The organism is Streptomyces sp. NPDC031445 (assembly GCF_055581365.1).
Genome location: NZ_JBVIJO010000020.1, coordinates 1 through 57,671, shown reverse-complemented (window position 1 = coordinate 57,671; position 57,671 = coordinate 1). Strand labels below are relative to the sequence as shown.

Sequence of the window (57,671 nt, the reverse complement as noted above, 5' to 3'; positions counted from 1 at the left end):
TGGTGGCCGGCGCCTCAGTCGTCATCGCCGCCAAGGAAACCGTGCGACAGCCCTCCGCGCTGCTGAACCTCATCACACGGTCCGCGGTGACAGTCGTCCAGGCCACCCCCTCCCTGTGGCAGACCTTGGTCGCGCACGATCCCGAAGCGGTCCGTGGGCTGCGGATGCTGGTCGGAGCGGAAGCACTGCCCTCGGCACTCGCCGACGCCATGCGGGGCCTGGGCAGCGCGGTCACCAATCTGTACGGTCCGACGGAAACCACCGTCTGGTCGACGAGCGCCGACCTCTCCGCCCCGCGAGCGACGCCGCCCGTCGGCAGTCCTCTCGCCAACACGCGGGTGCAGGTGCTGGACGACTCCCTGCTGCCCGTACCGCCGGGTGTGGTCGGCGAGTTGTACATCGCGGGTGCCGGCCTCGCCCGCGGGTACCTCGCCCGGCCCGCCCTCACCGCCGAGCGGTTCGTCGCCGCCCCGGGCGGTCGCCCCGGTGAACGGATCTACCGCACGGGGGACATGGCCCGCTGGCGAACCGACGGCGAACTGGAAATCGTCGGGCGGACCGACCACCAGATCAAGCTGCGTGGCTTCCGGATCGAACCGGGCGAGATCGAAACCGTCCTCACCGGTCACTCGGGTGTAGCCCAGGCCGCCGTCGTCGCCCGCGAAGACCGCCCGGGCGACCAGCGGCTCGTCGCCTACGTGGTTCCCGACAACACGGCCCCCCTCTCCGAGGAGAACGACGAACTGCGCCGGGTGGCAGGCTGGGAAGAGGTGTACGACACGCTGTACGCCGACTCCTCGCCAGCCCCCGTCGGCGAGGACTTCGCCGGCTGGAACAGCAGTTACGACGGCCGGCCGATCCCCCTGCCGCAGATGCGTGAGTGGCGCGACGCCACCGTCGCGCGCATCCTCGAACTCCGCCCCCGGCACGTCCTCGAGATCGGGGTGGGCACCGGACTCCTGCTGTCCAGGATCGCACCCGAGTGCGAGTCCTACTGGGGCACTGACATCTCCGCGACCGCCATTGAGCAACTGCGCCGCCAGGTGGCCCGCGACCCCGGCCTGGCCGATCGGGTCGAACTGCGCACCCAGCCCGCACACGACGGCCGGGGCCTGCCCGCCGGGCACTTCGACACGGTGATCCTCAACTCGGTCGTGCAGTACTTCCCCAGTGCCGAGTACCTGCACGAACTCCTGCGCTGGGCGCTGGACATCGTCGTCCCGGGCGGTGCCGTGTTCATCGGCGACGTGCGCAATCCGCGGCTGCTGCGGGCCTTGACCACGGCCGTGCACACCGGACGCGCCGACGCCGAGGACGACACGGACTCGGTCCGCCGGGCGGTCGAGCGTGATCTGGTCGTGGAGACCGAGCTGCTGGTCGATCCGGACTTCTTCACCGCGCTCCAGGAACGCGAGCCCGCCCTGGCCGGCGTGGATCTCCGTATCAAACGCGGCCGGCACCACAACGAGCTGACCCGGTACCGGTACGACGTGGCCCTGCGTAAACAGGGGGCGCCGCTGCTCCCGCTCGGCGACGTCCCCCGGCTGACCTGGCCGGGTGAGGTCGGGGACCTGGCCGCACTGGAGGACCGGCTGGCGACCGGACACCCGCTTCGGCTCCGTGTCACCGGTGTTCCCAACAACCGTGTGGCGGGCGAGGTGGCACTCGCTGAGGCGGTGCAGAGGAACCGGCACTGGCAGGACGTGCCACTGCCGGACCCGAGCGGGTCACCGGACGTGGAAGCGTTCCACGAGCTGGGGGATCGACTCGGTTACTGGGTGGGTATCGCCTGGTCCGCCGGCGCGCTCGAAACAGTCGACGTCACCTTCGTCCGCGCCGACCGGGCGGCCGGCGCGGCGCCCGTCGGGACCTACGTGCCCGCCGCCACGGGGACCACCACCACGCCCCTGTCGGTCTGGACGAGCAATCCGGGCGCCGCGGCGGTCGCGGGAGCGCTACCCCGCTCCCTGCGGAAGTTCATGAGGGAGCGGTTGCCGGAACACATGGTCCCCTCGGCCTTCGTGCCGCTCGATCGCCTGCCACTGACGCCCAACGGCAAGCTCGACCGGGCCGCGCTGCCCGCCCCCGACTACGCCGGGACGGCAGGCAAGGGCCACCCTCCCAGGACACCGCAGGAGGAGATCCTCTGCGCCGCGTTCGCCGACGTCCTGGGACTGTCCACCGTGGGTGTGGAGGACGCCTTCTTCGATCTGGGCGGGAACTCCCTGCTGGCCACCCGTCTGATCAGCCGTATCCGCTCGCTGCTCGGGGTCGAGATTCCCATGCGCGCGGTGTTCGAGACTCCGACGGTCGCGGGCATCGCCACCCTGCTGGACCGCGTCGGCGCAGCACGTCCGGAGGTGGTGGCGAGGCCCAGGCCGGACGACATGCCGCTGTCGTTCGCCCAGCAACGACTCTGGTTCTTGAACGTGCTGGAAGGGCCCAGTACGACGTACAACGTGCCGGTGGCGCTGCGGCTGAGCGGCGAACTCGACATCCCGGCACTGTCGCAGGCGCTACGGGACGTGGTGGTGCGGCAGGAGAGCCTGCGCACGCTGTACCCCGCCGAGGACGGGCGGCCGCGCCAGCTGATCCTCGCCCCGGAGGCCGTGGCGCTGGAGCTGCCGGTGACCGAGGTCGCCGCGGACCGGCTGGACGAGGCGGTGGCCGAGGCCGCGTCGCAGGTCTTCGACCTGTCGGTGGACCTGCCCCTGCGCGCCACGTTGTTCGCCGTGGCACCGGAAGAACACGTCCTTCTGGTGGTGATGCACCACATCGCCTCGGACGGCTGGTCGATGGAGCCGCTGTGGCGGGATCTCTCGCGGGCCTATGAGGACCGGCGGGCCGGCCGGGCGCCGCAGTGGACGCCGCTGCCGGTGCGGTACTCGGACTACGTGCTGTGGCAGCGGGACCTGCTGGGTGACGCCGACGACCCCGACAGCGTCGTCGGCCGCCAACTGGACTTCTGGAAGCAGCGGTTGGCGGCGCTCCCGGAAGAGATCGCCCTGCCACTGGACCGTCCGCGACCGGCCGTGGCCAGTCATCGTGGCGGAGAGGCCGGTGTGCCGGTGCCGCCCGAGCTGTACGCGCGGTTGGCGCGGTTGGCAGCCGACCAGGGCGTGACGCTGTTCATGCTGATGCAGGCCGGGTTGGCGGCGTTGCTGTCCCGGCTCGGCGCGGGGGAGGACATAGCGATCGGCAGTCCCATCGCCGGACGCACCGACGAGGCCCTCGACGACCTGGTCGGCTTCTTCGTCAACACCCTGGTCCTGCGCACGGATGTGTCGGGAGACCCGGAGTTCACCGAGTTGCTGGGCAGGGTCAGGCAGGCCGATCTGGCGGCCTTCGAGCACCAGGACGCGCCGTTCGAGCGGGTGGTCGAGGCCCTGTCCCCGGTCCGGTCGATGGCTCGGCACCCGCTGTGCCAGGTCGTGCTGACGGTGCAGAACACCGGCGACGCACAGGCGGCGCTCACCGGTCTGGAAGTCCACGAGTACCCGGTCCGGGTGCTCGGGACGCAGTTCGACCTGAACTTCGAGTTCGTCGAGCGAGCCGGTCCTGACGGCAGGCCGGCCGGACTGGACGGACGTGTCCTGTACGCGACCGATCTGTTCGACCACGCCACCGCCGAAGCCCTGGGCGCCCGGCTGCTGAAGCTGCTGGCCGCCGTCGCGGACGACCCTCGGGTGCGGATCGGTCAGGTGGACGTCCTCACGGAGACCGACCGGGCGCGGCTGCGGCGCTTCTCCCACGGGCCCGCGGCACAGCTTCCCGCCAAGTCCGTGTGCCGGCTCTTCGAGGATCAGGTGGACCGTACCCCCGATTCCGTCGCGGTGGTGTCCCCCGAGGGCACGCTCACGTACGCGGAGCTGGAGGCCCGGGCCAACCGGCTGGCGCACCGGCTGATCGAGGCGGGCGTGGGTCCCGAGCGACCGGTCGTCATGCTCCAGGAGCGCTCCGCCGCGGTGATCGTGGCGATCCTCGCCGTGCTCAAGGCCGGCGGCTACTACGTTCCGCTGCCGGCGGCATTTCCCGTCGCCCGTATGCGGTGGGTCGTGGCCGACACGGGAACGCCTGTGCTGCTGACCGACCGCGCCTCGCTGGACCATCCCCTGGTGTCCGGTGCCGGCGTGCCCCTGGTGGTCGCCGACGACGAGCAGGCGTACGCGTCCCACCCGGACTCACGCCCGCACGTCCCGGTGCACCCGGAGCAGTTGATGTACGTGATGTACACCTCGGGCTCGACCGGCACGCCCAAGGGCGTGGGTGTCAGTCATCGCAGCGTGGCCGCGTTCGCCGCCGACCGGCAGTGGCGGCCCGAGGACCGGACGGCGACGCTCATGCACTCGCCGCACGCCTTCGACCCGTCGACGTACGAGCTGTGGCTCCCCCTGCTGTCCGGTGGGCGTGTCGAGATGACCCCGCCCGGGATGCTGGACGTGGAGGCGATCACCGCCGTCGCCGGCCGTGCCACCTCAGCGGTCTTCGCGGCGGCCCTCTTCAACGTGCTCGCCGAGGAGGCCACCGAGTCGATGGGCCGGCTCGGGCTCGCCTGGTCGGGCGGGGACGTGATCTCCCCGGCGGGGGTGCGGAAACTTCTCGACGCACGTCCCGACATGGTCGTGGCCAATGCTTACGGCGCGACCGAGACCACCGTCATCTCCACCTGGTACCCGATCAGGTCGGAAGACACGGTCCCGGCCTTCGTGCCGGTCGGGGTCCCCATGGACAACACCCAGGTGCACGTCCTGGACCGCGCGTTGCGGCCCGTGCCGGTAGGTGTGCCCGGAGAGGTGTACGTGGCCGGCGCCGGTCTTGCCCGTGGTTACCTGGGCCGGGCCGGACTGACCGCCGAACGGTTCGTCGCGGGCCGGTGCGGTACGCGCATGTACCGCACCGGGGACCTGGGGCGCTGGCGCTCCGACGGCAACCTCGAGTTCGTCGGGCGCGTCGACGACCAGGTGAAGGTCCGCGGCTTCAGGGTCGAGCCCGCCGAGGTCACGGCGGCCCTGCTGGAACAACCGGGCATCGGACAGGCCACCGCGGTCCTGCGGGAGAGCGGCGGCACCGCCGGCCTGGTGGCGTACGTCGTTCCGGACGGGCGTGCCGAGGTTCCGTCGCCAGAGGCGTTGCGCGCTGGGCTCGCCGAGGTTCTGCCCGACTACATGCTGCCGGCCGCGGTCGTCTTCCTCGACCGCCTGCCGCTGACCCCGCACGGCAAGCTCGACCGGTCGGCGCTTCCCGCTCCCGCCGGCCCGGCGGTCGGGGGCGGCCGCGAGCCGCGCACTCCCCAGGAGAAGGCGTTGTGCGACCTGTTCGCCGACGCACTGGGGGTGCCGCAGGTCGGCATAGACGACGACTTCTTCGCGCTCGGCGGGCACTCGCTGATCGCGACCCGGCTGGTGAGCCGGATCAGGTCCGAACTCGGTGCCGAATGCCCCCTGCGGGCCGTCTTCGACAGTCCCACCGTCGCCGCCCTCGCCGACAGGCTGGCCACCGCGCGCCGGGCCCGGCCGGTCCTGCGGCCGCGCTCGGCGGCGCCCGAGACGAACTGAGACCGCGGGTCTCACGGCGGCCGTCTCCTCGTCGTCGGCGACCACCGGCACAGCGGCCGCGGGGGTCGGCCGAACGGGGGACGGCATCCGTGACGACCGGAGCCTGAACCAAACGACGTCGCATCGGCGTTGACAAAGGGAAGAGCGCGGAGCGGGAGACCGGCGATCGCGGGAGGCAAGGGGTGGAAGTGTCTTCTCAGGAAGAAAACGCATGCGAGATGTGTGCCGTGCCGATTCCACGAAGGAGAGCGTCCGACGGAACGCCCGCTCGTTCTCGTTACTGTTCGAATGCCTGCCGTCAGCGGTCGCACCGTCTTCGGAAACAACTCGCGTGTGTGAGTCCGGTCCCCGTCGGCGCGCCCCTGACCCACCTGAGCAGCTTCATCGGGCGCACGGACGAGATGATCGAGGCGGGCCGGTTACTCCAGAACGGACGCATCCTGACGCTCACCGGACCGGCGGGGGTGGGGAAGACCCGGCTGGCGCTGGAATTGGCCGCGCAGGCCCAGCGCGGCAGACGCCGCGAGGCGAGCATGGTGAAGCTGGAACAGATCACCGACGCCGCAGGACTGCGGGAGCGGCTCGCCGAGGCGGCCGGTGAGACGCCTGTGCCCGGAAGCCGGACGGTCTCCGAAGCCGTGGGCGGGGTGGAGCGCCTGCTGATCCTGGACGGGTGCGAGCATGTGCTGGACGAGTGCGGCACCCAGCTCGGCCGGCTGCTGCCGGGCCGCCCGAACCTGCGCGTGCTGGTGACCAGCCGGGAGCCGCTGCGGCTACCGGGCGAGGCCGTGTTCTCCGTGGCGGGGCTGGCCTGCCCCCGGCCGGAGCGAGGATCCGCCCTCACCGAGTGTCTTCGGTCGCACGCGGTCCTCCTCTTCCTGGAGCGGGCCTGGGCGGTGGCACCTGATTTCCAGCTCACTGAGGAGAACGCTCCGTTCATCGGTGAGATCTGCCGCCGGCTGGAAGGCCTGCCCCTCGCCATCGAGATGGCCGCACGGCTGATCCGCGTCTTCCCGCCCGCCGACATCGCTCACCGGCTGGACGATCCCTTGGCGCTGCTGACGAGCGGCTGGCGGCTGGCCGACCACCGCCACCGGAGCCTGCGGGCATCGCTGCAGTGGGGTTACGACCTGTTGACCCCGGCGGAACAGTCGCTGTACCGGAGACTGTCCGTGCTGGCAGGCGGATTCGGGGCCGACGCGGTGGCGGCCGTGTCGGGCGCGAGCGGTGCCCCCGTGGGCGGGACGGCGGAGCTGCTGATCGGCCTTGAGGCGAAGTCGATCATCATCTCGCACACCGAGCAGGACGGGCCCGTCCGGTTCCGGATGCTGGAGCCATTGCGCCGTCACGGATATGAGCGGCTCGTCGAGGAGGGCGAAGCCGCATCGGTGTACGAACGTGTGATCGACTTCCTGGCAGCGCTGTCCGCCCCGTTGCGGACACAGGCCTGCATCCGTCCGACGACGCTGTCCCAGCTGGATGAGGAACGCGGCAACATCGCGCACGTCGTGCGACGGATGGATGACGACGACGAGCGCCGACTCCTGCTCGCCAGCGCCTTCGCCATGACGGAGAACGGCCGCCGCGCCGACGGCGCGGAGGAGCTGCTGACGAGAGCCCTGGAGCGTACGCCCGGGTCGTCGCCGTACCGCAGCCTCGCGTTCGAGGGGGCGGCGATGTGCGCGGCGGACCGTATGGACGTGGAGACGGCCGTACGGCACGCCACACAGGCGATCGGACTGGAACGTGGTCTCGACCGCGATGCGGTGCTGTGCCGGATGCTCCTGCTACGCAGCTCGCTCCACGAGATGGGCGGTGATCACGAGGGCGCCGTGGCGGACCTGCGGGAGTGCCTCGAGATTGCCGGCACCCTGGCGGACGGCACGCTGACGGGACTGTGTCTGGGCGGCCTGGCCCTGCACAGGCTGCGGGAAGGCGCGGTGAAGGAGGCGGAACGGGCGATCGAGGAGGCGGTTCCGGTCCTGCGCGCCATGCTGCCCCCGCAGCTCGGCTCGACGTTGGTCACGGCCGGGGTGCTCGCGCTGGAGAAGGACGATCTGCCCGCGGCCGAGTCGTACTTCACCGAAGCCCTGCGCGGGTGCACCGAGCAGCAGACCTGGGAGACCGCCGGAGCGCTGGAGGGACTGGCCGTGGCCGCCGTGCGCGCCAACCGGTTCGAGACGGGCCTGCGGCTCATCGGCGCGGCCACCGGTCTCGGGCGCGGCCTTGCCTGGGGAGGAGCGTGGTGGCGCGACCGCGTCCGGGAAGCTCACGCCGCCGCGACGAAGGCCCTCCCCGCCGGCCGGGCGACAGCCGCCTTCGACGAGGGCAGGACGATGTGCAGGAGCCAGGCCCTGGAGGCCGTCGTGGGATCGCCCGGATCCGGTGCGAGCGCGGCGCCGGCGGCGGAGCTGCCGCTGAGCACGCGGGAGCGTGATGTGGTCACCCTCGTGGTGAAGGGCCTGACCAACCGGCAGATCGCGGACCGGATACATGTCTCGGTGCGCACGGTGGAGACGCACATCCGCAACATCCGCACCGCTCTCGGGCTGCGGTCCCGCGCCCACATCGCCGCGTGGGCCGCGCAACGGGGCATGGATACGACGTCCACCGCCGAACCCGCCGAAAGGCGAAGCTCCTACGCGAAGCGGGACGGTCACCTGGTGGGCCTGGGCAGCTCTTGCTGACCGTATGCGGCCAGTTCGCGGCGGCGGTGCCGTGCGGTACCGCCGCCGCGACATCGTGTTACTCGTGCGTGTCCGTGGACGCCCACCAGAAATTGACTGAAGCCGAGACCTCGGTCGATTCCGTGGCGTGCCACCATGTGCTGGGGATGAAGAGGGCCTCACCCGGCCCCAATTCCACGACGTTGGATTGCCGTCGAGCCTCGCTGAAGTCGGGATAGACGGAGAGGTCCGGATCGAAGATGTTCACCAGACTGCAGTGCGGAAGTTTCTGGCCGGTCGCCGGGTAGACGTGCGACGACTGCGCGGGCGGGATGAGAGTGACTCTCTTCTTGCCGAATATCTGGACCAGGAAATTGTCGCCGAGGTCGAAATGCAGGGGAGATCTCGCTCCCCGACCGCCGAACCAGAGGTTCGTGGCCACCACCGTCTTGGACTCGTCGAGCAGGTATGGCGACCGTATGTCAGCCAGTGGCCCATAGGCCGAGAGGTTCGACTGCTGGATGTAGTAGCTGCCTCCCCTCGTGGACGTTATTTTGTTCACGGCCTGCGCGAACGGCTCCGCATCCTGAGCACGGGACCGGTGGTGGAGCTCTGGTTGACGTCGAATATGCCTTTTTCGTTGAAATTGACGAAGGTCGTCTGACGCTTGAGCATTGATGCGAAGTACGCGGGTGACCATTTCTCTACGGCCGGCCACTCGGTAGCCATGTCCGCGATCTTGACCGGCTCGTTCTTGAGGAAGTACTCCCGGTCGAAACAGGAGACGTCCAGCTCTGACCGTCGCATGTAATGACCATGCCTCCCTTTTCGGGTCTATTATGACGATTCCCTCATCGAAGCAGGCCCCAAGGGGTGAGGCACCCGTGAAAACCGTCGTTACGGAGTATTCCGCCCGGCAGGCACCCGTAACTGCGGTTTTTACCGATGTCCGGGGCTGCTCCTGGTCTGAATGCTTGTACTGCGACACTGTATCCGAAGCAATCGACGATCCGTGCCCGGGTGAATCAATGGACCTCAGTATCATGTTTTTCGGGACGGAAACTTCTGTCTCGCCTGCGGATCACTACGACGACGTGCTCACGATCGCTCGGGCTGCGGATGAACTCGGCTTCAAGGCCCTGTGGACTCCGGAGCGCCATTTCCAGAATTTCGGCCACATCTTCCCGAGTCCTTCCGTGCTCGGTGCGGCCCTGGCCGTCTCCACCCAGCGGATCGAGATCCGGGCCGGCAGTGTCGTCCTGCCGCTGCACCACCCTGCGAGTGTGGCCGAAGAATGGGCCGTGGTGGACAATCTCTCGCGGGGCCGGGTGGGTATCTCCGTTGCGACCGGCTGGCACTCGAAGGACTTCGTCCTCGCCCCCGACCGCTATGCCGACCGACGGAAGACGACGTTGCGGGATGTTGCGCTGCTGAGGAGGCTCTGGTCGGGTGAGCCCGTCTCGTTCACGGACGGAACCGGCGAGTCGGTCGAGGTGCGTTCCCGACCGGTGCCGACGACCCCCGACTTGCCGCTGTGGCTCACTACATCGGGTACCACGGAGACGTGGAGAACCGCGGCCTCCATGGGAATGGGAATCCTGGGAGCCAGTATCGGCCAGACGCGGAAGGAGCTCGCCGAAAAAATCGGGATATACCGTCAGGCATTCGTCGAGGCATCCACCCGGCCAGGTCCAGGGAAACGTTCCCAGAATGTCGTGTCACTCATGATGCACGCCTACGTGGGGCAGAGTGACTCCGCCGTGCGGGCGATGGTACGCCAGCCCCTGGCGGGATATCTGTCGAGTTTTCTGCAACAGGTCGCCAGTCACCGGGGTGCCGACCGGGCTACCGGGATCGCCGGTCTCAATCAGGCCGATCAGGGCCGACTGCTCGATTTCGCCTTCGAGCGCTACCTCGCCGGCGGATCGCTCCTCGGCTCTCCCGCGACCTGTCTGAAAACGATGACCGAGCTGCGCGACGCGGGTGTCGACGAAATCGCCTGCTTCGTGGACTTCGGGCTGCCCGAGGACGAGGTGCTGGCGTCGATGCACCGGCTCGCCGAACTGCGCGCAACCCTGGCGCGGCGTCCGTGACGCAAGGACTGACCACTTCCCACCGCTGACGCACAACGGAGCCGAGCATGCCAGCCGAACCCTCCCTCGCCGAACGCATAGCCGCTCTCACCAGTGAACAGCGTGTGCGCTTCATGCGTCGCCTGGTCGAGCAAGGTCGCCACGTGGGATCCATGCCGGCCGTGCTCCCGCTGCGGGACGACCCCGACGGCCCCGCGCCGCTGAGCCCCGCGCAGGAGGACCTGTGGACCTTCCAGTCGCTGTATCCGGACAGCGCGGTGATCAACCTGTGCAGCGCATACGACTTCGACACGCTCGTCAGCGCGGACGATCTGGAACGTGCCCTGAACCTGGTCATGGCCAACCACGACGCCCTCCGTTCCACTGTGGTGGCGACCCCGGACGGCCTGCGCATGCTTCCGCGGCCTCTCCACCAGTGGCGGATGGAACGAGTGGATCTGCGCGAGGTCCCCGAGCCGGAGCGGGAACGCGCCGTTCAAGACGTGATCGACGCATTCCGCCGCCGCCCGTTCACACTGGACGAGGAACCCCTGGTCCGGGGATGCTTCGTCCGCGTCGACACCACCCGGTCACTGCTTCTGCTGGCGCAGCACCACATGGTCTCCGACTGGTGGTCGGTCGGTATCCTCCACCGTGAGTTCCACCAGGCGTACGCCGCACTGACGCAGGCCGAACCGCCGGCGGAAGGCCCGACACGCCCCCCCAGGCAGTACGCCGACTTCGCCTCGTGGCAGAGGGAACTCGAAGAGGCGGGAGTCTACGAGCAGCAGCTGGAGTTCTGGCGGTCCTACCTCGCCGATCTTCCTGCCCCTTCCCCCCTCGCCGCCCCGCTGAACCCGCGCGCACCCATCACTCTCAACGGCGGACAGCACTCGTTCATGCTTCCCCGCGAGCTCTCGCACAAAGTGCGCGAGTACGCCAGAAGCCACCGTGCCACCGTCTTCACGGTCATGATCTCGGCCTTCGCCGTCTTCCTGCACCGGCTCAGCGGCGAGCGGGACCTCGTCATCGGCACGCCGAACGCGCAGCGCTCGGCCCGTGGCCTGGACCGGGTCATGGGATACGTCATGAACGTCATTCCCACTCGCTGGAAAATCGATCCGCACGTCGGCTTCGACACGGTCGTGGAAGACTTCAAGGAGTCGTTCCAGTGGGTGAGGGCCAACGCGGACGTGCCGAACGGCCGGATCATCGCGGATCTCAATCCCGAACGGCCGCACAACCGTACGCCGCTGTACCAATGGGTGTTCATGCACCTGCCGGAGCAGAGCGGAAACTCCGCCCTGCCGGGGGGCGCGCGCTTCTCACGGCTGCTGTCGGGGGAGGAGGAGCAGGACGGCGCTCTGATCCTCCAGAACGCCGGAGACGACATCGCCGCCTTCTTCGAGTACCGGACCGACCTCTTCGCTCCGGAGACCGTCCGCCACTGGAGTTCATGCTTCATCACTTTGCTGGACGACCTGCTCGCGGGAGGCCGGAGCATCGCGGACAGCGCCCTGTTGCCGGCCGAGGACCGCCAGGCGATCGCCGCGTGGGGCGTCAGTGCCGACGTGCTCCCGGCGCCCGTCCTGGCCCATGTGGCGGTGGGCGCGAACACGCCACCGGACCGGCAGGCGATCAGCTGCGGGGACGAGGTCGTCACCTACGGAGAGTTGACGTCTCGAGCGGACCGGCTGGCCTGGTACCTGCGAGGCGCCGGCGTGCGCCGCGGCGACAGGGTGGGTGTCTTCGCCGGCCGGTCCATCGGCGCGGTGACCGCCTTGCTCGGGGTCATGAGGGCCGGTGCCGCCTATGTACCGCTGGACCCCCAGCTCCCCGCGGACCGCGTCCGGTTCATGGTGCGCCAGAGCCGGGTGAAGGTCGTGCTGACCGAGGAGGGACACCTTCCCGCCCTGCGGGAACTGCGGGCCTTCGGGGTGGACCTGGTGGTACTGGACGGCGCCCACAGGGAGCTGATCGCCGCCGCGCCTGAGCTGCCACTGCCCTCGCTCGGTGGAAGAGACCTCGCCTACGTGATCTACACCTCGGGTTCCACGGGCCGGCCGAAGGCGGTGGCTGTCGAACACCGCTCGCTGGCCGGCCTGGCAGCCGTTCAGGCGCGGCGGTTCGGCCTCGTGGCCGAGGACCGAGTGCTCCAGTTCGCCTCGTTCGGGTTCGACACGAGCATCGAGGAAGTCTTCTCCACCCTCGTCGCGGGAGCCCGACTCGACATCGGTGCGACGACGGTCGGTGTTCCGCTGCCCGACGTGTTCCGCACGGTGGACGAGCGCGGCATCACGGTGCTGAACCTGCCGACCGCCTACTGGCACCAGGTGGTGTCGGCGATGGCCGCGGGTGACGACCTTCCCGCCGGTGTGCGGCTGGTGGTGATAGGGGCCGAGGCGTTCGACCCGGGCGCGCTCGCCGCCTGGTTCGAGACAGGCACACGGTCGGGCCTCCTCAACGCCTACGGGCCGACCGAGACCACGGTGACAGCGACCTGCCACACCCTGCTTCCCGACGACGCCACCCGACGGCAGGCGATCGGCCGCCCGCTGCCGCACGTGCACGGCCATGTGCTGGACAGTCGGCTGGATCTGGTGCCCGTCGGCGTGGTGGGAGAGCTGTATCTGGGCGGTATCGGCGTGGCCAGGGGGTACCTGGGGGAGCCGGGTCTGACGTCCGCACGGTTCATCGCCGACCGGTACGGGCCGCCGGGAGGGCGTCTGTACCGGACCGGGGACTTGGTCCGTTGGCGTTCCGACGGCGTCCTGGAGTTCGTGGGGCGCTCCGATGACCAGGTGAAACTGCGGGGTTTCCGCATCGAGCCGGGTGAGGTCGAGTCGGTGCTGACGGCGCACGCCTCGGTCGCCCAGTGCGCGGTGGTCGTACGTGAGGACCAGCCGGGCGAACCCCGCCTGGCGGCCTACGTGGTGCCTGCGCGCGGCACGGTGGACGCGGCGCAGTTGAGAGCGCACACGGCCAAGGCACTGCCGCACTACATGGTGCCGTCGGCGTTCGTCACCCTCGACGTGCTGCCCTTGACGCTGAACGGGAAGCTGGACCGCGGTGCGCTGCCCGCCCCGAGCACGGAGACGGGGGCGATGTCGCGTGCGCCCCGTGACTCCAGGGAGCACATCCTCTGCGACCTCTTCTGCGAGGTGCTCGGGGTCGAGCGGGTGGGTGTCGACGACGACTTCTTCCACCTGGGCGGACACTCCCTGCTCGCCACCCGTCTGGTGAGCCGGGTGCGCTCCGTCTTCGGCTGTGAGCTGCCGGTACGGGCGTTCTTCGACGCACCGACCGTCTCGGCGCTCGTGGCCGCCCTCGACGACGCCGGCGACGGACGCCCGCCGGTGACGTGCGCGGTGCCCCGGCCGGAGAGGCTGCCCCTCTCGTACGGGCAGCGCCGGCTCTGGTTCTCCAACCGCGTCGAGGGCGCGGGCCAGGCGTACAACCAGCACTTCGCGCTGCGTCTTTCAGGCCCCTTGGACATCGGGGCACTGCGTGAGGCACTCGGCGACGTGGTGGAGCGTCACGAGGTCCTGCGCACGGTGTTCGCCGAGGAGCAAGGCGTCCCGTACCAGGTCGTGCGTGACGCGACCGGTGTGGAGCTGGCGGTGGAGCCGGTCTTCGGGGAACAGTTGGCGAGGCGGCTGGGGGAAGTGGCCTGGCAGGCTTTCGACCTGTCGACCGAACTGCCGCTGCGAGCCACCTTGTTCGAGACGGGCGCCCAGGAACACGTCCTGTCGCTGGTGGTGTACCACATCGCAGCCGACGGCTGGTCCACGCCGGTGTTCACACGTGATCTGAGCCGTGCGTATGCGGCCCGGTGCGAGGGGACCGCGCCCGACTGGGCGCCGCTGCCCGTGCAGTACGCGGACTACACCCTGTGGCAGCAGGAGTTCCTTGGGTCCGAGAGCGACCCCGCCAGCACCGTCTCACGTCAACTGGCGTACTGGACAGCACAGTTGGCAGAGCTGCCGGAGGAGCTGCAGCTGCCCACCGACCGCCCGCGTCCGGTGGAGCCCGGTTACCGGGGCGGGACCGTCGAGTTCACCGTGCCCCAGGAGACCGCGGAGCGGCTGACGGCATTCGCGCGCCGGCACCGCGCCAGCCCGTTCATGGTCCTGCACGCCGCCGTCACAGCCCTGCTCTTCCGCCTCGGGGCGGGCACCGACATCCCCCTCGGCACACCGATCGCCGGCCGGACGGATGACGTCTTGGACGATCTGGTCGGCTTCTTCGTCAACATGCTGGTGCTGCGCGTCGATCTCTCGGGGCGGCCGACCTTCGCCGAACTGGTGTCCAGGGCCCGCGAGACGGACCTGGCCGCCTACGCCCACCAGGACATCCCCTTCGAACGCCTAGTGGACGCGGTCAAGCCGCAGCGGTCACTCGCACGCCACCCGCTCTTCCAGGTGGTGCTGTCGGTCGCCGGTGCCGAGCGCGCCTGGGACCGTGGGCCGGGCACGTTCCCCGGGCTCACCGTGGCAGCGCAGCCGACGGATAACGCATCGGCCGCTTTCGACCTGTTGTTCGACTTCGAGTGGCGCACCGACGACCGTGGTGAACCGGCGGGTCACGCCGCCTCCTTGCAGTACAGCACCGATCTCTTCGACGCGGCGACGGCGGAGTCCATCGTCACGCGCTTCCAGCGGCTGCTCGCCGCAGTGCTGGACGATCCCGAGCGGCCGGTGGACCAGATCGACGTACTGGACCCGCGCGAGCGGTACCGGCTGACCGAGGAGTGGAACGACACCACGCACGACCTGCCGGACGGCACCTGGGCCGAGCTGTTCGAGGCCCAGGTGGCTCGTACCCCCGACCACCCGGCCCTGGTGGACGGGGACACGGTACTGAGCTACGCGCGGCTCAACGAGAGGGCCAACCGTTTCGCGCACCGGCTCATCGCCCTGGGCGTACAGGCCGAACAGCTCGTCGCGGTCGCCCTGCCGAGAACCGCGGACCTGGTGGCGGTTCAGCTGGGTCTCCTCAAGGCCGGCGCCGCCTACCTCCCCGTGGACCCGAACCTCCCGTACGACCGGCTGGAGTTCCTGCTGGCCGACGCCAGGCCCGGTCTGCTGGTCACCACCGGCGCACTGGCCGGACGGCTTCCGCGCACCGCCGTGCCGCGCGTGGTCATCGACGCACCGGAGGCTGCACACGCCCTGCTCATGGCGCCCGCCACGGACCCCACGGACCAGGACCGGCGCGGGCCGTCCAGCCCCGCACAGTTGGCGTACGCGATCTATACCTCAGGATCCACAGGCCGTCCGAAGGGGGTCATGCTGCCGCACTCCGGCCTCGCCGGCCTGGCGGCCGGACATGCGGAGAAGTTCGCTCTGGACGCCGACAGCCGACTGCTGCAACTGATGTCGCCCAACTTCGACGCCGCCGTCGGCGATTGCGTGATGACGCTGCTCACCGGGGCCACCCTGGTGCTCGGCCCGGCCGGAGGCCCCTGCGGCGGCGAAGAGCTGGCCGGACTGATCCGTCGTCACCGGATCACGCACCTGACGACCACACCATCCCTGCTCAGCACCCTGGACCCGGACACCACGCCCAGCCTGCGAGGAGTACTGATGGGCGGTGAGTCGTTCCCCGCCGGACTGGCTGCCCGGTGGGCGCGCGCCGGTGTCCGCGTCGTCAACGTCTACGGGGCCACGGAGTCCACCGTTCTCACCACCATGAGCGGCCCGTTGCGCGGGGACACGGCCCCCGATGCGGGCCGTCCCATTCCCCACTCCCGTCTCTATGTCCTCGACAGTGCGCTGAACCCGGTACCCACAGGTGTGGTGGGTGAGGCGTACCTCGCTGGACGGGGGCTCGGCCGCGGCTATCTGCACCGGCCGGCGCAGACCGCGGAGCGATTCGTCGCCGACCCTTTCGGCGCCCCCGGAACGGGCATGTACCGCACCGGTGACCTGGTGCGGCGTAACGCATCGGGAGACATCGAGTTCGTCGGCCGTGCCGACGACCAGGTGAAGATCCGCGGATTCCGGGTGGAACTCGGTGAGATCGAGGCCGTCCTGGCCAGTCACCCCTCCGTGTCCCAGTGCCTGGTCGTGGTCCGTGCCGACGGCAGGGGAAAACGCCGCCTCGTGGCCTACGCGACGTCCGGTGTGCCGGACACGGGGGGCGACACACGGGAGCTGTCGCGTCATCTGGCAGCGAGCCTCCCCGAACACATGGTCCCCGCGGCACTCGTCCTGTTGGATGCCTTCCCCCTCACCCCCAACGGGAAGATCGACCACAAAGCGCTGCCCGTCCCCGACGTCACCCCCGCCACCTCGAGCCGGGCTCCTCGCACCCCCCGGGAGAAGCTGCTGACGGAGCTGTTCGCGGAGGTACTCGGCAGGGACGCGGTCGGGGTGGATGACAGCTTCTTCGCGCTGGGCGGCGACTCGATCATGTCCATCGAACTGGTCTCACGCGCCCGAAGGGCCGGTCTGCACATCACGCCCCGCGACGTGTTCGCGCTGAAGAACGCCGGCCGGCTGGCGTCCGTCGCGGGTGAGGTGGAGGGGGAACCCATGCGGCCCGACGTTTCGCCCGCGGCCCTGCTGCCCGATTGGGACCCGAAGGAACTCGACGATCTCGCGTCCCGGTTGCGAGGCAGGGGCACCGGTCCCGCCGACTGATGCACACCCGGATCCTTCGCACGAATACCGAGAGGGAAAGGACCAGACCGTGATCGACACGGAGGAGCTGGGCATCGTCGAGACGTATCCCCTGACGCCGTTCCAAGTGTCCCTGATGGTGGTCGACTCGACCCATGGGGCCGGCGTCGAATACGTCCAGCACGTGTACCGTTTCGACACTCCCGTGCAGGTGGAGGCGCTGGCGGAAGGCTGGCGACATGCCGCCGCCAGACACCCCATCCTGCGCAGCACGTGTGGGTTCCAGGACGGCCGGTGGGTTCATCACATCGCCGCGGAGACACGCTTCTCGATGAAACGTGTACCGCTGGACGACAACGTCGAGGCGGACGCCGACGCTCGGCTCGAAGCGCTGCTGACCCGGGACCGTCAACGGGCCTTCGATCTGCTGCACGAACCGGCATGGCGGGTGACCTGGCTCGAAGAGGCCGACGGTCACGGAAGCATGGTCTGGACGGTACACCACCTCCTGGTGGACGCGGTGTCGTCGATCGTGGTGCTCGCTGATGTCTTCCGCCGGTACGACGAGGTGCTCAGCGGACGCGGAGAACCGGCTGAGGACCGCCCCGCGCTGAGCTTCGGCCACCACGCCAACGCTCTGGCGGGGAATCCGCCCGGTCCGGCCGCGGTGGCGTTCTGGAACGAGTACATGTCAGGCATCTCAAGAGTCGAACCCGTGCCCTTCGCGCGGGGCCACACGGGCGCGGCGAGCAGACGGAACCGGGGGAGCAGCACGGCCTGGTGGCAGGTGCCCGCCGAGTTGTCCGGCCGGCTGGCCGCCCGCGCCGCCGACTGCGGCGTGACGACGACCACGTTGTTCTACGCGGCGTGGGCGCTGGTGCTCAACCGCTGCGGGATGGAGGGCGACGTGGTGCTCGGCTGCCCCCTGAGCACCCGCGATCGCGACCGAGAGGGCGAGATGGCCGGCCCGGCTGTCAAGATAGTCCCCCTTCGGATCACGGTTCCCTACGCGACGCCGGTCGACGAGTGGCTGCGGTCCATCCGCCGTAACGAGCGGAGCCGGAGACCCTACCTGGCCGTGTCCACCGACTCGTTGCTGGCCGATCTCGACCAGAGCCTGGTGGGCGGGCCCTTCTCCACCGTGGTCCAATGGCTGCCCTATCCGGTGCACGAACAAGTCGACCGGCAGGGCCACGGCCCGGTGCCGCGCCGCTACCAGCTGATCCAGCAGCACGCCGTCCCTCTGGTACTGGACCTCTACGACACCGAACGGGGCATCGAGGCCCGGCTGCAGGGACACGCCGACCTGTTCCCCGACGCGATCCTGAACCGCGCCCTCGAATGGCTGCGCGGCGCGCTGGAGGGGCTGTCGGCGCACGGAACCGTCGTGGGAGAGGTCGGGCTCCTGGACGCCGGGGAACGCGCCCTGGCTCTGGCCCGCGGCAGTGCGGGCGAGGAGCCCCTGCCTCCTGCCGCGGTGCATGAGCTGCTGGGTACGGGAGTCGAACCGGACCGGCCCGCCGTCGGCTGTGGAGACGTGGTCCTCTCGTACGGAGACCTGCGCGAACGCTCCGACCGGCTCGCCTGGTTCCTGCACGACGCCGGAGTGACCCGTGGTGATGTCGTGGGAGTGTGCCTCGGCCGTACGGTCGAGGCCGCCGTCGCGGTGTGGGCAGTGCTCAAGTCGGGTGCCGCCTACCTCCCGCTGGACCCGAGGCTTCCAGCGCGCCGGATGGGGGCGATGATCGCCGACAGCGGCGCGAGCGTCGTGGTGTCCGACATCGCCACGCTCGCCGGACTGCCCGAGGGGGTGTTCCGTCCAGCGCGGCTCGCCGTCCTGGACGGGGCTGACGCACCCGCGATCCGCGGGGCCCGGGAGGCAGCCCTGCCACGGGTGTGCGGGTCCGATCTGGCCTACGTGATCTTCACATCGGGCTCCACGGGCCGGCCCAAGGGTGTGGCGGTGGAACACCGGTCGCTGCTCAACCTCGCCGTGGTCCAGGGCCGTCGCTTCGGCATGACGCCGGCCGACCGGCTGTTGCAGTTCTCCTCCTTCAGTTTCGACATGTCGATCGGCGACATGTTCTTCACCTGGATGGCGGGCGGCTACCTCCAGATCGCCACCGGCGAGGAGCGCATGGGCCGGGAACTCTTCGACCGTCTCCGAGCATCCCGGATCACATCCGTGATGCTCCCTCCCGCCGCCCTCGCTTCGCTCCCATGGTTCCCGGGGGCCCTGCCTGAACTGCGGACCGTCCATGTGGGGGGCGAACACTTCGGCGCGGACCTGGTGCGACCCTGGGCCGCGGACCGCCGCGTGGTGGCCGTTTACGGGCCGACGGAATGCACCGTGCTCTCCACACTCGCGGAGTACCGCCCTGGATCGGCGCCCTTGCTCGGTTTCCCGTTCCCCAACACCCGGACGTACGTGCTGGACAGCCGCTTGGAACCGGTACCGGCCGGCGTGGTGGGCGAACTGTTCATCGCCGGCACCGGGGTGGCCCGCGGTTATGCCGGACGCCCAGGGCTCACGGCGGAGCGATTCGTCGCGGATCGTTTCGGCCCACTCGGTGAACGTATGTACCGCACGGGTGACCTGGTGCGCCGGAACGCGGAGGGCGCTCTGGAGTTCGTCGGCCGTAGCGACGGCCAGGTGAAGATACGCGGCTTCCGGATCGAGACGGGTGAGATCGAGCAGATGCTGTGCGCCCATCCGGGGATCAGCCGGGCAGTGGTCTCCGCCCGCCCCCAGGAGGGACAGGGGGACGCGCGGTTGGTGGCCCATGTCAGAGGAGCCGGTCCTGTGGACGGGACTCCGGCGGCGCCACCCGCTGACGGCGTACTGCGGACCTGGCTGCGCGAGCACCTGCCTTCCTACATGGTGCCCGAGGTGTTCGTGGCGGTGGAATCGATCCCCACCACGGCGGCGGGCAAGGTGGACCGGGCCGCGCTCCCCGCGCCGCACCGGGACAGACCCAGCACCGGGCAGGTCTACGTGGCGCCCCGCACCGAGACCGAACGGCTGCTGGCCGAGGTCTGGGCCGAGGTTCTGCACATCGACACGGTGGGCGTCCACGACACGTTCTACGACCTGGGCGGCAACTCCGTCCGGATGATCGCCGTCCACGCGAGGCTCAGTGAAAAAGGGCTGGGCACAGGTCTGACACTCACCGACATGTTCGGTTTCCCGACGGTCGCCGCGCTGGCGTCCCGCCTCCAAGGCGGCCCCGGCCCCGCCGTTCCTCCGGACAGTGGTGATCCCGCCACACGCGGCGAGGACCGGCACAGGCGTCTGAGGCGGCTGCGGGACCGGCGGTCCAAGGACACGGATGGAAAGGAGTCCCGATGACCGACAGCGACCTCTCGTCGACCATAGCGATCGTCGGAATGAGCGGGCGTTTCCCGGGCGCCGAGAACCTCGGGCAGTTCTGGGAGAACCTGCGCGACGGCGTGTGTTCCATCACCGACTTCACACGACAGGAACTCGTCGAAGACGGTGCCGACCGCGCCGGCCTCGCCAAGGACGACTACGTGCCGTCGAAGGGTGTGCTCACCGATGCGGACCGCTTCGAGGCGGAACTGTTCGGCTTCAGCCCCCGGGACGCCGCCGTGCTCGATCCCCAGCACCGGTTGTTGCTGGAAACGGCCTGGTCGGCCCTGGAAGACGCGGGCTACAACCCGTTGCAGGTGCCGGAGACAACCGGTGTGTACGTCGGCGGCGGTCTGAGCGAGCACGCGATCGCCGCCCAAGCGGACGCGCACCTGGTGGAGACGCTGGGAAGGACGCAGGTCAGACTGCTCACCGACAAGGACTTCCTGGCCTCCTGGATCTCCTACCGGTTGGGCCTGCGCGGGCCGAGCATGGCGGTGCAGACCGCCTGCTCCACCTCCCTGACGGCGGTCCACCTGGCGGTTCAGAGCCTGCTCCTGGGGGAGTGCTCCCTGGCTCTGGCGGGCGGGGTCACCGTGGACACGACCGCCAAGCGCGGATACCTCTACCGGGCGGGCGGGATCTTCTCCCCGGACGGCCGCTGCCGGCCCTTCGACGAACACTCCGGTGGCACCCTGCCCGGCAACGGGGTCGGCCTTGTCGTCCTGCGCAGGTATGAGGACGCGCTCCGCGACGAGGACACCGTCCACGCGCTGATCCGAGGCTCCGCGGTGACCAACGACGGGGTCGCCAAGATCAGCATGACGGCGCCCGGAATCGAGGGACAGACGCATGCGATGGTCGAGGCCCTGGCCGCAGCGCGGGTAAAACCGCAGGACATCCAGTACATCGAGATGCACGGCACCGGCACCGCACTGGGCGACCAGATCGAGATCAAGGCCGCGACCGCCGCGTTCGCCACCGCGTCGGACGAGACGGCACGCTGCGCGATCGGCTCGGTGAAGTCGAACATCGGTCACCTGGACGCCGCGGCGGGGATCTCGGGTCTGCTGAAGACCGTTCTCATGATGAAGCACGGGCAATACGTGCCCACCGCCAACTTCTCCCGGCCCAATCCGGAACTGGAGCTGGAGAAGACTCCGTTCCATGTGGTGGAAGAAGCGGCCCCTTGGCCACGCCCCGAGCGGTCCCGGCGCATGGCCGGTGTGACGTCGGTGGGAATGGGCGGAACGAACGTACACGTGGTTCTGGAGGAGGCGCCGGACCGGGCGGAAGCCGCCGACGCCCGCACCGAGGCACAGCTCCTCCCGCTGTCGGCCCGGACCGAACGCAGCTTCCGAGCGGGTGCCGAGGCGCTGAGCAGGTACTTCCGCGGCCCGGACCGGGCCCTGCTCGCGGACGCCGCCCGGACATTGCAAACGGGCCGATCCGAACTGGGCGTCCGGGGGTTCGTCGTCGCTGACGATCCGCTGCGAGCCGCCGAGGGGTTCGGAAAGCTCGCCGGGTCGGATCACCTCCGGACCGTCGATGCCCTGGATGCGCCGATCTTCCTCTTCCCCGATGGGCAGGCGTGGTACCGGAGCATGGGCGAGGAGATGCACCGGAGGTTCCCCGTCTTCCGTGACGCCCTGGAGGAGTGCGCCGAGTACCTCGCGCGGCGCCATGGGCTGGAAGCGCGGGCGTGGCGGCACGACGCGGGAACACGCGATGATCCCGCGAGGACGATGAGCCTGCGGCACGCGTCCGTGTTCAGCACCCAGTACGCGGTATCCACTCTGTGGACGAGCTGGGTCGGCATCCCCGCGGCGGTGGTGGGCCAAGGGCTGGGGGAGTACGCGGCTGCGGTGCTGGCCGGGGTTTTCACCCGCGAGCAGGCCCTGGACCTGGTGGTCGCGCAAGCCGGACTGGTCGGCCGTACCGAAGCGGGGCGGATGCTCACCGTCGCGATGCCCGAATCCGAGGTGACCGGGCTGCTGTCCGACGGTGTCTCACTGGCAGTCTCCCACGGCCGGCACGGGTGTGTGCTCTCCGGCCCGGCAGCCGCGGTGGATCAGGTCGCCGACCGACTGGCGAAAGCCGGCGTGGCCTGCGGACTCGTCGACACACGCTACGCACCGCACTCCTCGACGATGGACAGGATCCTCGACGACTTCGAGGCGGTCGTGGCGGCCACAGGCCCCCGTCGGCCCTCGCTGCCTTACGTCTCCGCGGTCTCCGGAGGGCTGGTCGATGCGCAGCGCCTGGCCACCGCCCGCCACTGGCGTGAGCAGCTGCGGACCACCGTCCGGTCGGACGAGGCGTTGAGGCAGGCGGTCCGGACCTTCGACGGTCCGGTGGTGCGCATGGGGCCTGACGTGCCCGTGACCGACGAACCGGTGGCCGGCGACGCCGGTCTGCCCGTGCACGCCGCTCTCGGTGCGGCCGACGAGGCGGCGATCACCTTGTCGGCCTTGGGTGAGGTCTGGCTGAGCGGAGGGCGGATCGACTGGCCGGCCCTGACCGCGACGGATGCGAAGAGGGCTCATCTGCCCGGGTACGTCTTCGACGGAACTCATCAGGGTGCCCTGAGACCGGGGCCCCGGCCCACGACGGACGCGGCCGCACCGGACGGTGGCCCGCTGAGCCCCTCTGGTGTGCCGGGCCCGAGCCGAGCGGGGCAGCGGGGTGATTCCGGTGAATCGCTCCGGATCCGTATCGGCGAACTCCTGCAGGAGGCCCTGGGCGCCGATCAGGACAGGTTCGGGTCGTCTTTCCTCGACCTGGGAGGTGACTCCTTGAGCGCGGTGCACCTGGCGAGCAGGATCCAGGAGTCGATCGGGGTCGACGTCCCCATCGAGTTCCTGGTCCAAGACGCCTCTCTGCACGAGTTGGTGGAGAAGATCGCCAGGCTGAGGGAGCACCCGGAGGAGGACCAGGGCGTCGACGATCTGCTCGCGGAGATCGAAATGGGCGGCTGAGGCACTGCTCGCGTCCCAGCGCGCGACAGCTTCCCGCTCCGCCGTACTCGCGTCGGCGGCGGAGCCCGCCCCGCAACGTATCCCGGACGGCCGGTGAAAGAATGCAGCTCGAAATCGAATCAGTACTTCCGCTCTGCCCCCTCCAAGAGGGAATGCTTTACCACGCTCTCGTCGCCGAGTCGTCCGTGGACGTCTACGTCGTCCAGACGACGATCACCATCCGGGGCGATCTCCAGGTCGATCGGATGAAAACGGCCGCCGCAGCGCTTCTGCGCCGCCATCCGGCTCTGCGCGCCGGCTTCCTGCAGCGCGCGTCGGGCCAGACGGTCCAGGTCGTTCCGAAGGACGTCGAACTCCCCTGGGCGGAGGTGGATCTGCGGCATCTGGGTGCGGAAGACCAGTCGGAGTGCCTCACGCGCATCGAGACGGAGGACCGTGAGCGCAGGTTCGACATGGCGGCGCCTCCGCTGGTGCGCTTCACTCTGGCCCGGCTCGACGATGTGACGCACACGCTCACGTTCACCGTGCACCACGTCCTGCTGGACGGCTGGTCCCTTCCCATCGTGCTTGGGGACCTCGTGGAACTCTATGGGCAGGGCGGACCCGGTGAGACCGTGGCACCGCCCCAGCCCCCCTCGTTCCAGAGGTACATCGAGTGGCTGGCCGAGCGGGACCGCGCCGCGGCAGCAGCGGCATGGCGAGGGTACCTGCGTGGCCTGGAAGAGCCGACTCTGGTGGCCGCGCGGGACATCGACCGGATACCCGCGGTTCCGGAGCGGGAAGTGATCGAACTCTCGCGGGAATTCACCGAGGCGCTGACGGCCACGGCCCGCAGACTGGATGTGACGGTCAACACATTGGTCCAGGGCGCCTGGGCGGTGGTGCTCAGCCGGATGACGGGGCACCGGGACGTCGTCTTCGGAACGACGGTGTCCGGGCGCCCTCCGGAGATCGACGGCGTGGCCGGCATGGTGGGGCTGCTGATGAACACCCTCCCCGTGCGGGTCACCCTGGACCCGGCGGCATCGGCGACGGACACCCTCCGGCGCATGCAGAGCGCGGCGGCCGACCTGCTGCCCCACCAGTTCCTGGGACTGGCGGAAGTCCAGCGTCTCGCGGGACTCGGCAAGCTCTTCGACACCACAGCGGTCTTCGAGAACCTGCCCGCAAGCGGTGACGCCTGGGTCAGCGACACCGGCGTGGAGTTCCGTGTCCGCGCGGAGACGAACACGTCAGGCAGCATGCACTACCCGCTCAGCCTGGTGGCTTATCCCGGAGACCGGCTCCGGCTGTGGCTGAACTACCGCCCCGATGTCTTCGCGCCCACGCACGTCCGGCATTGGGCCACGGAGCTGGAACGCTGTCTCGACGCCTTCGTGACCGCTCCCGACCTGGCCCTGGGACGGATCGGCATCCTGGGTGACGACGGCCCCTGCCGGAAGACCACGGACCAGAGCATCGGCGCTACGCCCTCTCTCGGGTCCTGCGCCCACCCCACCGACCACGACTTCTGGGCACACCGGCTGCGCGAGGCACAATTCACCGCCCTGCCCCGTCAGCGGCGGCAGCTCCCTGGTCACACCGGTGACGGATGCGTCGGAGGCCCGGTCCCCGAAGCGGTACAGGAGCGCCTGCGCCTGCTCGCCGGGAGATGGGACATACCGGTACGCGCTTTCCTGCTCACCTCGCACCTGCGCGTGATGGCCCTGGTGGCCGGCACCGACGACGTGTGGACAGGAGTCGTTGTCGACGGCCCGGTGCCAGGGCCGCGGGGCGACCACGTGGTCCATGACCTCCCCCGCACACTGCCCATGCGCATGCCTCGGCGGGACGGCAGCTGGGCAGACCTGGTACGCGGGACGGCGGCCCTCGACGGCGAGATCCACGCCCGCCGCAGCTTGCCCATGGAGGAAGTGCTCCGTGTGGCGGGGCAGCCGAAGCTGTTCGAAACGACCTTCACCTACAGCCGGTCCCGCGACGAACGTGGCAGCACCAGCGCGGACGGCGTCGAGGCGGTGGACGCACGGCGCGCCGTGGAGACCCGGCTGCCGTTCCGTGCGGAATTCCGGGCGGCCCCCGACGACGGCGGGCTGAGCCTCGAACTGCGCTATGACGCACGCGAATTCTCCCGCGAGCGGATCGAACTCATCCACGGCTACTACCTCGCGGCCCTGGCGGAGATGGCCTACCAGCCGGACAGCCGGCACGGCGCCGCCACGCTGCTGTCCGTCCCGGAACAACAGCAGCTGAAGCTGCGGAACCACACGGAACGGCGAGTGCCGTCGGTCCTGCTGCCGGAGCTGTTCCAGAACCAGGTCGCGAAGACCCCGCACGCCACGGCTCTCACATACGAGGGCGAGAACGTGTCGTACGGCGATCTGAACGCCCGTGCGAACCGATTGGCTAGGCTGCTGATCGCGCACGGCGCTGCCGCGGAAACCGTGGTCGCCATCGTGTTGCCGCGCGGTGTGGACGTCGTGGTGTCCATGCTCGCCGTCCTCAAGGCAGGCGCCGCCTATCTGCCGATCGACTCCGACCACCCGGCTGAGCGCATCACCGGAATACTCCTTGATGCGGCTCCCGCCCTGCTGATCACCAACGACGCGGTTCGCCAGGTGGTTCCCACGGGCGCCGGCACGTGGCGGATCGTGTCCCTCGACCACGCGGGAACGCGACGAGAACTGGGGTGCCACAGCGGCAGCGACCTCACGGACGCCGACCGGCGGGGGGCCCTGTTGCCCGCACACCCGGCGTACGTCATCTACACGTCCGGATCCACAGGGCGCCCGAAGGGCGTCGTCATCCCGCACGCCGGTCTGACCAACCTCCTGGCCGACCTGGAGACGCGGGTCTCGCTCACCCCCGATGACGTGCTCGTCGCCATCACCACGGTGGCGTTCGACATCGCCGTTCTCGAGATCCATCTGCCCCTGCTGCACGGCGCCCGGGTAGTTCTCGCCGGCAGGGACGTGGTCCGCGATCCCCACGCCCTGATCGGCATTCTGAACACCACCGGTGCCACCGTCATGCAGGCCACGCCCTCGCTGTGGCAGTCGCTCATGGCGGTCGTGTCCGAGGACACGGTCGTTCCACGAGGGCTGCGTGTCCTGGTCGGTGGAGAGCCGCTGCAGGCCACCACCGCGGCGCGGCTGCGGGCCCTCGGCCCCGTCCTGAACCTGTACGGCCCCACCGAGACGACCGTGTGGTCGACGGCAGCCCGCCTCGAAGCTCGGCGTGACGGCTCCGTTCCCCCCATCGGCCGGCCCCTCGCCAACACACGCGTCTACGTGCTCGACGGCCACCTGCGGCCGGTTCCGGTGGGAACGGCCGGCGAACTCCACATCGCCGGAGCCGGTCTCGCCCGCGGGTACCACGAGCAGGCGGTCGGCACAGCCGAACGCTTCGTGGCCAATCCCTTCGAGGACGGCGGGACACGTATGTACCGCACCGGAGACGTCGTCCGGTGGAACGAAGACGGCGAACTGGAATTCGTCCGCCGCTCGGACCAGCAGGTGAAGATCCGCGGCCACCGGGTCGAAATCGGTGAGGTGCAGGCGGCTCTGGCCGCTCAACCCGGCGTCGCGCACGCCGCGGTGACGGTGCGCGAGGATGCCGCCGGGATCGGACGCCTGGTGGGGTACGCCGTTCCCGTACCGGGCGGAACGATCGACACGGCCCGACTGCGCTCCGCCCTGGGCTCCGTGCTGCCCGCCGCCGCCGTGCCCACCGCGTTCGCCGTACTGGACGAGCTGCCGCTCACACCCCACGGCAAACTGGATGTCGGCAGGCTCCCCGTCCCGGATCTCTCCGCACGGGCGTCGCATAGCCCACCGCGTACGCCGGGCGAGGGTCTGCTGGTTCAGTTGATGGCAGAAGTACTCGGTCTCCCTGGGGCCGGGGTCGACGATTCCTTCTTCGACCTCGGCGGCGACTCGCTGACGGCGGCTGTCCTGCTCAATCGCTTGCGGGCGGTGGCCCCCACCGCACTGACCATCCGGGACGTGTTCGAGGCGCCCACCGCGGCGGGGCTCGCGCAACGGTCCGCTCTGGGCGGTGGGTCGGATCCGCTCAGTGTGCTGCTGCCCCTGAGCCCGGGCGGTACGCGGCCCCCGCTGTTCTGCGTACACCCCGGGTCCGGCATCAGCTGGTCGTACGCCGGACTCGCGGCGCATCTGACCGCTGACCGGCCGCTGTACGGTCTGCAGGCCCGTAGCCTGCGCTGTTCCACGGGGCTGCCCGAGAGCGTGGAGGAGATGGCGGACGACTACCTGACCCAGGTTCGCTCGGTGCAGCCGAGCGGACCCTACTACCTGCTGGGATGGTCGTTCGGCGGGATCGTCGCCCACGCCATGGCCACCGCCCTGCAGGTGAGTGGCGAAGAGGTGGGGCTACTGGCCCTGATGGACGCCTATCCCCCTTCCGCGCTCGGCCCGTTGCCGCAGGGCCCGGAGTCGGTCAGGGACTACACCGACCGCATCACCTCGGACCTCAGTGGTCTGGCGAACGACGAGATCCAGGCCGCCGTGAGGACGTATGGCCGCAACCTACGGCTCCTGGCGCAATTCGTGCCCGCGCGGTTCGTGGGGGACCTCGTGTTCTTCACCGCGAGCGAGGAACGTCCCGAGAGCGCACCGATCGCCGGCGCATGGCAGGATCATGTCTCGGGGACCGTGGTCGACCACCCGGTGCCCGGCTCACATGACGACATGACACGTCCTGAGGCCTTGGGCATAGTGGGGCGCCGTGTCGCCTCTCTCCTGGGTCCTTGACGGTCGGTGGTGCGGCACACCCGTTCGGAAGGTCGCCAGGTATCCGCCGGGTCCGCGTTCACCTGCCGACGCCGGCGAACACGACGGGGAAGTGGGTGCCCGCGCGCTCCCAGCGGGTCAGCTGTCGCCCTCGTCCGCCGGCCCGGCCGCGTCACCGATGGCCACCCGCAGCTCATGCATCCCTTGCAGGATGTCGATCAGGGCTTCTTCCGCCCCGCTCAAGGCACGTCGGGTTCCCTCCTCGTCGTCACGGTCCGCGTGCAGCTGGGCGCCGAGCGCGTACACCGCTGTCATGACCGCGGCGAAGGCGGATTCCCGACCGGGTGGCAGGTCCTCCCCCTCGGGTTCGGAGACCTGCACCGCGGTGCGCTGCAGGCGGTTCGTCAGGACGTTGACCGCGAGGTCGGGGTTCCTTCCCAACCGCTCCCCCCAACCGAGCAACGTCTCAAGGACGTCCTCGATCTCCCCTTCCTCGGTCAGCCGGGTCGCGACGGTGATCTCCAGCTCCGTCTTCGCCAGCAGACTCCCCAGCAACCGCAGGCGCTCCTCTTCCCGCGGCCCCTCGGGTCGCTTCTTCGGCTCCGGCTCCGGCTCAGCCGCCAGAGCGACCAGCGCCGCGTGGATCTGCTCAGCACTCACCGGCCGCTCGCTACTGGTGCTCACGCTTCCAGTCTCACCCAGCGGATGCGTACCCGCCCCCGCGGCACGTCGCGAGTCCCCGCGAGTTCCACCACCCAGACCAACAACCAGCCGGTGCCGGCGTGAGGATGGCATCGCCACGATGAGCCGGCAGGGGCCGGTGCATCATAGGGGTGGTCGGGATCGCTTGTCATGGAAGGGACAGAAGCGTGGACGGTCACGGCGCCGGGTTACGGTACTTCCGGCCGCTGGAGCATTGCGAGGGTTTCCTGGGCGGCAAGGCCGAACGGCTGCGGGCGCTGCTGCGAGCAGGCCTGCCGGTGCCCGAGGCGTACGTGCTGACGCACGCCGTACTCGAAACGTCGAGTACGGAAGAACTCCTGGCCGACGCGCGAGAACTCCTCTCCGTCGCCTTCCGCGAGGGAGCGGCCGTGGTCGTACGCAGTTCCGCCGCGGGCGAGGACAGCCCCCTGGCTGCCGCGCCCGGCGTGTACGACTCTTATCTGAACCGTCGGACACCCCATGAGATCGTGGAGGCTGTGGGCCGGGTGCGTGCGGCGCTGCACGCGGCCGACGCCGAAGCGTACCGGCAGCTGCTGGGAGACACCCGGCAGCCCGTGATGCACGTGGTGGTGCAGCGCATGGCGGAGTGTTCCATGTCAGGGGTCCTGTACACCCAGGACCCCTTCTCGGACGGGCCCGCCGTGCGTGTGGAGGCGTCCCGCGGGCTGGGTACGCCTGTTGTCGCGGGGCTCGGCGCCGAACACGCATGGGTGCTTCCCACCCCAGGCCGGCCTGTGGTGCCGCGCGGATCACAGTCATGGACCATCGCGCACGGCAGCGGTCTGCCTGCCCTGCTGACCCGGCTGGCCGTCGTTCTGGAGGACATGTTCGGCAGACCGCAGGATGTCGAGTGGGGATTGGAGGAGAACGCTCTGTGGGTGTTCCAGTCCCGAGACATCGTCGCGTCGGCTTTCCCGCTTCCGCCGGCCCGGCTGCGGCCCGCGTCGTGCGCCGGTGGGGTGCGGGTCACGCCGTTGTCACGGGGGTATGCGATCGGGGTCCTGAGTACGGTCGGGGAGGGTGCCACAGGCCCGGGGAAGCTGGTCGTTCTCGATGCGATGCCGACCGCCGCGGAACTGAGGGGCCTGCGGGACGTGGGCGGGATCCTCGTGCGCCGTGGCAACGTGCTGTCGCATTCCGCGGCCCTGTGCCGGGAGTTGGGCGTACCCATGGCCCTGTTGCCGGAGGGCTGGACGGTGCAGCACGGGGAGATGCTGCTGGATGCGGTGGCCGGACGTCTCATCCGGCTGTGTGAACTCTCGGCGCACGATCGGCGGCTGGCAGCGCGGGCGGTACGGCGTCGGCCGGGAGGGCGGGACACGGCACGTCAGAGCCGCGTCGCACCGAGGGTGCGGTGACCGGTACGGGACCCCTCGCCGTCCCCGGTCGGTGAGGGGACCTTCGGAGGTGCCGTCCGCGACCACATGGCGCAGGTCCGGGGAGCCGTAACCGGGTATCCGCGTCGGAGCCGTCGCGTGTCGGTCAGAGTCGCCGCAACCGCAAGGATGTGCCGACCTCCCAGCCAACAGCCGGGACGCCCTGCCATCTCACCCGGCCGATCTCATGCAGGCCGAGAGAGCTGCCCGGATAGACCACCCAGGAGCCGTCATCGAAGTCCATCATCCGCTCCCCGTAGGTTGCCTCGATGTACCGTCCACCCGCCTCGACCCGGAGCCGTTCGCCGGGACACAGGTCGTCCATGGAGCACAGGAACTTGGCGTTGCCGAAATTGTCCACGTGGACGATCAGCCCCTCCGACAGGGGAGTGGGACGGATTCGCTCGGGGGAGAACGGTTTGCCCAGATCGGCCAGTGGAACACCGCGTACCAGCGCGCCCACGGCAGGGGCATGCACGTACTTCCCCCCGAATGGCACATAGCCCGGATCCGGTATCTCGACGCATTCGGCCACCCCGAAGTCGGACGCCAGCCACCCTAGGGCCCCTGTGTTCGCCCCGACAAGCAAAAGCTCCTGCCGGGCGGTTCGCACGACCAGCCGCTCCGTACGCACACGGATACTGTTGACGACACACATGATCACGGTGCCCGGCCAGGCGAACTCCGCGACCAGGCGGGTCAGGAACGCCGCGTTCACGACGGAGAACGGTTCGGCTGCCACTAGTGGATCAATCTGTACGTCGGCCGGCGGGACCTCGGCTCGCGCAGCTCCCAGAATCACGGATCGTAACTCCAAAAAGGCGACATCCGTGCAATCCGACACCACGACGACACGTTCCACGGTGAATACGATTCCCTTCATGCTGTCGAAAGGCGAAACGCGGTTTTCACTTGTGCCGACAGGACGGCACGCGCCCAAGCGCCCCTGGTCGGCCATCCGTACCGTGTCGTCGGGGCCGAGATGGCCGGGCTGACCACCCATAGGCGATGTGGAATACGTTGAACCGTACCAACGCGATGGATGCCCTGCCACCCTGAGCTGCGCAATTGCCAATTTAAGAAGGAGGATTGCGCGCTCAGTCGAGGCGAGATAGGTTTGATTGCGCAGCGGGCATGCCCAAGGATTCGTCCCGGCGCTCGGGAGGGGGCAGTGACGGATAGGATGATCTTCAATCAGTTAGCGCATGCCAGACGTTATTTCGAGGCGAAAGCGGCTGGCTACGACGCGGACGCGCGCGGACCCTACGGCAAGTTGACGGACGCCCTGCTCGCCGAGTCCTTGCATCTGTCCGTCATCTCGCGGCTTCCCGACGGGTTTACCTTCCTCGACGTCGGAGGGGGGACGGGGCGCTGGACGGAGCTGCTCGTCACCGCACGTCCGGACTGCTCAGGCGTCCTGCTCGACGTGAGCCCGGGGATGGTGGACCGTGCCGAGGAACGGGCACGCGAGCGCGGATACACCGACCGCGTCCGACACGTTCGCGGTGATGTCGACGCGGCGGGAGAACTGGTCGCCGGGATGACGTTCGACCTGATCATCAATAACCATCATCTCCTGGGATTCTTTCACTCGCCGGAACTCGTTCTCGGGTCCCTCGTCCCGTTGCTGTCGGACCGAGGCTTGATGGTATCCGTGCTGCCCAGCCGCTGGCACGCCGCCTGCGGAGACCTGGCCGTCGGAAACGCGGAACGGGCCCGCAGGAGCCTGTGCGGGTTCTCCTGGGAAGCCAGTGACGCGCCCTACGGGCACCTCTTCACGCCAGGTGAGATACGCATGCTGCACACGGCATCACAACTCACCGTCGATGTGCTGATCGGTTTCCCTTGCCTCATTTATCCCACCCCGCCGGGCGCCTCCACGGAATCGTCCGGATCCGTCGAGGAGTTCCTGCGGGACGAGGCTTTCTTCCAGCAAGTTCTCGCCATGGAGACCGAACTGCTGATCGACCCCGACGCGGGAGCGCGGGGTGCCAACCTCTTCGTCGTGGCGTCTCGTGAGTGAAGCCGAACGGTGTCATGGCGACTCACGGAAGGCGAGGGGGGCGGCGATCTGTTCCAGCAAGCGAGCCGTCCGCTCGGCCTCGGGCACGTCCAACGCGCTCAAGGACTTGTGCGCCTGGGTGAGATTGGCACGAGCCTCCTCGGTTCGGCCGAGGGACAACTGGATGTGACCGAGCACCATCAGGGCCTGATTGTGGTTGCGCAGGTTACCGGCTCGCTCGCAGAGACGGACGCCGAGCGTGGCCTCGTCCAGTGCGCGTTCCAGATCCCCCAACGCCCGTAGGGAGTCGGCGAGACGGAAGCGCGCCTGCGCCTCTCGTCTTCGCAGACGCGCCGCGAGGGACACCGCCAGCGCCTTTTCCTGCCACTCGACGGCCCGCGTCAGGTCGCCGATCGTGTGGTGGGCGAGTCCGAGGATGTAGTAGGCGTAGGCGGTCGCGGAATCCCGCAGTGCCGTCGATCCGGACAGGATGTCCTGGCAGATGCCTATCGCCGTATCGATCTCGCCCATGTTGACGTGCAGGAGCGCACTGTTCAGCGTGGTGGTGATCTCACCGTTGCGATGCCCCAGGCGCCGGGCGATGGCGATCGCCTCGTCATAGTGGTGAACAGCTTGCGCGAAGCTCCCGCGCATCTGCAGCTCAAGAGCCCGGTCGTTGAGCGCCTGGCGGAGGATCGCCATGTCACCCGACTCACGGCAGAGCTGGACGGCGAGGGCCGCCTGCTCACGTGCCCGTGCGAACCTGCTCGTGGCGAGGGCGATCGTGCCTTCCAGGAATCGGGCACGTCCTTCCGCCTTCTTGTCCCCGCATCGCATCGCCGTGACGGACAGCAGTTCCGTGACTTCTGCCCAGGCGCCGACGCCGACGTCGGACTGAAAAGCGCTCAAGGCGATGAGCATGTCGACGGCTGACGCGAGCAGGGCGCCAGGGGCCTCACCCTGGTCGCTCCTCAGGGAGTCTGTCAGCACTCCCCGAGCGACCTGCGCGGCCAGCGAAAGTATGGTCTCTCCTTCTTCCCCCGCCCAGACGCGAGCTCCCCCCACCGTGGCGAATCGCCGGCCGGAGACCGGGCTTCGCGTCAGTGCTTCCCGTACGGGGTCGACAGTGGCCAAGCCGAACGCGTTCACCGCTGTGGCTACGAGGTGGTCAAGGAGCCTGCGTACCGCTGTCTGCTCGGTGCCCGCGGGTCTTTTGTGCCGGGCGAACGAACGCAGCAAGCTGTGGAAGCGGTACCTGCCGGCACAGGGGGATTCCAGCATCGCCGCGTCCACGAGGGATTCCAGCAGCTCCTCGGCAGCCACCTCTTCACAGTCCAGCACCGCGGCCGCGCAGGAGAGCGAGAGCTCCGGGCTCGATATGGACGACAGCAGGCACAGGCCCCGGGTCTGCTGCTCGGTGAGCTGCCTGAAGGTGACGTCGAACGCGGTGGCGACGGCCTCGTCACCGATTCTGAGTTCGTTGATCCGTCTCTGCTCGTCACTGACACGGGCGGCGAGTGACGCGATGGACCAGGAGGGGCGTGCGGCCAGCCGGGCGGCCACGATCCTGACGGCGAGCGGCAGGAACCCACACGACTCCATGAGTTGCAGCGTGGCGTCCCTCTCGGCCGCGACGCGTTCGGCGCCGATGGCGCGCGCCATGAAGTCGAGTGCCTCGGCCGGGTGGAACACTCCCAGCTCCGCCTGGAGGGCCGCGGGCAAGCCGCCCAGGCGGGCACGGCTGGTGATGAGGACTCCGCAGTTCGCTTCGCCCGGTAGCAGCGGCCGGACCTGGCTCGCTGCCTGGACGCCGTCCAGGACGATCAGGACGCGCCGGTGATCGATCATGGTCCGGAAGAGTGCTGTCCGCTCCGTCAGCGTTCCCGGCATGTGCTCCTGCCGCACACCGAGCGACGTGAGGAAGCCGGCCAGGACGGTGTCGGGTCTGACCGCGGAACCGTCGCCGGACTGCAGTTCCGCGTACAGTTGGCCGTCCGGATATGTGTCACGCACCTTGTGCGCCACGTGAAGGGCGAGAGCGGACTTCCCGACACCTCCCATGCCTACGAGGACGACGACGGGCAGGGCGGAGCGCTTCGCGACGGTCAGCGCGGAAGCGAGCGTCGTCGACAGATGAGACCGGCCGACGAAGTCGCTCGGCTGGGGAGGCAGTTGCCTGGGCTCCCGTCGCGCGGCGGGGGTGTCAACCGTCTTCTGCTGCGGGAGGGCCAAGCCGGCGGAAGCCGCCGGGAGCACGGCACCCCGCGGATACCGCGCACCGTTGACGGTTTGGAGAGCCGGGGCGAGTCCGGGGTCGCCGTTCAATATGCGCTGGTGCAGCTCCGCCAGCTCGGAGCCGGGCTCGACCCCCAACTCGTCGATGAGCACCTTGCGCGCATCGCGGTACGTCGTCAGCGCTTCCGCCCGCCGTCCGGCCAACTGCTGGGCACGCATCAGCAGACAGTAGAGCCGTTCCCTGAGGGGGTGCTGGTCGATCAACGAGTGCAGCTCGGAGACGTATCCCCTGTCGAGCCCGAGGCCGAGCCCCAAGTCGATGCGTTCTTCCACCAGCGACAGACGCAGTTCGTTGAGCCGGTGTCGCTGGCCGGCTGCGAACGGACCGGGGATTGCCGCGAGAGGCTCCCCCCGCCACAGTGCGAGTGCGCTCTCGACCGCTTCGTAGGCACGGCCGGCGTCATCCGCGCGCCGGGCCCGCTCCGCCGTGCGGGAGTAGCCCTCCGCCTGGCAGTAGTCGATATGTGTGTCGGGCACCTGGAGCTGGTAACCGTCCCCGACCGATACCAGGATGCGTGGAAAGGTGCCGTTCGCCTCCAGTACCTTGCGCAGCCGCCAGGCATACGTACGCAACGTGGTGACGGCCGAGGCCGGTTCGTCCGTGCCCCACAGTGCTTCCACCAGGTCCACGGCGGTCGCGGATCGGCCGGCACGGAACAGCAGTGCGCAGAACATGGCCTGGAGCTGTGGCCCGCCCAAGTTGACTTCCGTATCGCCCCGGTATACGTGTAACGGCCCCAGCACGGACACATTGATGTGAGTCACGATCCCCCCTTGGCCGGTGTCGCCCTGCTCTGGAGCGGTGAGGTATCTCGCAAGATGGTATGCGACTGCACGCTGTGGTTGCCGCCCCTGTGCAGAGCAGGCCGCTCTTGTCGTGCTGACATCCTTCACGAAAGTGTGCAATCCGTGCGGCTTCAGGACTCGTAGAGGGATGCCAGTCTGTCCGGCGTGCGAAGGGCGACCGCCTTCCACCCCTCGGGGGGCTCGGGACCGATGTGGTAGGCGATGTACGGCTCGCTGGCCCGGCGGGTGCTTTCACATACGCGTACCTGATCCCCCGGAGTCAGCGCCAGGAGCTGGAGACACCGGTCCGACACCTCGCCGACCACGACGGGACGGTCCGGCTGTCCGGGGCGGAAGAGCAGGCACGCCTCGCCCGTCGCCACGGCGACGCGGAGGCGCGTGCGGGTTCCGGCGGTCCACGTTTCGCGTCCGGTGGGGTGGTGAAGCCGGTCTCGCATGGCTAAGGCCGCCTTCACCGCTCGGGTGGCATGGTCTTCGTACGGGCCGGCAGCGCCGAACAGCGCTGAGAAGACCGGCTCCATCGCTCTGCCGATTCGCCCTCCGTACCGCTCGCACTCCTGGTGCACCACCGCCTCGACGGTCCGCATCACGTCCTCGATCGCGGGTGGGTCCTGATCGGGTACGTCACCGCCGGCCCACACCAGCACCATGCTGAGGCGTGTGCGTTCCGGCACCGATCGCCTCGCCGTGTGCGGAAGGGGGACGACCGCGGCCACAGGGGTGAGCCCCGACTCGCTGTGCCCACCACTTTGCTGCGACTCGGTCGTATGGGACGCGTGAACCGCACCGGCACGGGGTAAGGCTGCCCGTCTGTGGCGCGCCGTCTCTCTCGGGCGTGCCGCGCCGGTCCGAGGTCCCTCGACGAGGGCTGTGTCCACGACCGGCCGCGACGGTGGCTCCAGTTCGGGCGCCTGGTCGAGTATCGCCCGCTCGAGTCTCTGCAGCGCCCGTGAGGGCTCCAGGCCGTACTGCTCGACCAGGTCACCCCGTATCCGCTGGTAGACGGCGAGCGCATCGGTCTGCCTGCCACTGCGGTACAGCGCCAGCATGAGCTGGCCGCACAGCCGCTCCCGTGTGGGCTGTGCGGCAACGGCCGACTGGAGTTCGCCCAGCACGTCCGTGTGTCTGCCACGTCCGAGTTCGGCCTCGAAAAGATCCTCCAATGCGCTGAGACGCTCGCTCTCCAGATGATCCAGCTCGGTCCAGCGCAGGCCGTCCTCCGCGAGATCGACGAGCGCGGGGCCGCGCCACAGTCCGAGTGCCTCCCGCAGCACCCGTGCCGCCGACTCGTGAGAGCCGGCGGTCAGGTGGGTCCGGCCCTGTTCCACGGCGTTCTGGAAGCGGAACAGGTCGACGGTCTCCGGGGCGACGCGCAGCTCGTACCCGGGCGTGCGGGTCAGCAGCTTCACCCTGCCGTCCGGGTCGGCGGACGCCAGCGTACGGCGCAGGGCACCCACGGCGTTCTGCACCATCTTCCGTGCGGTGGGAGGCGTGTCCTCTGGCCACAGCGCGACGAGCAGTCTCCGGGTGGACACGACACGATTGGCGTGGAGCAGCAAGTATGCGACCACTCTTCGCTTGATCACTCCACCCAGCGGGACGGGAGCGCCGCCCACGGATACCTGGAGTGGGCCGAGCAGTTCGAAGTTCACGACACCTCACTGTCCGTCTTGCCCGCCATGTGTCTCCCATCCGAGCCACCGAACGGGCCGGTGGTTGCGATCCCGGAGCGGTGCGCGGCACCACGACCGAGGCTGTCGGCCGACAGCCGGTGATGCCTGGGACCGCTCATCCGGACGCTGAGCCCGCGTCGCACTGTGCGGCATGCGGGCCTGGGGGCGCGGTGTCTCATGACGGCATGGTGGATCCTCTCCGCACTCTGCACCGGCGGATCGGCGCGGTACGTAAAGACCTGGGCGGCAGGCCGAGGTTGGTGACCGTGAGGTTACTTGACGCGCCAAACAGCCCACGTGTCGACCTTCCGGGGTTTTCTGTTTTCCGCAACCGGGATCGAGGCGGCGCCGACCGTCGCTGTCCGGGCAGCGTCCGAGGCCGCACGGTACGCGTCCGGGAAGCGTGGCGGCGTCTCGGGGTAACCGCCTGGCAACGCGAGTCGACCATGGTGTGGGACCACGGGGAACCCCGGTAACGGCACGGGAATTGTGGACGTCACGATCCGGAACTGCCGATTCCCGGAGGGTTCCGCACGGCACCTACGGTGGTCACCGTGCTGAGTCAAACGCTCCCCGAGCGGGGCCCGGTTCCCATCCCGGACGCGGCGGCCCCGCTCATGGCCCTGGATCGCGGTGCGTCCAAGACGCGTTCCGCTCAGGTACCCGCTACTGTGACCGGGCCTCCCGCCCCGCAGCCGAGATCGTGTCCGATGCGGCCGGGTCACGCGCGGTCCCAGCGGGTGCTCGGGACCGCGCGTCCGGGCGTGGACGGGGCGGACACGCTCTTCGACGGCCGGACCGTCGCTCCCGGCTGCAGCCGACGAGTGACCGCAGGGGCCGTCGCACCATCCGGAAGAGCGCGTGCGCTACGCGCTCGTCCGTGACTTCACGGACCACCCACTTACCTGGTCGCCCGCCGGGGCGTGAGGCCGGCGCGGTCGTACGAGAGCACCCGCGGCGGCGGAGTGCGGCGCGGCGCGGACACGTCACCATGGCCAAAGCAGTCGGCAGCACTCTCGCGGCCCTCGTCCGGCACGATCGGCCGCTCCGGGTGCGTGCCTGCTCCCCGGCCACCCGCCATCTGTGGCGAACCAGGCTCCAACGCGTGACGAACCCGCGAGCTGGACAGCGGAGAAGGAGGGCACATGCCATCGTCAGGAACACACACCGGAATCGAGACGTATCAGGTTGCGGTCTCGGTGGGAAGCGAAGTGATGCGCTGGGGATTCAAGGCGCTGCTTTCACACATCCCCGAGGTCGCGCTGGTGAGCGAAGCCGAGGTGCTGGAAGCGGCGGACGACCGGCCGGGGCAGGCACGTGTCCTCCTCGCCACGCCACCGGAGTGCCGGAGGCTGGCGACCGCGTCCTTCCCGCAAGAGAGGCGTCCCTTCGTCGTGCTCGTCGATGACGACGACTCCAGCAGGGACGTCGGCCTCCACGGAGACGTGCCGTGCGACGGCGTCATATCGATGGCCGACGCGACCGTCTCGTCCGTCAGGACGGTCCTGGAACGTGTCGTAGCGGGAGAGCTGCCCATGCCCGCGAAACTGGCACGGCAGTTACTGGCGGGCGGTGGCCGCAGACAGAGCGCGGTCGCGGGCTCCTCGGTCGTGCTCACTGCCCGGGAGAAGGAGACTCTGGATCTGCTCGCCCATGGTTACAGCAACAAGCAGATAGCGAAAGCTCTCGCGATCTCCGCCCATGGCGTGAAGCGGCTGGTGGGGGCAGTGATGCTGAAGCTGGGTGCACCGAACCGGACGACCGCCGTGATCATCGCGATGAACGAAGGACTGGTGTGAGCCGCCGGCCTCGGGACGGCAGGGCCGTGTGACCGCCGGGAGCCGGGCCGACCCCGGCGGCCCGAGGGCCACCGGGGTCGTTCGCGTTCCAGTTGCCGGCAACCGGTGCGGCGCCGGCGTACCCCTCGTCAGCGACGCTTCACGCTCACTCGTCATTCATGGCGAGTTCCGCAAGGGCCCGGACGTCGGTCTTCCCGTTGGCGGTGACGGGAAGATCGGCGTGCGTGCGCCAGCGACGCGGAACCATGGCGGAGGGAAGGCGCGCGCTCAGAAAGGCGTGCAGCTCCTCCACCGCCGGGCTGTTCTCCCGCAGGACCAGGTGCCCCACCAGTTCCCGGCCGGTGCCGTCCACCGTGCCGTCGACCGTCACGACGGCGCAGTCCGCCACCGCCTCGTGCTGGCGCAACGTGGCCTCGATCTCGCCGAGTTCCATACGCACCCCGGCCACCTTGACCTGGCGGTCCAGCCGGCCGAGGTAACGCACGAGCCCGTCCTCGACCAGCACGCTGTCCCCGCTGCGGTACAGGCGGCCGGTCGGGGAGTGGGGATCCAGTACGTCGGGGAAGAAGGCACCCCGGGTGGCCCGGACGTCACCGAGGTAGCCGATCCCCGGCGGCAGTCCGCCGACGAACAGCTCGCCGCTCTCACCGGGACGCGCGGCCCGCCACTCGTGCTCCGCCTCGCCGTTGGCGACCAGCACGTACAGCACGGTGTTGAGCACAGGGCAGCCCACCGGCAGCCGCGGTGCGGCGAGGTCGGCCGGCCGCACCGCGTGGTGGGTCACGTCGTCTGAGGTCTCCGTGAACCCGTAGGCGTTGATCAGCTTCGCCGTCGGCAGCGCGGACAGCAGCCGCCCCGCCAGCTGCGGAGTCAGTTCCTCCCCGGTGGAGACCAGACAGCGCAGGCGGTGGAGCCCTGTGTCCTGCCGGGCTCCGGCCTCCGCCAGCCACTCCAGGACGGTCGGCACCAGCTCCACGACGGTGACCCTCCGTTCCCCGAGCCGCCTGACGAGGGATCGGGGGAAGGCCATGTCCCGGTCGTCGAACACCGCGACACATCCGCCGGTCAACAGGGCGGCCGTCATCTGCCAGAGGGCGATGTCGAAGGTGAGCGGCGCGGTCAGGGCCACCACATCCGCCTGGTTCAGTTCCAGGTCCACGATCTTCGCCAGCAGATGGTTCACCATACCCCGGTGTTCCATCAGGGCGCCCTTGGGGACTCCCGTGGTCCCGGAGGTGAAGTAGGCGTAGCGGGGCTCGCCGGGATCCTCGCACCGCGCCCGCAGAGTCGCGGGCCGCACGGCGTCGACGAGGCTCCCGGGCTCCGGCAGCTCCACCAGCGGTACACCGGTGGCCTCGGCCGCGTGCGCCGCGGCCTCGGCGAGGTCCTTCGCCGCGGGAGACCGGTGGTAGGAGAGCAGTCGGCACGCGCCGCTGCGCCGGATGACATCAGTCGCCCTGTCGGCCGGCCAGCTCGCGTCCAGCGGCACGTACGCGATGCCCAGGCTCTCCAGTGCCAGGAACACGATCACCGAGTCCGCGCTGCGGGGCCCGGTGGCCGCGACCACGGTGTCCGGACGCAGACCGCGCTCCGTCAGCCAGGCAGAGACCGCCGCCACCCTGAGCGCCAGCTCCCGGTAGGTGAGGTCCCCGGTGGCCCCGGTCACCGCCGGGGCGTCGGGAGTAGCATCGGCCCACTTCGACACGTGCCCCGCGACCGTGTCACCCACCTCGGCCGGGAGCTCGTCCGGGGTGCCGCGACGCAAGCCGAGCTGTACGGCGAGCCGGGCTTCGGCCGGGGAGATCCGCAGGGTGCCGAGCGAGGGAACGAGATCGCGCACGCCGGTTCCGCCCGGCTCCTGTGTGGTCCTGGTCACGATGGCGTGGCGCCTTCCGCTGCGAGACGAGTGGTGTGGGTCAGCGTGTCCAGTTCGCTGAAGAAACCGTCGACGAGTGAGGCGTCGCCACTGCGCAGGCACTCCCGGTAGACGTACGAGCCCAGTGCGAGATCCAGCACGCCGAGACCGAACGGTGAGAACAGCACGGTCCGGTCGGCGGGCGGTTCAACGGCCCCGGTGAGTACGTCGTGCAGGGTTCCGTGCACGAAGTCCCGCTTGCCCGTGCGCTGTTCGGTGAGGTGGACCGAAGTGTTCGCCTTGAGACAGTGCTCGACGTCGTCGACGATGTTCGTCGAGGCGAGCACCACCTCCGGTGACACGTCCCGCAACGAGATGTGCAGGACCAGCGGTGCGTGGTCGAACCAGGCGGGGTCGGTGACGTGCGGTGTTCCGGCTGTCGTGGCGAACACGACGACGTCGCTGGACCGGATCAGTTCCTCCGTGCTGGCGCACACCTCAGTGACAGCGTCCGTGGTGTCACGCAGGCGATCCGCGAAGACGCCGGCGCGCTGCGCGGACGTGTCGTACACCTGGATCCGCTCGAACGGCCAGTCGGCGGCGGCCAGGTAGGTGTGGATGTAGCGGGCTATCAGTCCGGTGCCGATGAAGCCCACCCGGCCGAGCGAGTGTCGGCCGCGTCCCAGGGTGACGGCGGCCAGCGCGGCCGACGCGGCGGTGCGGCTCGCGCTGATGACGGAACTCTCCAGACAGGCGTACGGATAGCCGGTGGTGAGGTCGTTGAGGATCAGCACGGCCGAGGCACGGGGCAGTCCCGCCTGGACGTTCTCCGGGAAGCTGGAGATCCACTTCAGCCCGGCGGTGTTGACGTCGCCTCCCACACTCGCGGGCAGCGCGATGATCCGGCAGTCCGGCCGATCGGGAAAGCGCAGGAAGTAGGAGGGCGGATTGACCGTGGTGCCCGCCGCATGCTGTCTGTAGGCCCTTTCGACCAGGTCGATGACCTCCCGTTCGCGCCCGGCCAGCGTCCGCTGCACCGAAGCGCCTGGGATGACCGCGAAGGACGGTGATTCGAAAGCGTTCACAGGCCGTTGTCCTTTCTCTGGCCCTCGGGGTGCGGCGAGTCCTCGCCGATGTGATCGCGCACCCACGCGTCGTTGTAGATCGTGTCGATATAGCGCTCGCCCATGTCGGGCGAGATCATCACGGTCGTGAGCCGTCCGTCCGGATCATTGCGCTCGAGCCAGTCCTTGGCACCGCTCAACACCGTCCCGCTGGACCCGCCGAGCAGGTAGCCGTGCCGGGACAGCATGCGGCACATGCGGACCGTGTCGGCCTCCGTGACGTGCACGACGTCGTCGATCAAGGAAGGGTCGACGAGCGGGGGGCGCTCACTGGATCCGAGTCCGGGGATGTAGCGAGCCGCCGACGGTGTCCCGAACGTGACCGAACCCACGGCGTCCACGCCGACGACCCGCACGGAAGCGCCGTTGTCCCGGAAGTAGCGCGCGCAGCCCATGGCGGTACCGCCCGTGCCGACCCCGACGAACAGGACGTCAAGATCGGGCAGTTGCTTGGCGATGCCTGGGGCTGTCGTCTCGTAATGGGCCTGCCAGTGGGCATCGTTGGTGTACTGGTTGAGCCACACGCAGCGGGGATCCTCGTTGCAAAGGCGCCCCACATAATCCTTCCGGGCCCGCAGGAACCCGCCTGTGGGGTGTTGCTCTTCGACGACCACGACTTCCGTGCCGAGCGCGCGCATCATCTTCACGGTCGCTTGGTTGCAGCGCGGGTCCGTTACACAGATGAAGCGCAATCCCTTGCCGGCCGCCACTACGCTCAGCGCGACGCCCAGGTTCCCGGAACTCGACTCCACGAGGATCGAGTCGTCTTTGACGAGACCATCGCGCTCGGCCGCCGACACCATGGACACAGCGGCACGGAGTTTGAGGGAACCGCCGAAGTTGAAGCCTTCACATTTCATGTACAGTCTGCGCCGCAGCACGGAATAGAGGTCGACGTACACGTCGGAGTCGATGAGTTCGTGTGCTGCGGATAGAATGGGCATTTCTGACCTACCTCCTGGGCCACGGACGTGACCGGCCGGCGAGAATTCCCGCCGGCCGGAGCAGCGATCTCTCAGGTGGCGGGAAGCGCGGCGTCGCGGAACGCCTGCCACAGTGAGTCGACGGTCGCGAAAGTGGCCTGATCCAGCGCCTCGTCGGGCAATTCCCTGCCGAACGCCTCTTCCAGTTCGGCCAGAAGGCGAACGGTGCCCAGGGAATCCAGTCCGAGATCCGCCAGAGCGCTGTCGCCGGTCAGTGGACGGTCCTCGACGTAGGGCAGGTGCCGACGCAGAATTTCCTCGTACTTTCCGTACTCCGGCGCGGGGTGGGTCGGACCTTCCGTGGCGGACAGTGAATGGTCATGCATGCGAACGTAGCCTTCTTCCAGCCGAGTCATGGGTTGAATATGCAGGGGAACAGTGAGTTTTCGGCTAACGCGGGCCGGGCAGCAATATGCGCTCTTATTCCTCGGAATCAATCTAGCCGTCGTACGCATCCCGCGGGATCTCCACAACACGGCATACCCGTCACGGTAGGGGCCATGGTGCCCCTGGGGCGGCGCCGGCGGACCGGGTCGTGGATACGAACGCGGGCGCGCGCCGCACCCGTGGACAGGGCCGGGCGCCATCCGGCGCGCGCGTGCCGGAGGGGAGCGGCGGTCGTCCGGACCGAGATCTACGCGTACGTGATCCCCAGCGCCATCAGTGCCGAGTCGATGTCCTCGAGCGCGGTCCGGTGGTCGGCCGCCTCACCGAGAATCAGTCCGATGTGCCCACTGGTGCCCCAGCGCCAGTCGATCGGGGCTCCGGCCTCCACGAAGGGCTGGTACCGCACCCGCGGGATCGGGGCGACCGCGTCCGGCCCGGCGATCGAGACGAGCCGTGTGGCTTCCTGTGGCGGCTGGACGAAGTAGACGTACGTGACCTGGTCGAGGAGCGCGGGCAGATCGCCGGCCGGCAGCCCCAGCGCCATGCGCAGGGCAGCGGCCGTCATGTCGTAGCGCCCTCCCGTCGCGCGGCGCAGCAGCTCCGTCATGTAGCCGGGAGGCCGGCCGTTGACCTCGATGATCCTGGGACCGGTGGGAGTCAGCTTCATCTCGGTGTGCACGACCCCGAGGTCGATGCCGAGCGCCCGGATGGCCGCCTCGGCCAGGTCCCTGCACCGTGCCTCCACTTCGGTGGCCACGGTGCTGGGCACGAACAGACCGCGCTCGCGGAACGGCGAGATGAGCGGGAACTTCCCCGTCACGCACAGGTGGCGGATGTTCGTGCCCTCCACCACCGACTCCACCGACAGGAAGTCGCCGAAGTCGGGGCCCGCGCAGCTGCTGTCGCCTTCCAGCAGCTCCTCCACGACGAACTCACGGAAGGTCCCGGGCACCGTCCTGACGCGTTCGGCCTGCTCGGCGCTCCACTGCTCGGCCTGGCCCACGGTGTCGAGACGTACGGTGTCCACACTGCCCGCTCCCTGACGGGGCTTGACCACCACGGGCAGCCCGATCTCCTGGACCACGGTGGGCAGTTCGGCCAGATCGTCCAGGGCCGCCGAGCGCACCACGTCGACGCCGGCCGCGGCGAGGGTCCGCCGCAACGCCAGCTTGTCACGGCACGCGGCGGCCGTGGCGACCGACAGGAACCGGTATCCCGCTGCCTCGGCGATCTCCGCGGTGCGCACCAGCTGGCGGTCGTTGAAGGTGATGATGTGCTCGATGCCCAGCTCGCGCAGCACCTTGGCGGCGCTCACATGGTCGACGCCGGCCAGGTCGACGTGGCCGTCGGGCACCGTGGCAGGGTCACGGTCCGCCGGGTCCCGGTCCACCACGAAGATGGGTTCGCACAGCCTCCGGCTCGCCCTGACGACTTCGAACGGGCTCGCCGACCCACCGTCGTAGAGGACGGCTACCCGTGGCTTGGAATGAGTGGACTGCATGGACACTGGATATCGCTCCCGAAGGGTGGGCGGGGAAGAAGAGCAGGCCGTCGGGGCCGGGTCACATCCGTCCCGACGGCGTGGGGGAGGCGGCCGTGGCGTCCTCGGTCAGGAAGGTCCACAGGGCCCTCTCGGTCGCGGACGGCCGCTCCAGCCACGGATAGTGCCCGGCGTCGTCGATCAGCACCCGCCGCACCAGCGGCAGGGCCTCCACCAGGCTGTCGGTCACCGCCGGGGGCTGGTTGTCGTGACTGCCGTGCAGGACCAGCGTCGGCACCCCGAGCGCGGAGCATGCCGCCGTCAGCTGCTCCTCGGTGAGGCCGGCCATCGCGTCGGACAGCACCTTCTCGCACTCGGTGTTGAGCAGGAAGCACGGATCGGTCAGCCGGGCGGCGAGGGCCGGGCCGGTCTCGCGGTCGGCGAACCCGAACGACAGCCGCCAGACCAGCAGTTGCCGGTCGCGCTCAGGCGACGCGGGAGAGCGCAGCACGCGATCGATGCGGTCCAGATGAGGACCCATGAGCGTGCGTATCCTGCGCCAGTCGGTATCCCTGGGCCGCCCGAGGCCGGTGCCGGACATGTAGACCAGGCGGGCCACGCGTTCAGGCCGGAGGAGCGCGTAGCGCAACGCAAGGTTGGCGCCCCAGGAGTGGCCGATCAGAGTGATCCGCTCGTGGCCGAAGTGCCGGCGCAGTTCATCGAGGTCGTCCAGGGTGCGCTCCAGGCTGTACGGGCCCGGCCATGGGGAGCGGCCACAACCGCGCTGGTCCCAGCGATGGGTGGTGAAGCCGGGGGACAGCGCGTCCGCCAGGTCACCGAACATGTCCCACAGCCCCGGTCCGCCGTGAACGAACACGATCGGCTCTCCCGTGCCGCGGGTCGCCGTCCACAACCGGCATCCGTCGGACGTCGTCACGCAGTTGCTCATCCTGCCTCTTGTCGGTGTAGGAGTGGACCTTGGTGTTGACGGGCCGGCGGCCACCCGCCGGCGGCCCGTCCGGCAGCGGTGCGCCGGCGCCGCGGACGCGGCGCTCGGACGAGCCCCGAAACGTCAGGGCGGGCTGATGGCGACCACGGCGTTGTTCCCGCCGAAGCCGAAGGAGTTGCTCAGCGCCAGGGGCACGCGGGCGGGGGTACTCGCGGTCGGCACGTTGATGTGGATATCGGGGTCCATCACCTGAAGGTTGGCCGTCGGCGGGATGAGCCCGCGCTCGACCGTCAGGACGGTGAAGGCCGCCTCCACGGCTCCCGCGGCGCCGAGCATGTGCCCGGTGACACCCTTGGTCGAGGTGACGTGCGGGTGATGGGGGAAGTTGCGGTCCAGCATGGTCGCCTCGGCCAGGTCGTTGTGGCGGGTCGAGGTGCCGTGGGCATTGATGTGGGCGACATCGCCCGGCGTCGCGCCGGCCTCCCGCAACGCGGCGTGGACCGCGGCTTGCGCACCGAGACCCTCGGGATGCGGGGAGGTGATGTGATGGGCGTCGGATGAGGCGCCGTAGCCCGTGACCAGCGCCCGCACGCGAGCGTTCCGGGCGCGAGCGTCGGCGAGCCGTTCCAGAACGAGGATCCCGGCCCCTTCCCCCGCGACGAAGCCGTCCCGGTCCGCGTCGAAGGGCCGGGAGGCTGTGGCCGGGTCGTCATGACGCTGGGAGAGGGCCTTCATCTTGGCGAAGCCCGACATGTACAGCGGGGCGATCCATGCCTCGCTGGCGCCGGTGATGGCGATGTCACAGCGGTCGAGGTTGAGCAGGTCGCGGGCCACGCCGATGGCTGTGGTCCCGGAGGCGCAGGCCGTCGCCGTCACCATGCTCGGGCCTGTGGTGTTGAATTCCAGGGACACGATGCCGGCGACCATGTTGTGCAGGTGCTTGGGCAGCAGGAGCGGAGAGACCTGTTCGGGGCCCTTGCGGTGGAACACGTCGTACTGTTCGTGGTAGGTCGTCAGTCCTCCGGCGCCACAGCCGAGGATCACCGCCACCCGGGCACCGTCCCAGGTGCGGGGGTCGAGCCCGGCGTCCTGGACAGCCTCCTGGGCCGCGACCACGGCGAATTGGGTGACCGGGTCCATGCGGCGCGCCTTGCGGACCCCCAGCAGCTCGGTGGCGTCGAAACCGGGTACGCGACTGTAGAGGCGTACGGGGCACCCGTCGAGCTCCGGGTCGACCGCGGCGGTGGACTTTCCGTTCGTGACGGCGTCCCAGCTGGCCTCGACGCCTATACCACCAGGTGTGACCAGGCCCAGACCGGTCACCGCGACATTGTTGGTCGTCATCAGACGTTCGCACTCCGCTGTTCCATCAGACGGGCGAGATCTCCCATGTTGTTCATGCCGAACAATTCGCTGTCGCTGATGGAGATGTGCAGGTCGTTCTCCAGGAACATGCACACCTCCACGATGGCCAGCGAGTCCAGCTCGGTGTCCTCGAGGGTTGCCGAAGGCTTGATCACCTCAGGATCGACCCCGAGCCGTGTGACGAGCAGGTTTTTGAGTTCTTCGAACATCACGAGTCCTTGTCCTTGGTTGTACGGGTTCGGCATGTGGTCAGACGGAGGGGAGATCCGGCCAGGCCAGCGTGGCCGCCCCCCAGGTCAGACCGCCGCCGAAGGCGGTGAGGAGGACCTGCTGGCCGGCGCTCAGCCGACCGGCCTGAGCCGACTGGGCCAGCAGGAGGGCGAGCGACGCGGCTCCCGTGTTTCCCACCTGCTCGATGTTGGACAGCCGCCGTTCGGGCGGGACGCCCAGCCGGGTGGCCACCGCGTCGAGGATGCGGAGGTTGGCCTGGTGCCCGGCGAACCGGTCGACGTCCGCGGAACGCCATCCGGTCAGTCGCAAGGCCTGGGTCGATGCCTCGGTCATGCGAGCGACGGCGTGCCGGTAGGTGACGCTGCCGTCCATGCGGAAGAACAACTCGCGCGCAGACGGCTCCCTGCCGGACGCTCGTTGCCGGGAACCGCCCGCAGGCACTTCGATCAGGCCGCTGTTCTCGCCGTCGCTGCGCAGCACGATCGGCCCGAGGGCGCCCAGCTCGTCGGCGCGGCCGGCGCGCAGCACCGCCGCCCCCGCGCCGTCACCGAAGATGACGGCCGTGGAGCGGTCCGAGGGATCGATCAGGGTGGAGAAGGCATCGGCCGTCACCAGGAGGACCCGATCAGCGATGCCCGAGGCGATCAGCCCCGACGCCGTGGCCAGTCCGTAGAGGAAACCGGAGCACACGGCGGCGATGTCGAAGGCCGGCACCTCGTGCAGCCCGAGCCGGGCGGCCACGTCGGGCGCGGTCGCCGGGCAGGGCCTGTCCGGTGTGGTGGTGGCCAGTACCAGGGCGTCGACCTCACTCGTCCCGGCGGATTTCAGCGCCTGCTGGCCCGCCTGGACGGCAAGGTCCGACGTCGCCATGCCCTGCGACACGATGTGCCGGGTGGCGATACCCGTACGTCGGCGTATCCATTCGTCACTGGTGTCAAGTCCACCGGCGATGAGATCCGCGTTGCTGACTCGGTGCGGCGGCACGTAGGCGCCGATGCCGGCGAGCACCGCTGTGCGCTTCGGTGGGAAGGTCATGTCTCTTCCTTGCGGCCGGTGATGGGCGGGCGCGTGCCCCGGGGCACGTGGGAGCCGAGTGCCGTCGTGGTGCACGGGGCGACCCCGGGCCATCCGGCGGTGAGTGGTTGTCGTCCACCAACATGACGCAGCCGCACGACGCGTACCAGCACCGGGAGTGCACCCGAAGAACCTGGACAGATTGCCAGGCCCGAAGCGGTTCGTTGTCAGCTTCTGCCGAGCCGACCTACGTTGGCCAGGTGGAAGCACGCTGTGATCAGGTGGAGATCTGGCGCATCGACCTGCGCCCCCCGGGCGTAGACGCGCAGCGATTCGCGAGGCTGCTGAGCGACGACGAACGGGGGCGCTGGGACCGCATCGCCGATCAGCAGATCCGGGAGCGCTACGCGGTCGCGCACGGAGCCAAGAGACTGATCGTGGCGGACCTGCTGGGTGTGCCGCCGCACGAGCTGGAATGGCACAGAGGCCCTCATGGGAAACCCCGCCTCGTCGGATGCGGCGGCGTCGTACACACCAGCCTGAGTCATTCACACGAGCTGGCGCTGCTGGCGATCGCCGGTCGCGAGGTGGGGGTGGACGTCGAGCGGATCGCCACCAGATGGGGCACGGTCCCTCCCGTCCGGCTCTTCCCCGCACCGGAGGCAGCGGCCGTCGCGGCCGCGTCACCGGCGGAACGCGCCGCCCTGTTCGTGCGGTTGTTCACCCGCAAAGAGGCGTGTGTGAAGGCCGCCGGCACGACCTTGCTGCCGCACGGCATCCGGCTGGGCACGGCCGGTGAGGCTCCCCTGGTGGTGGCCGGACCGGACACGGAGCAGTGGTACGTGCGAGACGTCGCCGTCGCCGAGGGGTACGGCGCTGCCGTCGCGCTCACCGGGCACGAGAGGTTCGAGGTCCGGGTACGGCAGTTCTCGCCCGCTTCCCCGGCCACGGGCGAGTCGACATGACGCACCCGCCGGCAGGCGGGTGAACGCTCCGTCGTACCGCCCGCTCCCTCAACCGGCGGAAGCGGTGATCCGGCGCATGTACCGCAGGGCGTAGAAGGGCACCACGAGGCCGGCGAAGTTGGAGTAGGCCACTACCTCGAAGAAGCCTGTGGCTCCGCCCAGCGACCCCGAAAGCAACGCACTCGCCAGGACGATGGCACCGAAGTAGACGACGTTGAGCACGAGGGCCCGCACGCCTGCCCCGATCTCCTCCAACACCGTCAGCGCCATCATCACCGGCCCCTGGAACGCGTAGGTGAGCGCGACGGTGCTCAGGTAGGAGCCCGCTGAGGCGGATACGTCCGGATCGCCGCTCAGCAGCCCCGCCACCGGGTGGGCCACCAGCCACAGGCCCACGGCGATGAGCGCGTAGACCACGGCCGAGACTTCCAGTCCGCCGCGCATGGAGGCCCGCGCACTTGCTGCCTCACCGGCCCCTCGCTGCTGGTTGATGATGATCGCGGTCGTCGTTCCGATGACCGCGCCCGGCAGCAGCACGAAGTTCTGCAATGTCGTGGCCACGGAGAAGCCGGCCACCGCGTTGGCGCCGTAGCGTGTGAGCACACCGAGCACCGCGAAGTTGTATCCGGATATCACCAGCAGGGACGCGGCCACCGGCAGGCCTATGCGCCGCAATCCCGCCAACGCTTCGCTGAGTCTGGCCTGTGCCGCGGCCGACGGGTGCCACAACTCGCTGCGCCGGACCATGCCGAGCCCCACGCACAGCCCCACGACCGCTGCCACGCCCTGGCCGATGGGCACGGCCGCGACACCGATCCTCGCGCCGAGTCCGAGCACGGCCACACACACGACCTGCAAGGTCGCGGTGAAGACGCTCAGCACAGTGGCCTTCCGTACGTAACTGTGGCCCCGCAGGCTGGAGGCGCACAGCTCCGGTCCCATCGCCAGGATTCCCACGGCGCTCGTCCAGCGCAGGAAGGAGACGAACGAGGACTGCACCCCCGCCTCGACATCGAGCGCGTCGGCCAGGAGCGGGGCGCCGACGGAGAGCACGACGCACAACGCCGCTCCGCACACGCACCACACACGGGCCAGGGCCAGTGCATGTGCCATGGTTTCCGTCGGGCGGCACCTGCCTTTGCTGGTCGCGGCGGCGACCTGGTTGGTGACGCTGAAGGCCACCGTGAGAGCCAGCAGCAGATAGCTGACGGGCTGGTACAGGGACCTCACATACACGGCGTGTCCGCCCATGCGGCCCAGGATCACCACAACGCCGACCTGTGCCAGGAAGTTCGTGGCCTGGGCGGCGAAGAGGGGGAGCGCCATGGTGACGACGCTCCGGCGTGCCTGGACCTTCTCCAGTTGAGCAGTGCTGCGCACGTGATCCTCCCGGGTCATGGGTGCGGACGTGGGCCGGACCGCTGTTCAAGGGATCTTCGCGGGTGGGCCGCTGTGGTTCCACTCCCCGTGGACCGCTCGAAGGACGTGCGGAAATGACATGCCGGAATGGGCACATCGGCGGTGGTGCGCGCGGACCTGGGCAAGGCGCCAGGCGGACGCGGGACACACGGCACTAGCCGAACGTGCAGGTATTTGGACCGCCCGTCGGCCGCTATCGCACTCCGGACGCCTCTCGGATCCTGTAGCGGACACATACCTATGACGACCGGAGGCACCAGTGACGTCCCTGGCGGCGGTATCGGCCTACTTGCCTTCCCACATCGAACCCGTGGTGGAGTACCTCAAGGGCTTCGGCCTCAGCGACCGTGAGATCAGGATCTACAAGCAGTACTACGGCTTCGGCGAGGTCCGTTCGGACCCCGATCTCGGCATGGCCGGTCAACTGATCGAGGCGGGACGGTCGTTGCCGGAGTTGCGGGGCAAGGAGCACCTGGTCCGTTACATCGTGCAAGCGCGGACCGTTCCCGTGGCCGCGCCCTATCCGATCAATCCGCTGCACGAGGCGCGGGACGCCCTGGGGCTGTCGAACGCACAGGCCCTGACACTCAACCAGCAGGCATGCGCCTCCGTGCTGATGTGCGTGGAGGTCGCCGGCCGACTGCTCGCCGAGGACGGCGACCCGGATGCCCTGGCACTGGTCTTCGTGGGCGAGAAGACGTTCACCGACGACGCTCAGGTCCTCGGCGTCACCGCGGTGATGGGGGAAGGGGTGGCGGCGATCCTCGTGCGCGCCGGAGAGGGCCGGGACAGGATGCTGGGCTTCGCCTGTCGCACCTACGGCCAGTACTTCCGCGGCGCGCGGATGACCCCGGAGGACCACGAGGAGTGGGGGACCCACTACACGTCGGCGCTGACCGAGGTGATCGAAACCGCGCTGGACCGGGCCGGGCTGGACGTCAACGACATCGACTTCATCCTGCCGCACCACGTGAACCGGCTCTCCTGGCTGAAGGTCCTGAGCGCCCTCGGGATGAAGGACCGCGAGCGGCTCTTCACGGAGAACCTCTCCAAGGTGGGGCACTGCTTCGGCGCCGATCCCTTCATCAACTACCAAACGCTTCGGGCGGGCGGCCGGCTGCGCCCGGGCCACCGCTACCTGATGACCGCAGTGGGACTGGGTGCCACCTTCTCCGCCATGGTCTTCGAGCACTGACCGAAAGGAACGCACACGTGTACATCGGACCGAAGCCGGACGATGAGCGGACCGGACTGCGTCTGGCCCGTGTGGACCACCTGACGTTCGACGAGCGAGGCTCCTTCGACGAAGTCGACCGTCATTACTTCAAGGATCTGTGGGAGCTGTACGGTTTCCCCTGGGACGACGCGTACTTCGACGGGGGCCGCGTGTCGTTCCTGGACATGATGAACGCCGTGGCCGAGCGTCTGGGGCCGCTGGCCGAAGGCCTCGACGTGGCGGTGCTCGCCAATTCGGTCCCCGACTCCCAGACGACCTTCGCGCTTCCCTACTTCGAGCACAAGGTGGGTGGCATCGGTACGGTCTTCGCGGTTTCCGACCAGGGCGGTGCCACGCCGTTCACCGGCCTTCGACTGGCCGGCTCCACCCTGCCTGCGGGGGACAACGGGCGGAGCCTGGTCCTCATCATGGACCAGACGGCCGTGCTGTCCGGGCCGCCGGTCCCGCAGGACCTGCGGCCCACGAAGGACACAGCCGTGACCTTGCTCCTGGAGCGGGACGGCGGGCTCGGCGTCCCGGAGGTACGGCAGCGGGTCTGCGCGTCCGCGAGCGAGGTCGTCAGCTCCCTGCGTGAGGCCGCCGGCGGCGCCGAAGGTGAGCCCCTCACCGTTGTGTGCCGAGCGGAGGCAGCGCCGTACTGGGCCAAGACAGGGGTGGAGGCGGAGGTCGTCCTCGCCCCCGAGGGGCAGCCGTGCACCGGGCTGTGGGCCGCGCTCGCCGACGTCCACGAGCAGCGACCGCCGCACGGCGGGAGCATCCTGCTGGCCGACTACGACGAGCGCCTCGGATATGTGAGCACCTGTGTCCTGACCGCCGGGGGGGCGTAGTGACGAACCATGTCCGAGTCGCCGCGGACACCGGCGCAGACGTGGACTCGTTCGGCTACGGTGACTGGGCGGAGGACGACTTCGAGCACCCGGGGCCCGACAGCGGACCGATCCGGGACCTCGCCACCTTCCACGTCCGCGCGGCCGGGCCGGGTGCCGCGCTCTGCGGACCGGGCGGACAAGCCCTGGTACCGGCCCGCTCGCTCGAGTCGATCGAACACCTGCGGAGCGGTACCGAACATGTGGTACCGATGAACCAGATCCGGACAGTCGGCGTCCTGCCCGTACTGGAGGACGTGGCCGTGATCTGCCTGCGCGAGGCACCGCCAGCGGATGCCGGGACCGCGCCCGGCAGTGTGCTGGAGCTGGCCAGGCTGCGACACGCGTGGTCGCGCCGGCTCTTCACGTCGGCCGCCTCGCGTCTGGCCGGACGGAGCAACGGCAGTGGGCGGCTCGTGGACCAGCAGTTGGTGAGGGGAGCGCTGGCCGATGCCGCCATCGGTCAATGGGAGACGGAAGCGGCCCTCGCCGAAACCCCGGCCGACTCCCGTGACCTGGAACTGCTGCACGACCGGATCACCGAGACCGACCGCATTCTCCTGAGACTGCTCGGCGCCCATGGCTTCACCGTGGCAAGCCCGGGGCGTACGGCACACCTGTCGGAACTTATCGCCGACACGTATGTGGGAAGGGCTGACTCATGAGCGAGCTCGACGGCCGTCTGGAAGCGCTGCGCGGACTGGGCCGCGAGTTCGCCGACACGATCCGCTCGTCCGCCCTGGACCTCGACCGGGATCCCTCGCTGATCCACAAGTGCGTCGACTCGGACTTCACGTGGAAGATGACCTTCCTGCACACTCCGCCGGCCTACCGGCCCGGCCCGCTCGTGTCAGGAAAGCACCGCTTCTACCTCGAGACGACCCTGGAGAAGGTCGTCTTCCTGATGGAGGCGGCACGGGGCGACCTGGGTCTCCTGCTGGGTGCCCCCGGAGCCTCGCTCTCCGGTCCCATCGTCGCCGCGCTGGGCGACGACCGTCAGCAGGAATGGTTCTTCGGCCGGCTGGCCGCCGAGCCGACCTGGACGTTCTTCGCGCTCACCGAACCGCGTGGTGGCTCCGACACCCGTGGCATGGCGACACACCTCACCCCCGACGAGGAGCGGGGCGGATATGTGCTCGACGGGGTGAAGCGGTACATCGGCAATGGTGCACGGGCCCAGCTCGGCGTGGCCTTCGCCAAGCGCGGCCGTGGCCCTCTCGCGGCGACGCCGGTCCTGATCGACACCTCGGAGCCCGGGTTCGACGCCGTCCCCGTTCCCACCCTGGGGCTGCGTGCTGCCGAACTGAGCCAGCTCACCTTCGACGGCCTGCACGTCCCGCCTGAACGGCTGCTCGGCGCCCACCTGTCGGGAACGCGGGGCGGCATGTGGGGGTGGCTCCGCTCCTTCAACCTGTTCCGTCCCCTGGTGGCCGGCTACGGCGTGGCCATGGCCCAGGCCGCGTACGACTACGTCGTCGAACACCGGAAGGGACTGGGTCCGGTACGCAGCGACGCACTGGAGCGCATGCGGCGGGAGATCGAGTCGGTACGGAGGCTGACGTTGCGCGCCGCCGAGGCAGTCGACCGGGATCCGCTCCGCGGCGAGCCGGCCTCCGCGGCGAAGGCCCGGGCAGCGGGACTGGCCGAACGCGCGACGCGGTACGCCGCCGACTGCTTCGGCCCAGGGGGCCTGCTGGAACATCCTTACCTGGAGAAGCTCGTCCGGGACGCCCGCGCCATCGAGTTCATGGAGGGCACCGGAAACATCCAGCGCATGAACGTCGTCAACGGCGCGCTGCGGCGGTAGGACACAGCACAACCACGCGAGCAGGCACGGACATGCGCGGAGTAGACAAAACTCCATGCCCGAACCGGCCGATTGCCATACTGGAAACGAGAGACCTAGGGTCCTGATTATGCGTGATACAGAGCCAGCATTTCTCGCCCGTCTGCGCAAAGCATTCGAAGTGGCGCCCGCCGCACCGCTGGTATTCCTCGGGAATTTCGAGGTCGAACGCCAGTGGGGAGAAAATGAACTTGGTCTTCCCACTTTCAACTCCCAGTCCTCCGACGTGCTGGTCAACCGGATGGACGAGTTCGCGCTGACTCTGGCCGGGCCTGACGACGTCGTCATCCTCAAGCAGCGGCCGGATCCGGACTACGTCAGCTACCTCGAGTCGCTCGGCTGGCGCTCCCCCCGGATCCTGACCCCGGCAGACAGCGATCCACGGCAGGACGTCACGGCGGACGCTCTCGCCGACAGCGGGCTGCTGGAGGAGTTGGCCGGCCTGCGGAGCCAGGGCGCCGTGATCATCGCCCATGGGGTGTCCGCCCGTGAGGAGCTACTGGCCGAGCGGACCGGACTCCGGCTGGGAGCCCCGTCCGCGGCGGTGTGCAAGGCCGTCAACAGCAAGATCTACAGCAGAAGGCTGGCTGACCGCCTCCAGCTGCGCCAGCCCGCGGGCCAGTGGTGCGACAGCCTGGACCGGTGGCGGGAAGCGGCGGAATGGGCGCGGGCCGTCCTGCGGGGCGGCGGCAAGGTCGCCGTCAAGGACGCCTACGGCGTCTCGGGCAAGGGCATCCTCCAGATCACCGAGGAAGCCAGGCTCGACCAGCTCACCAGAATGTTCGCCAGCCGGAGCGAGCGGCGTTCGGACGACAGGCTCAGCGTGGTCGTCGAGGAATGGGTGCCCAAGAAGGCCGACCTCAACTACCAGTTCACCGTCGGCCGCGACGGCTCCACACGGCTCGACTTCGTGAAGGAGGCGCTCACCGAGAAGGGAGTGCACAAGGGACATCTCGTTCCCGCGCGCATCTGCGAGGCGGACCACAAGGAGATCGATTCGGTCGCCCAGGGCGTCGGGGAGGCACTTGCCGCCGACGGGTACTTCGGTGTGGTCGGGATCGACGCGATGGTGGACCCCGAGGGCGGCCTGTACCCGCTCACCGAGATCAACGCGCGCAACAACATGTCGACCTACCAGGAGTCCCTCCTGGAGAAGCTGGCCCCGGCAGGCGGAACCGCGCTGGCCCGGCACTACGACGTCGTCCTGCGCCGGCCCCTGCCCTTCGCCGAACTGCGGACCGTCCTCGGCGACTTGCTGCTCGGTCCCGACAGCGGCGGTGCGGGCCTGATCGTGAACAACTTCGCGACGGTCGGCTCAGGGCTCAGCGCCGGGGGCTCCGGGCGGCTGTACGGAATCATGCTCGGCACGGATCTGGATCAGGTGAATACGTTGGACAACCAGGTGACTGAGGCTTTGACCCAGTGGCAGGAGGGCGAATCAGCGTGAACGGCAGTCCACCCGACGTCGGAAAGTTCCAAGGAATCACCGCGGAGGAACTGGCCGATCGGTTCGGCACTCCGTTGTACGTCTACGACGCCGACACGCTGGCGGCCCAATTCCAGGGCCTGCGGTCGGTGCTGGACGAATCGGTCGAGATCTTCTTCTCGATGAAAGCCAATCCGAACATCGGCGTCTGCCAGGTCCTGCACCGGCTCGGGGCCGGCGCGGAGGTGTCGTCGCTCGCGGAGCTGACCACCGCCAGGCTCGCCGGGGTCCCCGCCGACCGCATCATCTTCCTCGGCCCCGCCAAGAGCGCGGAGGAACTCGCCGCTTGCGCCCGAGGAGAAGTGGGACTGCTGATCGCGGAGTCCCTGGTCGAACTCGACCGGTACGACGCCCTGGTCGCGGCGGAGGGCACGGGCCCCGCACAGGTGCTGCTGCGGGTGAACCCCGAGTTCTCCATCAAGGGAGCCGGCCTGACGATGGGCGGCAAACCCCGTCAGTTCGGCATCGACGAGGCGGAACTGATGGCCTGTGGTCCGGTGGACGGCCGGTGGCCTCACCTCAGGATCGTCGGTATTCAGGCGTACATGGGCACCCGCATCCTGGACGAGTCGGTGATCAGCACGAACACCGAGCGCATCCTTGAACTCGCCGAGCGGGTGACGAGGCGACTCGGCTGCCCGATGGAGATCGTCGACGTCGGCGGAGGCCTCGGCGTCGCCTATTTCGAGGGCGAGCGAGACCTGGAGACGAAGGTACTGGCCGAGGAGATCAACGCCGTCGTACAGGCCTTCCGCGGTCGTCACCCCGACACCCGGGTGTTCATGGAACTGGGCCGTTACCTGACGGCGACAGCCGGCACGTACATCGTCAAGGTCAGGTACGTCAAGGAGTCCTTCGGGGAACCCTTCGCCGTGGCGGACGGCGGGACCAACCACCACATGGCGGCCGTCGGTACGGGCTCCTTCGTCCGGCGCAACTTCCCCGTCGCACTGCTCAACCGCACCGCGGACGTCGACGAACGCAAGTGGAACGTCTCCGGACCGCTGTGCACGCCCAATGACCTGCTGGTCAAGAAGGCAGAGCTGCCCCCGCTGGAACCGGGCGACCTCATCGGTATCACCAGGTCCGGCGCCTACGGCCCGTCCGCGTCCCCCGGGCTCTTCCTGAGTCACGGATACCCCGCCGAAGTCATGGTGCTGGACGGGTCCGCCCATCTGGTGCGGCGGCGGGACACGGTCGAGGACCTGTTGGACAAGCAAATAGCCATGGACATCGATTAGGAGTTGTGATGGTTGAGGAAAAGGACATCATCAAGGTACTGGAGCAGGTCCTCGGCAAGGACCTGCCCGACGCCGGCAATCAGACCAGGCTGTTCGAGGACCTCAGTCTCGACTCGACGGCCGCCCTCGAAGTGCTGATGGCCATCGAGGAGAGCCTCGGGGTCGCCTTCGACCCGGAGTCCCTGGAGCCGGAGCACTTGAACACGGTGGGTCATCTCACGGCGTTCATCCGCTCCCAGAACTGATCCGAACGCCCCGTCTCGCAGGCTCCTCGGCCTGCGAGACGGCGGCGTGCGCCACGTCCGGAAACGGCGACGCCTTCCGGACCGTGAACCTCACCGGCCCATCCAGGGCAGGTGACCTGCCCGCCTCCGAGCACGCGTTCCACTGTGGCAGCCTCCGGTTAGGAGCCGACTGAATGACCGGCCCGAGGGCCTTTCGCCCGATCATCCCGCATGCCGCTGACACACGTACGATGCCGGGATGAACACAGCAGGTCACTGGGAGGCGACACCGCGTCGAGGCCTGGAACTCAC

34 protein-coding genes (1 of these 34 running past the window's edge) are annotated in these 57,671 nt (G+C 69.2%); 18 read left to right on the top strand and 16 right to left on the bottom strand.

All coding sequences use genetic code 11. The features are described 5' to 3' along the window. Both ACZ5DC_RS37050 and ACZ5DC_RS37045 read left to right on the top strand, forming a co-directional pair. Positions 1-5,555: the 3' portion of an amino acid adenylation domain-containing protein gene (locus tag ACZ5DC_RS37050; RefSeq protein WP_468660275.1), read on the top strand. 1,912 nt of this gene lie to the left of the window's left edge; only the last 5,555 of its 7,467 coding nucleotides appear in the window; its start codon lies off the left edge, out of view; the stop codon is at positions 5,553-5,555. Positions 5,556-5,890: 335 nt separating this feature from the next. Beyond that, positions 5,891-8,242, top strand: a complete 2,352-nt coding sequence (locus ACZ5DC_RS37045; protein ID WP_468660272.1) for an ATP-binding protein — start codon at positions 5,891-5,893, stop codon at positions 8,240-8,242. Between the two features lie 58 nt (positions 8,243-8,300). On the opposite strand, the gene ACZ5DC_RS37040 is transcribed toward ACZ5DC_RS37045, so the two are convergent. Both ACZ5DC_RS37040 and ACZ5DC_RS37035 read right to left on the bottom strand, forming a co-directional pair. Further along, on the bottom strand, positions 8,301-8,849 hold the full coding sequence (locus ACZ5DC_RS37040) for a cupin-like domain-containing protein (protein WP_468660316.1): 549 nt from the start codon (positions 8,847-8,849) through the stop codon (positions 8,301-8,303). Continuing rightward, positions 8,780-9,028, bottom strand: coding sequence for a hypothetical protein (locus ACZ5DC_RS37035; RefSeq protein WP_468660322.1), 249 nt, complete (start codon positions 9,026-9,028; stop codon positions 8,780-8,782). Before ACZ5DC_RS37035 ends, ACZ5DC_RS37040 begins: the two co-directional genes overlap by 70 nt. 221 nt (positions 9,029-9,249) lie before the next feature. Here ACZ5DC_RS37035 and ACZ5DC_RS37030 point away from each other — a divergent pair, with 221 nt between their 5' ends. The 5 genes from ACZ5DC_RS37030 to ACZ5DC_RS37010 all read left to right on the top strand — a co-directional run bounded on the left by ACZ5DC_RS37030 (position 9,250) and on the right by ACZ5DC_RS37010 (position 28,033). Next, on the top strand, positions 9,250-10,314 hold the full coding sequence (locus tag ACZ5DC_RS37030; RefSeq protein ID WP_468660270.1) for a MupA/Atu3671 family FMN-dependent luciferase-like monooxygenase: 1,065 nt from the start codon (positions 9,250-9,252) through the stop codon (positions 10,312-10,314). A 47-nt stretch (positions 10,315-10,361) separates the two neighbouring features. After that, entirely contained in the window at positions 10,362-16,937 is a 6,576-nt protein-coding gene (locus tag ACZ5DC_RS37025; RefSeq protein ID WP_468660268.1) for an amino acid adenylation domain-containing protein, read from the top strand. Positions 16,938-16,986: 49 nt separating this feature from the next. After that, complete coding sequence (locus ACZ5DC_RS37020) at positions 16,987-20,265, top strand: non-ribosomal peptide synthetase (protein ID WP_468660266.1); 3,279 nt, start codon at positions 16,987-16,989, stop codon at positions 20,263-20,265. Beyond that, on the top strand, positions 20,262-23,264 hold the full coding sequence (locus tag ACZ5DC_RS37015; protein WP_468660264.1) for a type I polyketide synthase: 3,003 nt from the start codon (positions 20,262-20,264) through the stop codon (positions 23,262-23,264). Before ACZ5DC_RS37020 ends, ACZ5DC_RS37015 begins: the two co-directional genes overlap by 4 nt. 101 nt (positions 23,265-23,365) lie before the next feature. Continuing rightward, positions 23,366-28,033, top strand: a complete 4,668-nt coding sequence (locus ACZ5DC_RS37010; protein ID WP_468660262.1) for an amino acid adenylation domain-containing protein — start codon at positions 23,366-23,368, stop codon at positions 28,031-28,033. A 117-nt stretch (positions 28,034-28,150) separates the two neighbouring features. Here ACZ5DC_RS37010 and ACZ5DC_RS37005 read toward each other — a convergent pair whose 3' ends face one another. Next, a complete protein-coding gene (locus ACZ5DC_RS37005; RefSeq protein ID WP_468660260.1) occupies positions 28,151-28,696 on the bottom strand; it encodes a hypothetical protein in 546 nt (181 codons plus the stop codon). Between the two features lie 185 nt (positions 28,697-28,881). Between ACZ5DC_RS37005 and ACZ5DC_RS37000 the strand changes: the two genes are divergently transcribed. Continuing rightward, positions 28,882-30,093, top strand: coding sequence for a PEP/pyruvate-binding domain-containing protein (locus ACZ5DC_RS37000; protein ID WP_468660258.1), 1,212 nt, complete (start codon positions 28,882-28,884; stop codon positions 30,091-30,093). A 124-nt stretch (positions 30,094-30,217) separates the two neighbouring features. Here the strand turns inward: ACZ5DC_RS37000 and ACZ5DC_RS36995 are convergent, their stop codons facing one another. Next, positions 30,218-31,069, bottom strand: a complete 852-nt coding sequence (locus ACZ5DC_RS36995) for an SAM-dependent chlorinase/fluorinase (protein ID WP_468660256.1) — start codon at positions 31,067-31,069, stop codon at positions 30,218-30,220. Positions 31,070-31,294: 225 nt separating this feature from the next. Here ACZ5DC_RS36995 and ACZ5DC_RS36990 point away from each other — a divergent pair, with 225 nt between their 5' ends. After that, positions 31,295-32,134: a class I SAM-dependent methyltransferase gene (locus ACZ5DC_RS36990; protein ID WP_468660254.1), complete on the top strand. Its 840-nt coding sequence runs from the start codon at positions 31,295-31,297 to the stop codon at positions 32,132-32,134. Positions 32,135-32,146: 12 nt separating this feature from the next. Here ACZ5DC_RS36990 and ACZ5DC_RS36985 read toward each other — a convergent pair whose 3' ends face one another. Further along, entirely contained in the window at positions 32,147-35,173 is a 3,027-nt protein-coding gene (locus ACZ5DC_RS36985; protein ID WP_468660252.1) for an AfsR/SARP family transcriptional regulator, read from the bottom strand. Positions 35,174-35,325: 152 nt separating this feature from the next. Further along, complete coding sequence (locus ACZ5DC_RS36980) at positions 35,326-36,786, bottom strand: BTAD domain-containing putative transcriptional regulator (RefSeq protein WP_468660250.1); 1,461 nt, start codon at positions 36,784-36,786, stop codon at positions 35,326-35,328. A 1,247-nt stretch (positions 36,787-38,033) separates the two neighbouring features. Here ACZ5DC_RS36980 and ACZ5DC_RS36975 point away from each other — a divergent pair. Further along, complete coding sequence (locus ACZ5DC_RS36975) at positions 38,034-38,687, top strand: helix-turn-helix transcriptional regulator (protein ID WP_468660248.1); 654 nt, start codon at positions 38,034-38,036, stop codon at positions 38,685-38,687. Between the two features lie 145 nt (positions 38,688-38,832). Here the strand turns inward: ACZ5DC_RS36975 and ACZ5DC_RS36970 are convergent, their stop codons facing one another. The 9 genes from ACZ5DC_RS36970 to ACZ5DC_RS36930 all read right to left on the bottom strand — a co-directional run bounded on the left by ACZ5DC_RS36970 (position 38,833) and on the right by ACZ5DC_RS36930 (position 48,096). Further along, positions 38,833-40,563, bottom strand: a complete 1,731-nt coding sequence (locus ACZ5DC_RS36970; protein ID WP_468660246.1) for an amino acid adenylation domain-containing protein — start codon at positions 40,561-40,563, stop codon at positions 38,833-38,835. Beyond that, positions 40,560-41,627 carry a 2,3-diaminopropionate biosynthesis protein SbnB gene (gene sbnB / locus ACZ5DC_RS36965; RefSeq protein WP_468660244.1) on the bottom strand — a complete coding sequence of 356 codons (1,068 nt, stop codon included), beginning with the start codon at positions 41,625-41,627 and terminating at the stop codon, positions 40,560-40,562. The genes ACZ5DC_RS36970 and sbnB overlap by 4 nt, the downstream gene beginning before the upstream one ends. Then, complete coding sequence (gene sbnA / locus ACZ5DC_RS36960; protein WP_468660242.1) at positions 41,624-42,610, bottom strand: 2,3-diaminopropionate biosynthesis protein SbnA; 987 nt, start codon at positions 42,608-42,610, stop codon at positions 41,624-41,626. Before sbnA ends, sbnB begins: the two co-directional genes overlap by 4 nt. Before the next feature lie 71 nt (positions 42,611-42,681). After that, positions 42,682-43,005 carry an acyl carrier protein gene (locus tag ACZ5DC_RS36955; RefSeq protein WP_468660240.1) on the bottom strand — a complete coding sequence of 108 codons (324 nt, stop codon included), beginning with the start codon at positions 43,003-43,005 and terminating at the stop codon, positions 42,682-42,684. Positions 43,006-43,283: 278 nt separating this feature from the next. Beyond that, entirely contained in the window at positions 43,284-44,537 is a 1,254-nt protein-coding gene (locus ACZ5DC_RS36950; protein WP_468660238.1) for an ATP-grasp domain-containing protein, read from the bottom strand. Between the two features lie 61 nt (positions 44,538-44,598). Continuing rightward, positions 44,599-45,453: an alpha/beta fold hydrolase gene (locus tag ACZ5DC_RS36945; RefSeq protein WP_468660236.1), complete on the bottom strand. Its 855-nt coding sequence runs from the start codon at positions 45,451-45,453 to the stop codon at positions 44,599-44,601. A 135-nt stretch (positions 45,454-45,588) separates the two neighbouring features. After that, the gene (locus tag ACZ5DC_RS36940) at positions 45,589-46,809 is read right to left on the bottom strand and encodes a beta-ketoacyl-[acyl-carrier-protein] synthase family protein (RefSeq protein ID WP_468660234.1); all 1,221 of its coding nucleotides are present in this window, start codon (positions 46,807-46,809) and stop codon (positions 45,589-45,591) included. Then, positions 46,809-47,039: an acyl carrier protein gene (locus ACZ5DC_RS36935; RefSeq protein ID WP_468660232.1), complete on the bottom strand. Its 231-nt coding sequence runs from the start codon at positions 47,037-47,039 to the stop codon at positions 46,809-46,811. Before ACZ5DC_RS36935 ends, ACZ5DC_RS36940 begins: the two co-directional genes overlap by 1 nt. A 40-nt stretch (positions 47,040-47,079) precedes the next feature. Beyond that, on the bottom strand, positions 47,080-48,096 hold the full coding sequence (locus ACZ5DC_RS36930; RefSeq protein WP_468660230.1) for a beta-ketoacyl-ACP synthase III: 1,017 nt from the start codon (positions 48,094-48,096) through the stop codon (positions 47,080-47,082). A 239-nt stretch (positions 48,097-48,335) separates the two neighbouring features. On the opposite strand from ACZ5DC_RS36930, the gene ACZ5DC_RS36925 reads away from it, so the two are divergent. Continuing rightward, positions 48,336-49,040, top strand: coding sequence for a 4'-phosphopantetheinyl transferase family protein (locus ACZ5DC_RS36925; protein ID WP_468660228.1), 705 nt, complete (start codon positions 48,336-48,338; stop codon positions 49,038-49,040). A gap of 48 nt (positions 49,041-49,088) precedes the next feature. Here ACZ5DC_RS36925 and ACZ5DC_RS36920 read toward each other — a convergent pair whose 3' ends face one another. Further along, a complete protein-coding gene (locus tag ACZ5DC_RS36920; RefSeq protein ID WP_468660226.1) occupies positions 49,089-50,420 on the bottom strand; it encodes an MATE family efflux transporter in 1,332 nt (443 codons plus the stop codon). Between the two features lie 298 nt (positions 50,421-50,718). Between ACZ5DC_RS36920 and ACZ5DC_RS36915 the strand changes: the two genes are divergently transcribed. The 7 genes from ACZ5DC_RS36915 (at position 50,719) to ACZ5DC_RS36885 (ending at position 57,380) form a co-directional block, all read left to right on the top strand. Continuing rightward, positions 50,719-51,654 carry a 3-oxoacyl-[acyl-carrier-protein] synthase III C-terminal domain-containing protein gene (locus tag ACZ5DC_RS36915; protein ID WP_468660224.1) on the top strand — a complete coding sequence of 312 codons (936 nt, stop codon included), beginning with the start codon at positions 50,719-50,721 and terminating at the stop codon, positions 51,652-51,654. A gap of 17 nt (positions 51,655-51,671) precedes the next feature. Then, a complete protein-coding gene (locus tag ACZ5DC_RS36910) occupies positions 51,672-52,523 on the top strand; it encodes a hypothetical protein (RefSeq protein ID WP_468660222.1) in 852 nt (283 codons plus the stop codon). Further along, entirely contained in the window at positions 52,523-53,227 is a 705-nt protein-coding gene (locus ACZ5DC_RS36905) for a hypothetical protein (protein ID WP_468660220.1), read from the top strand. The genes ACZ5DC_RS36910 and ACZ5DC_RS36905 overlap by 1 nt, the downstream gene beginning before the upstream one ends. Then, positions 53,224-54,369: an acyl-CoA dehydrogenase family protein gene (locus ACZ5DC_RS36900; protein ID WP_468660218.1), complete on the top strand. Its 1,146-nt coding sequence runs from the start codon at positions 53,224-53,226 to the stop codon at positions 54,367-54,369. Before ACZ5DC_RS36905 ends, ACZ5DC_RS36900 begins: the two co-directional genes overlap by 4 nt. 109 nt (positions 54,370-54,478) lie before the next feature. After that, the gene (locus tag ACZ5DC_RS36895) at positions 54,479-55,855 is read left to right on the top strand and encodes a preATP grasp domain-containing protein (RefSeq protein WP_468660216.1); all 1,377 of its coding nucleotides are present in this window, start codon (positions 54,479-54,481) and stop codon (positions 55,853-55,855) included. Beyond that, positions 55,852-57,135 (top strand): type III PLP-dependent enzyme, encoded by a 1,284-nt coding sequence (locus ACZ5DC_RS36890; RefSeq protein WP_468660214.1) that lies wholly within the window; start codon positions 55,852-55,854, stop codon positions 57,133-57,135. Before ACZ5DC_RS36895 ends, ACZ5DC_RS36890 begins: the two co-directional genes overlap by 4 nt. An 8-nt stretch (positions 57,136-57,143) precedes the next feature. Continuing rightward, a complete protein-coding gene (locus ACZ5DC_RS36885; protein WP_468660212.1) occupies positions 57,144-57,380 on the top strand; it encodes an acyl carrier protein in 237 nt (78 codons plus the stop codon). The last annotated feature ends 291 nt before the right edge of the window (positions 57,381-57,671 follow it).

What these genes read in the sequence shown, in the direction of transcription:
- ACZ5DC_RS37035 (WP_468660322.1), bottom strand. Translation starts at nt 9,028, where the DNA reads ATGCGACGGTCAGAGCTGGACGTCTCCTGTTTCGACCGGGAGTACTTC.
- ACZ5DC_RS37030 (WP_468660270.1), top strand. Translation starts at nt 9,250, where the DNA reads ATGGACCTCAGTATCATGTTTTTCGGGACGGAAACTTCTGTCTCGCCT.
- ACZ5DC_RS37025 (WP_468660268.1), top strand. Translation starts at nt 10,362, where the DNA reads ATGCCAGCCGAACCCTCCCTCGCCGAACGCATAGCCGCTCTCACCAGT.
- ACZ5DC_RS37015 (WP_468660264.1), top strand. Translation starts at nt 20,262, where the DNA reads ATGACCGACAGCGACCTCTCGTCGACCATAGCGATCGTCGGAATGAGC.
- ACZ5DC_RS37010 (WP_468660262.1), top strand. Translation starts at nt 23,366, where the DNA reads ATGCAGCTCGAAATCGAATCAGTACTTCCGCTCTGCCCCCTCCAAGAG.
- ACZ5DC_RS36995 (WP_468660256.1), bottom strand. Translation starts at nt 31,069, where the DNA reads ATGGCCGACCAGGGGCGCTTGGGCGCGTGCCGTCCTGTCGGCACAAGT.
- ACZ5DC_RS36990 (WP_468660254.1), top strand. Translation starts at nt 31,295, where the DNA reads ATGATCTTCAATCAGTTAGCGCATGCCAGACGTTATTTCGAGGCGAAA.
- ACZ5DC_RS36975 (WP_468660248.1), top strand. Translation starts at nt 38,034, where the DNA reads ATGCCATCGTCAGGAACACACACCGGAATCGAGACGTATCAGGTTGCG.
- sbnA (WP_468660242.1), bottom strand. Translation starts at nt 42,610, where the DNA reads ATGCCCATTCTATCCGCAGCACACGAACTCATCGACTCCGACGTGTAC.
- ACZ5DC_RS36955 (WP_468660240.1), bottom strand. Translation starts at nt 43,005, where the DNA reads ATGACTCGGCTGGAAGAAGGCTACGTTCGCATGCATGACCATTCACTG.
- ACZ5DC_RS36950 (WP_468660238.1), bottom strand. Translation starts at nt 44,537, where the DNA reads ATGCAGTCCACTCATTCCAAGCCACGGGTAGCCGTCCTCTACGACGGT.
- ACZ5DC_RS36940 (WP_468660234.1), bottom strand. Translation starts at nt 46,809, where the DNA reads ATGACGACCAACAATGTCGCGGTGACCGGTCTGGGCCTGGTCACACCT.
- ACZ5DC_RS36935 (WP_468660232.1), bottom strand. Translation starts at nt 47,039, where the DNA reads ATGTTCGAAGAACTCAAAAACCTGCTCGTCACACGGCTCGGGGTCGAT.
- ACZ5DC_RS36930 (WP_468660230.1), bottom strand. Translation starts at nt 48,096, where the DNA reads ATGACCTTCCCACCGAAGCGCACAGCGGTGCTCGCCGGCATCGGCGCC.
- ACZ5DC_RS36900 (WP_468660218.1), top strand. Translation starts at nt 53,224, where the DNA reads ATGAGCGAGCTCGACGGCCGTCTGGAAGCGCTGCGCGGACTGGGCCGC.
- ACZ5DC_RS36895 (WP_468660216.1), top strand. Translation starts at nt 54,479, where the DNA reads ATGCGTGATACAGAGCCAGCATTTCTCGCCCGTCTGCGCAAAGCATTC.
- ACZ5DC_RS36885 (WP_468660212.1), top strand. Translation starts at nt 57,144, where the DNA reads ATGGTTGAGGAAAAGGACATCATCAAGGTACTGGAGCAGGTCCTCGGC.